General features: G+C 51.3%; 53 protein-coding genes and 2 pseudogenes (1 of these 55 only partly in view). 29 read left to right on the forward strand and 26 right to left on the reverse strand.

Features of this window, described 5'->3' with window-relative positions:
- On the forward strand, positions 1 to 330 hold the end of the coding sequence (locus tag J3482_RS05520; RefSeq protein ID WP_146823159.1) for a multidrug effflux MFS transporter. Its footprint begins 921 nt before the window's first position; the window shows 330 of its 1,251 coding nt (coding positions 922–1,251); its start codon lies beyond the left edge, outside the window; the stop codon is at positions 328 to 330.
- 21 nt (positions 331 to 351) lie between these two features.
- On the opposite strand, the gene J3482_RS05525 is transcribed toward J3482_RS05520, so the two are convergent.
- Positions 352 to 840 carry a GNAT family N-acetyltransferase gene (locus J3482_RS05525; RefSeq protein ID WP_146823157.1) on the reverse strand — a complete coding sequence of 163 codons (489 nt, stop codon included), beginning with the start codon at positions 838 to 840 and terminating at the stop codon, positions 352 to 354.
- A gap of 351 nt (positions 841 to 1,191) precedes the next feature.
- Between J3482_RS05525 and J3482_RS05530 the strand changes: the two genes are divergently transcribed.
- From J3482_RS05530 to J3482_RS05540, 3 genes are read left to right on the forward strand one after another with little or no spacing between them, the layout of a single operon-like run.
- Positions 1,192 to 3,090, forward strand: coding sequence for a PrkA family serine protein kinase (locus tag J3482_RS05530; RefSeq protein WP_206922163.1), 1,899 nt, complete (start codon positions 1,192 to 1,194; stop codon positions 3,088 to 3,090).
- Between the two features lie 32 nt (positions 3,091 to 3,122).
- Positions 3,123 to 4,277, forward strand: coding sequence for a sporulation protein YhbH (gene yhbH / locus J3482_RS05535; protein WP_146823147.1), 1,155 nt, complete (start codon positions 3,123 to 3,125; stop codon positions 4,275 to 4,277).
- Positions 4,274 to 5,722, forward strand: coding sequence for a SpoVR family protein (locus tag J3482_RS05540; protein WP_146823145.1), 1,449 nt, complete (start codon positions 4,274 to 4,276; stop codon positions 5,720 to 5,722). Before yhbH ends, J3482_RS05540 begins: the two co-directional genes overlap by 4 nt.
- Positions 5,723 to 5,883: 161 nt before the next feature.
- On the opposite strand, the gene J3482_RS05545 is transcribed toward J3482_RS05540, so the two are convergent.
- The 7 genes from J3482_RS05545 to J3482_RS05575 all read right to left on the reverse strand — a co-directional run bounded on the left by J3482_RS05545 (position 5,884) and on the right by J3482_RS05575 (position 13,210).
- Complete coding sequence (locus tag J3482_RS05545) at positions 5,884 to 6,696, reverse strand: DUF2935 domain-containing protein (protein WP_206922164.1); 813 nt, start codon at positions 6,694 to 6,696, stop codon at positions 5,884 to 5,886.
- Between the two features lie 64 nt (positions 6,697 to 6,760).
- Complete coding sequence (locus tag J3482_RS05550; RefSeq protein ID WP_146823141.1) at positions 6,761 to 7,879, reverse strand: GerAB/ArcD/ProY family transporter; 1,119 nt, start codon at positions 7,877 to 7,879, stop codon at positions 6,761 to 6,763.
- Positions 7,876 to 9,039, reverse strand: coding sequence for a Ger(x)C family spore germination protein (locus tag J3482_RS05555; protein WP_146823139.1), 1,164 nt, complete (start codon positions 9,037 to 9,039; stop codon positions 7,876 to 7,878). The genes J3482_RS05550 and J3482_RS05555 overlap by 4 nt, the downstream gene beginning before the upstream one ends.
- Before the next feature lie 8 nt (positions 9,040 to 9,047).
- Positions 9,048 to 10,631, reverse strand: a complete 1,584-nt coding sequence (locus J3482_RS05560; protein WP_328702660.1) for a spore germination protein — start codon at positions 10,629 to 10,631, stop codon at positions 9,048 to 9,050.
- Between the two features lie 156 nt (positions 10,632 to 10,787).
- Positions 10,788 to 12,128, reverse strand: coding sequence for a purine-cytosine permease family protein (locus J3482_RS05565; RefSeq protein ID WP_206922165.1), 1,341 nt, complete (start codon positions 12,126 to 12,128; stop codon positions 10,788 to 10,790).
- A 167-nt stretch (positions 12,129 to 12,295) separates the two neighbouring features.
- Positions 12,296 to 12,802 carry a transcription repressor NadR gene (locus tag J3482_RS05570; RefSeq protein WP_206922166.1) on the reverse strand — a complete coding sequence of 169 codons (507 nt, stop codon included), beginning with the start codon at positions 12,800 to 12,802 and terminating at the stop codon, positions 12,296 to 12,298.
- 201 nt (positions 12,803 to 13,003) lie between these two features.
- A complete protein-coding gene (locus J3482_RS05575) occupies positions 13,004 to 13,210 on the reverse strand; it encodes a hypothetical protein (RefSeq protein ID WP_146823133.1) in 207 nt (68 codons plus the stop codon).
- Positions 13,211 to 13,327: 117 nt separating this feature from the next.
- Between J3482_RS05575 and J3482_RS05580 the strand changes: the two genes are divergently transcribed.
- Together J3482_RS05580 and aroA are read left to right on the forward strand one after the other, a co-directional pair.
- A complete protein-coding gene (locus tag J3482_RS05580; protein WP_146823131.1) occupies positions 13,328 to 13,813 on the forward strand; it encodes a nitroreductase family protein in 486 nt (161 codons plus the stop codon).
- Between the two features lie 85 nt (positions 13,814 to 13,898).
- Positions 13,899 to 15,254, forward strand: coding sequence for a 3-phosphoshikimate 1-carboxyvinyltransferase (gene aroA / locus J3482_RS05585; RefSeq protein WP_146823129.1), 1,356 nt, complete (start codon positions 13,899 to 13,901; stop codon positions 15,252 to 15,254).
- A 275-nt stretch (positions 15,255 to 15,529) separates the two neighbouring features.
- Here the strand turns inward: aroA and rnz are convergent, their stop codons facing one another.
- Together rnz and J3482_RS05595 are read right to left on the reverse strand one after the other, a co-directional pair.
- Positions 15,530 to 16,495 (reverse strand): ribonuclease Z, encoded by a 966-nt coding sequence (gene rnz / locus J3482_RS05590; protein WP_146823127.1) that lies wholly within the window; start codon positions 16,493 to 16,495, stop codon positions 15,530 to 15,532.
- 24 nt (positions 16,496 to 16,519) lie between these two features.
- The gene (locus J3482_RS05595; protein ID WP_146823125.1) at positions 16,520 to 17,734 is read right to left on the reverse strand and encodes an MFS transporter; all 1,215 of its coding nucleotides are present in this window, start codon (positions 17,732 to 17,734) and stop codon (positions 16,520 to 16,522) included.
- 163 nt (positions 17,735 to 17,897) lie between these two features.
- On the opposite strand from J3482_RS05595, the gene J3482_RS05600 reads away from it, so the two are divergent.
- From J3482_RS05600 to J3482_RS05615, 4 genes are all read left to right on the forward strand, one after another.
- Complete coding sequence (locus J3482_RS05600) at positions 17,898 to 18,362, forward strand: MarR family winged helix-turn-helix transcriptional regulator (protein WP_146823123.1); 465 nt, start codon at positions 17,898 to 17,900, stop codon at positions 18,360 to 18,362.
- A gap of 89 nt (positions 18,363 to 18,451) precedes the next feature.
- Entirely contained in the window at positions 18,452 to 19,927 is a 1,476-nt protein-coding gene (locus tag J3482_RS05605; protein ID WP_146823121.1) for a potassium/proton antiporter, read from the forward strand.
- 83 nt (positions 19,928 to 20,010) lie between these two features.
- Positions 20,011 to 20,958 (forward strand): ABC transporter ATP-binding protein, encoded by a 948-nt coding sequence (locus tag J3482_RS05610; RefSeq protein WP_146823119.1) that lies wholly within the window; start codon positions 20,011 to 20,013, stop codon positions 20,956 to 20,958.
- A 13-nt stretch (positions 20,959 to 20,971) separates the two neighbouring features.
- Positions 20,972 to 21,721 (forward strand): ABC transporter permease, encoded by a 750-nt coding sequence (locus J3482_RS05615; RefSeq protein WP_146823117.1) that lies wholly within the window; start codon positions 20,972 to 20,974, stop codon positions 21,719 to 21,721.
- 25 nt (positions 21,722 to 21,746) lie between these two features.
- On the opposite strand, the gene J3482_RS05620 is transcribed toward J3482_RS05615, so the two are convergent.
- The gene (locus tag J3482_RS05620) at positions 21,747 to 23,213 is read right to left on the reverse strand and encodes an MFS transporter (protein ID WP_223204148.1); all 1,467 of its coding nucleotides are present in this window, start codon (positions 23,211 to 23,213) and stop codon (positions 21,747 to 21,749) included.
- 495 nt (positions 23,214 to 23,708) lie between these two features.
- On the opposite strand from J3482_RS05620, the gene J3482_RS05625 reads away from it, so the two are divergent.
- Positions 23,709 to 24,428, forward strand: a complete 720-nt coding sequence (locus J3482_RS05625) for a metallophosphoesterase family protein (protein WP_206916238.1) — start codon at positions 23,709 to 23,711, stop codon at positions 24,426 to 24,428.
- A gap of 34 nt (positions 24,429 to 24,462) precedes the next feature.
- Here the strand turns inward: J3482_RS05625 and J3482_RS05630 are convergent, their stop codons facing one another.
- On the reverse strand, positions 24,463 to 25,149 hold the full coding sequence (locus J3482_RS05630; RefSeq protein WP_206922167.1) for a hypothetical protein: 687 nt from the start codon (positions 25,147 to 25,149) through the stop codon (positions 24,463 to 24,465).
- 414 nt (positions 25,150 to 25,563) lie between these two features.
- Between J3482_RS05630 and J3482_RS05635 the strand changes: the two genes are divergently transcribed.
- The 6 genes from J3482_RS05635 to J3482_RS05660 all read left to right on the forward strand — a co-directional run bounded on the left by J3482_RS05635 (position 25,564) and on the right by J3482_RS05660 (position 31,936).
- Positions 25,564 to 26,418, forward strand: a complete 855-nt coding sequence (locus J3482_RS05635) for a cytochrome c oxidase subunit II (RefSeq protein WP_206916234.1) — start codon at positions 25,564 to 25,566, stop codon at positions 26,416 to 26,418.
- 81 nt (positions 26,419 to 26,499) lie between these two features.
- Positions 26,500 to 28,440: a cytochrome aa3 quinol oxidase subunit I gene (qoxB, locus tag J3482_RS05640; RefSeq protein ID WP_206916304.1), complete on the forward strand. Its 1,941-nt coding sequence runs from the start codon at positions 26,500 to 26,502 to the stop codon at positions 28,438 to 28,440.
- 2 nt (positions 28,441 to 28,442) lie between these two features.
- Complete coding sequence (gene qoxC / locus J3482_RS05645; protein WP_206916232.1) at positions 28,443 to 29,078, forward strand: cytochrome aa3 quinol oxidase subunit III; 636 nt, start codon at positions 28,443 to 28,445, stop codon at positions 29,076 to 29,078.
- 1 nt (position 29,079) lies between these two features.
- The gene (gene qoxD, locus J3482_RS05650; protein ID WP_206916230.1) at positions 29,080 to 29,397 is read left to right on the forward strand and encodes a cytochrome aa3 quinol oxidase subunit IV; all 318 of its coding nucleotides are present in this window, start codon (positions 29,080 to 29,082) and stop codon (positions 29,395 to 29,397) included.
- Positions 29,398 to 29,430: 33 nt separating this feature from the next.
- Positions 29,431 to 30,429 (forward strand): COX15/CtaA family protein, encoded by a 999-nt coding sequence (locus J3482_RS05655; RefSeq protein ID WP_146823107.1) that lies wholly within the window; start codon positions 29,431 to 29,433, stop codon positions 30,427 to 30,429.
- Between the two features lie 205 nt (positions 30,430 to 30,634).
- Positions 30,635 to 31,936: a D-alanyl-D-alanine carboxypeptidase family protein gene (locus J3482_RS05660; protein ID WP_223204147.1), complete on the forward strand. Its 1,302-nt coding sequence runs from the start codon at positions 30,635 to 30,637 to the stop codon at positions 31,934 to 31,936.
- Positions 31,937 to 32,011: 75 nt separating this feature from the next.
- On the opposite strand, the gene J3482_RS05665 is transcribed toward J3482_RS05660, so the two are convergent.
- Genes J3482_RS05665 through J3482_RS05675 form a run of 3 tightly spaced genes read right to left on the reverse strand, consistent with a single transcriptional unit; the run spans position 32,012 to position 34,685 of the window.
- The gene (locus J3482_RS05665) at positions 32,012 to 32,674 is read right to left on the reverse strand and encodes a potassium channel family protein (protein ID WP_146823106.1); all 663 of its coding nucleotides are present in this window, start codon (positions 32,672 to 32,674) and stop codon (positions 32,012 to 32,014) included.
- A gap of 19 nt (positions 32,675 to 32,693) precedes the next feature.
- On the reverse strand, positions 32,694 to 34,007 hold the full coding sequence (locus tag J3482_RS05670; RefSeq protein ID WP_146823105.1) for a TrkH family potassium uptake protein: 1,314 nt from the start codon (positions 34,005 to 34,007) through the stop codon (positions 32,694 to 32,696).
- Between the two features lie 24 nt (positions 34,008 to 34,031).
- A complete protein-coding gene (locus J3482_RS05675; RefSeq protein WP_223204146.1) occupies positions 34,032 to 34,685 on the reverse strand; it encodes an O-methyltransferase in 654 nt (217 codons plus the stop codon).
- A 297-nt stretch (positions 34,686 to 34,982) separates the two neighbouring features.
- Between J3482_RS05675 and J3482_RS05680 the strand changes: the two genes are divergently transcribed.
- Both J3482_RS05680 and J3482_RS05685 read left to right on the forward strand, forming a co-directional pair.
- Entirely contained in the window at positions 34,983 to 36,029 is a 1,047-nt protein-coding gene (locus tag J3482_RS05680) for a phosphodiester glycosidase family protein (protein ID WP_206922168.1), read from the forward strand.
- The gene (locus tag J3482_RS05685; RefSeq protein WP_146823099.1) at positions 36,029 to 36,928 is read left to right on the forward strand and encodes a hypothetical protein; all 900 of its coding nucleotides are present in this window, start codon (positions 36,029 to 36,031) and stop codon (positions 36,926 to 36,928) included. Before J3482_RS05680 ends, J3482_RS05685 begins: the two co-directional genes overlap by 1 nt.
- Positions 36,929 to 37,045: 117 nt before the next feature.
- On the opposite strand, the gene J3482_RS05690 is transcribed toward J3482_RS05685, so the two are convergent.
- The 6 genes from J3482_RS05690 to J3482_RS05715 all read right to left on the reverse strand — a co-directional run bounded on the left by J3482_RS05690 (position 37,046) and on the right by J3482_RS05715 (position 42,307).
- Positions 37,046 to 37,963: an aldo/keto reductase gene (locus tag J3482_RS05690; RefSeq protein ID WP_206922169.1), complete on the reverse strand. Its 918-nt coding sequence runs from the start codon at positions 37,961 to 37,963 to the stop codon at positions 37,046 to 37,048.
- 92 nt (positions 37,964 to 38,055) lie between these two features.
- Positions 38,056 to 39,027, reverse strand: a complete 972-nt coding sequence (locus tag J3482_RS05695; protein ID WP_188332251.1) for a L,D-transpeptidase — start codon at positions 39,025 to 39,027, stop codon at positions 38,056 to 38,058.
- A 207-nt stretch (positions 39,028 to 39,234) separates the two neighbouring features.
- Positions 39,235 to 39,777, reverse strand: coding sequence for an NAD-dependent epimerase/dehydratase family protein (locus tag J3482_RS05700; RefSeq protein ID WP_206922170.1), 543 nt, complete (start codon positions 39,775 to 39,777; stop codon positions 39,235 to 39,237).
- A 45-nt stretch (positions 39,778 to 39,822) separates the two neighbouring features.
- Complete coding sequence (locus tag J3482_RS05705) at positions 39,823 to 40,992, reverse strand: iron-containing alcohol dehydrogenase (RefSeq protein ID WP_206922171.1); 1,170 nt, start codon at positions 40,990 to 40,992, stop codon at positions 39,823 to 39,825.
- 31 nt (positions 40,993 to 41,023) lie between these two features.
- Positions 41,024 to 41,788: a glucose 1-dehydrogenase gene (locus tag J3482_RS05710; RefSeq protein WP_206922172.1), complete on the reverse strand. Its 765-nt coding sequence runs from the start codon at positions 41,786 to 41,788 to the stop codon at positions 41,024 to 41,026.
- Positions 41,789 to 41,848: 60 nt separating this feature from the next.
- The gene (locus J3482_RS05715) at positions 41,849 to 42,307 is read right to left on the reverse strand and encodes a DUF420 domain-containing protein (protein WP_146823087.1); all 459 of its coding nucleotides are present in this window, start codon (positions 42,305 to 42,307) and stop codon (positions 41,849 to 41,851) included.
- Between the two features lie 247 nt (positions 42,308 to 42,554).
- Here J3482_RS05715 and J3482_RS05720 point away from each other — a divergent pair, with 247 nt between their 5' ends.
- Both J3482_RS05720 and J3482_RS05725 read left to right on the forward strand, forming a co-directional pair.
- Positions 42,555 to 43,532 (forward strand): GGDEF domain-containing protein, encoded by a 978-nt coding sequence (locus J3482_RS05720; RefSeq protein ID WP_206922173.1) that lies wholly within the window; start codon positions 42,555 to 42,557, stop codon positions 43,530 to 43,532.
- Between the two features lie 225 nt (positions 43,533 to 43,757).
- Positions 43,758 to 44,051 carry a hypothetical protein gene (locus tag J3482_RS05725; RefSeq protein ID WP_146823083.1) on the forward strand — a complete coding sequence of 98 codons (294 nt, stop codon included), beginning with the start codon at positions 43,758 to 43,760 and terminating at the stop codon, positions 44,049 to 44,051.
- A 21-nt stretch (positions 44,052 to 44,072) separates the two neighbouring features.
- On the opposite strand, the gene J3482_RS05730 is transcribed toward J3482_RS05725, so the two are convergent.
- Complete coding sequence (locus tag J3482_RS05730; protein WP_206919009.1) at positions 44,073 to 45,254, reverse strand: cytochrome P450; 1,182 nt, start codon at positions 45,252 to 45,254, stop codon at positions 44,073 to 44,075.
- A gap of 316 nt (positions 45,255 to 45,570) precedes the next feature.
- The gene (locus J3482_RS05735; protein ID WP_146823081.1) at positions 45,571 to 46,404 is read right to left on the reverse strand and encodes a L,D-transpeptidase family protein; all 834 of its coding nucleotides are present in this window, start codon (positions 46,402 to 46,404) and stop codon (positions 45,571 to 45,573) included.
- A 655-nt stretch (positions 46,405 to 47,059) separates the two neighbouring features.
- Between J3482_RS05735 and J3482_RS05740 the strand changes: the two genes are divergently transcribed.
- From J3482_RS05740 to J3482_RS05750, 3 genes and pseudogenes are all read left to right on the forward strand, one after another.
- Positions 47,060 to 47,218 carry a hypothetical protein gene (locus J3482_RS05740; RefSeq protein ID WP_188332250.1) on the forward strand — a complete coding sequence of 53 codons (159 nt, stop codon included), beginning with the start codon at positions 47,060 to 47,062 and terminating at the stop codon, positions 47,216 to 47,218.
- A gap of 81 nt (positions 47,219 to 47,299) precedes the next feature.
- Positions 47,300 to 47,428: pseudogene (locus J3482_RS05745) on the forward strand (YidH family protein); the annotation flags it as partial.
- 178 nt (positions 47,429 to 47,606) lie between these two features.
- The gene (locus J3482_RS05750) at positions 47,607 to 48,293 is read left to right on the forward strand and encodes a thermonuclease family protein (protein WP_206922174.1); all 687 of its coding nucleotides are present in this window, start codon (positions 47,607 to 47,609) and stop codon (positions 48,291 to 48,293) included.
- Between the two features lie 20 nt (positions 48,294 to 48,313).
- Here the strand turns inward: J3482_RS05750 and J3482_RS05755 are convergent, their stop codons facing one another.
- Positions 48,314 to 49,942 carry a putative polysaccharide biosynthesis protein gene (locus J3482_RS05755; protein WP_146823077.1) on the reverse strand — a complete coding sequence of 543 codons (1,629 nt, stop codon included), beginning with the start codon at positions 49,940 to 49,942 and terminating at the stop codon, positions 48,314 to 48,316.
- Positions 49,943 to 50,058: 116 nt separating this feature from the next.
- Complete coding sequence (locus tag J3482_RS21770; protein ID WP_146823241.1) at positions 50,059 to 50,202, reverse strand: transposase; 144 nt, start codon at positions 50,200 to 50,202, stop codon at positions 50,059 to 50,061.
- 99 nt (positions 50,203 to 50,301) lie between these two features.
- On the opposite strand from J3482_RS21770, the pseudogene J3482_RS05765 reads away from it, so the two are divergent.
- Positions 50,302 to 51,110: pseudogene (locus J3482_RS05765) on the forward strand (transposase).
- Positions 51,111 to 51,608: 498 nt separating this feature from the next.
- Positions 51,609 to 52,091 carry a DNA starvation/stationary phase protection protein Dps gene (gene dps / locus J3482_RS05770; RefSeq protein ID WP_262927021.1) on the forward strand — a complete coding sequence of 161 codons (483 nt, stop codon included), beginning with the start codon at positions 51,609 to 51,611 and terminating at the stop codon, positions 52,089 to 52,091.
- A 328-nt stretch (positions 52,092 to 52,419) separates the two neighbouring features.
- Here dps and J3482_RS05775 read toward each other — a convergent pair whose 3' ends face one another.
- On the reverse strand, positions 52,420 to 53,043 hold the full coding sequence (locus J3482_RS05775; protein ID WP_146824586.1) for a TetR/AcrR family transcriptional regulator: 624 nt from the start codon (positions 53,041 to 53,043) through the stop codon (positions 52,420 to 52,422).
- A 139-nt stretch (positions 53,044 to 53,182) separates the two neighbouring features.
- Between J3482_RS05775 and J3482_RS05780 the strand changes: the two genes are divergently transcribed.
- From J3482_RS05780 to J3482_RS05790, 3 genes are all read left to right on the forward strand, one after another.
- Positions 53,183 to 53,764 (forward strand): cysteine hydrolase family protein, encoded by a 582-nt coding sequence (locus J3482_RS05780; protein WP_206922175.1) that lies wholly within the window; start codon positions 53,183 to 53,185, stop codon positions 53,762 to 53,764.
- A 60-nt stretch (positions 53,765 to 53,824) separates the two neighbouring features.
- A complete protein-coding gene (locus J3482_RS05785) occupies positions 53,825 to 55,165 on the forward strand; it encodes an MFS transporter (RefSeq protein ID WP_206922182.1) in 1,341 nt (446 codons plus the stop codon).
- A gap of 497 nt (positions 55,166 to 55,662) precedes the next feature.
- Positions 55,663 to 57,138: a potassium/proton antiporter gene (locus J3482_RS05790; protein WP_146824584.1), complete on the forward strand. Its 1,476-nt coding sequence runs from the start codon at positions 55,663 to 55,665 to the stop codon at positions 57,136 to 57,138.
- Positions 57,139 to 57,671: the final 533 nt, after the last annotated feature.

A 57,671-nucleotide genomic window follows, 5' to 3' on the forward strand; every position in this document is an offset into this window, starting at 1 on the left:
ATTGTCCTTCAATTCGGGTTACCTGGCGTCCTGCCGACGCTGTTCCTGGTTGTTTCCAGTGTCGGTGTGGTGGGGACTATTGGTTCGTCGCTCGCGATGCAGCAGCATGCGAAAAATGCTGGGAGCGCTGCAGCGCTCATTGGCGTTGCGCAGTTGTTATTAGGTGCCATCGCATCGCCGTTGGTTGGGCTTGGCAATCACCCGACTGCGCTACCGATGGGCATTGTGATAGCGATTTGTGACGTCGGTTCGGTGCTCGCGTATGTGCTGCTGGTCTTAAGGGGGAAACGGGCTGTGCGCGGTCTTGGCGCGATGGATGGCCAAGGATAAGTTTTGCTTGGTCTACATGCTTCACTCAACCATGTATTGATAGTAATGAACGTCTTGCCACTGTTCAAACTTGAAGCCAACTTCTTTGAAACAGCCTACGTATGTAAAACCCAGCCGTTCGTGTAGTTTGCGGCTCGCGGCGTTACCGTCGGTGATGCCCGCGATAATGACGTGGTGACCAAGTGCTTTTGCGCGGGCTAGCATATCCACCATCAACGCTTTGCCAATGCCATGTCCTTGGTAGTTCGGATGAATATAGATGGACGACTCCACCGTCTTCGCGTAAGCAGCTTTCTCGCGATGGCGGGAGAGGGAGCAGTATCCTACCACATGGCCGTCTATGTCGGCTACCGTGAGTGGGTACTTGTCCCCATAATGGGTGAACCATTCGCGGCGTTCGGCTAGCGTCTGCTCGGCGAGATCGAACGTGGCGGCAGAAGTTCGGATGGCGTAGTTGTAAATATCGAGAAGACTTGGGAGGTCGTCGATTACTGCGTCGCGTATGCGCATAACGGTGTTGCAACTCCAATCGTGACAGATTGCGCGGGGGAATGCGCACGAATGACACAATTATAGCTCGAAATCCGCATCTGTCCCTGATTTTATTTTCACACTATTTGCGCATCTCGTGTAAATATAAGTTACAGATGCCGCCTGGCCCTCGTGTATGACGAGACAAGACGGCATTTGTGTTCCCTTATAGCTAATCCGGTTGGCAAGCAAAGCATGGGCATGTGGCCAAGCAGGCAGCGAATAGGATGAAGAAACGCGGACGGATTTTTGGTTGTCGCGCGAAGAGTCCGTTGTCAGTCGGTTGTAACGGTCGCTTGTCAACTTGCACCAGAGGAGGAGGATGGGTCCATGAGTTTTCTTGACCGACTCAACACCTACCGCGCGGAGGAACAGGGCCTTCGTTGGGAGGGGACGTTCGAGGAATACATCGAAATCGTCAAGGAGCACCCCAGCGTGGCCAAGACAGCGCACGCTCGTATATATGACATGATTGCCAGCAAGGGCATTGAGACAGATGCCGAAGGCCATCGCCACTACCCGTTTTTTGAAAGCGAGATGTACGGGTTGTCGGGCACCTTGGAGCGTCTTGTCGAGGAGTACTTCCACGCGGCGGCGCGACGTCTGGACGTGCGTAAGCGCATCCTGCTGTTAATGGGGCCGGTCAGTGGCGGTAAGTCGACGATTGTCACGATGCTCAAGCGCGGGTTGGAGCAGTATTCGAAAACGCCGGAGGGCGCGTTATACGCGATTAAAGGGTGCCCGATGCATGAGGAACCACTCCATTTAATCCCGCTGGAATTACGAAAAGATTTCGAAAATGAATATGGTATCCGCATCGAGGGGAATTTGTGCCCGAGTTGCCGGATGCGACTGGATGAGGAATTTGGTGGCCACATTGAACAAGTTCCAGTCGAGCGAATCCTGATGTCGGAGGAGCGGCGTATCGGCATTGGCACGTTTAGCCCATCCGACCCCAAATCGCAGGACATCGCCGATTTGACCGGGAGCATCGACTTCTCGACCATCACGGAGTACGGGTCAGAATCCGACCCGCGAGCCTATCGGTTTGATGGCGAACTGAACAAAGCGAATCGCGGAATCATGGAGTTTCAGGAGATGCTCAAGTGTGACGAAAAGTTTTTGTGGCACTTGTTGAGTTTGACTCAGGAAGGGAATTTCAAGGCAGGGCGTTTCGCACTGATCTCTGCCGATGAAATGATTGTGGCACATACCAACGAAGCAGAATATCGCAGCTTTGTCGCCAATAAGAAAAATGAAGCCTTGCAATCGCGCATGATTGTCATGCCGGTTCCGTACAACTTGCGCGTCGAAGACGAAATCAAAATTTACGACAAGTTAGTACAACAAAGTGACTTAAAAGATGTGCATATTGCGCCACACGCGCTGCGGACGGCTGCCATCTTTTCGATTCTCACGCGGTTGAAAGAATCTAAGAAGCAAGGTGTAGACTTATTGAAAAAATTGTACCTGTACAACGGGCAAACCGTTGAGGGGATGAAGGACGCAGATTTGAAGGAATTGCAGACGGAGTTCGCGGATGAAGGGATGTCAGGGCTCGACCCGCGCTATATCATCAACCGGATTTCTACCGCCCTCATCCGTCGCGATACCCAATGCATCAATGCGCTCGACGTGTTGCGGGCCATCAAGGATGGGTTAGATCAGCACGCTTCCATCAGTGCCGAAGACCGGGAACGGCTGCTGAACTTCGTCGCAGTTGCCCGCAAAGAGTACGACGAGATGGCGAAAACGGAAGTCCAGAAAGCATTCGTCTACTCCTTCGAGGAATCGGCGAAGACGCTGCTCGACAATTATCTCGATAATGTCGAGGCATATTGCAACTGGCAGAAGCTTAAGGATCCATTGACTGGTGAGGAACTTGATCCCGATGAACGCCTGATGCGCTCCATTGAAGAGCAAATTGGCATCTCTGAAAATGCCAAACGGGCCTTCCGCGAAGAAATTCTCATTCGCATCTCGACCTACGCGCGGCGCGGCAGGAAATTTGATTACCACTCGCATGAACGCCTACGTGAAGCGATTGAAAAGAAATTATTCGCGGATTTGAAGGACGTCGTCAAAATTACGACTTCGTCGAAAACACCGGATGAGACGCAGTTGAAGAAAATCAACGAGGTGACAGCACGACTCATTGATGAACACGGATACTGCCCGTCGTGCGCCAACGAATTGTTGCGATATACGGGAAGTCTCTTGAACCGCTGAGCGTGTTGCCGACCCGGAAGGGGAGATGAAACGTGTCGAACGCCTATTTCTCACTGCAAAGGGAAGATTGGTCCCTCCATCGCAAAGGACAACAAGACCAGGACAGACATCGCGACAAGGTAAAGCAAGCTATTAAGGACAATCTCGCCGATATCGTCAGTGACGAAAGCCTGATTATGAGCAATGGGCGGAAAATCGTCAAAGTGCCCATCCGCTCACTCGAGGAGTATCGGATTCGATACAACTTCCAGAAGGGGCGTCACGCGGGGACGGGGCAAGGAGATTCGCAGGTGGGGGACGTCATTGCGCAAGGCCGGCCAGATAAACAGCAGGCTGGCAAGGGAGAAGGCGCCGGCGAACAACCCGGCCTGGACTATACCGAGGCAAACGTCAGCCTCGAGGATATTGAGACGTTGTTGTTCAACGAATTGGAACTCCCGGATCTCGCCGACAAGACCCCCGACCAAATTGTCGCCGAGAGTTTTGAGTTTCGCGATGTGCGCAAGAAAGGGTTGTCGGGAAACATCGATAAAAAGCGCACACTGCTGGAATCCATCCGGCGCAACGCCCGGATAGGTTCCAACAAGGCGCAGATTTTGCCTGATGACTTGCGTTACAAGACTTGGGAGGACGTGGAGGAACCGGACTCCAATGCGGTGATTCTCGCGATGATGGACTTGTCGGGATCGATGGGGCTGTTTGAAAAGTATTGCGCCCGTACATTTTTCTTTTGGATGACCCGTTTCTTGCGCACAAAATACGAGCACGTTCACATTCGCTACATTGCGCATCACACGGAGGCACATGAGGTATCAGAGGAGCACTTTTTCACCAAGGGGGAAAGCGGGGGAACGATTTGTTCCTCCGTGTACGATTTCGCACTGCGGATGATTGAGCGGGAATATCCGCCAGATAGGTACAACATTTATCCGATTCACTTTTCTGACGGCGACAATTTGACCTCCGATAACGAGAAGTGTGTGAAGTTAGTTCGTGAACTTAGCGAAAAATCCCAAATGTTGGGTTACGCCGAAGTGAATCAGTATTCCAGAAATTCGACCATGATGAATGCCTTTTCGAAACTCGATATCCCTGAGTTTCGGAAGTTTGTGATTCGCGATAAATCCGAGGTGTACGCCGCATTAAAACACTTCTTTTCGCGGCGTGATGGGGTGAAAAGCGCATGAACAACGAAGAGATGGCCGCGCTTGAACAAAGTATTGAAGAGATGACACAATTGGCCCGGGATTTCGGGCTCGATTTTTATCCGATGCGTTATGAGGTTTGTCCGTCGGATGTCATTTACACGTTTGGCGCCTACGGGATGCCGACGCGCTTTTCGCATTGGAGTTTTGGGAAATCATTCCATAAAATGAAACTTGAGTACGACCTCGGCATGAGCCGAATTTATGAGCTGGTCATCAATTCTGACCCTTGTTACGCATTTTTGCTGGATGGCAACACGTTGTTGCAAAATAAGACGGTCTGCGCGCATGTGCTTGCACACTGCGATTTCTTTAAAAATAACGCCACCTTCCGTTACACCTCGCGCGATATGGTCGAGCGCATGGCGGCGAGTGCGGACCGTATTCGCCACTATGAACTCAAGTACGGTCGGCAGGCGGTAGAAGAGCTGATTGACGCAGGTCTCGCGCTGTCGGAGCACGTGGATGCCTCGACAGATGGTCGCAATGCTCGAGCGAAAGTGAAACAGCAGCAGTACCGCAGTCGCCACGGCGAATACGACCCAGTCTTTCATTCCGTCGACCATACTCGCTCGCCGTACGACGACCTGTGGTCGATTGGTGAAACTGCCGAAGCGAAGCAGCAGAAAAAGCCGATGGTCAAGGCGCGGGCTGCCCAAAAGGATATTATGCTCTTTGTCATTGAGCACAGTCCCGTGCTTGAGGAATGGGAGCGCGACGTGCTCTCGATTCTGCGTGAAGAAATGTTGTACTTTTGGCCGCAGATGGAGACGAAGATCATGAATGAGGGGTGGGCGACTTACTGGCATTTGCGCATTATGCGCGAGATGAACCTCACGGATGAGGAGGCTGTGGAGTTTGCCAAGATGCACTCCGGCGTCGTGTTGCCGTCGCGGACTTCCATCAATCCGTACCACCTAGGTCTGGCGATTTGGGAGGATATTGAGAAGCGGTGGAATAATCCGACAGAGGAAGAACGCGAACGTCATCATCGAGAACCGGGGCAAGGCCGCGCCAAAATGTTTGAGGTACGCGAGATGGAGAACGACGTTGCGTTTTTGCGCAATTACTTGACTAAGCAATTGATTGAAGATCTTGACTTGTACCTCTATCAAAAAGTCGGGAATGACTGGCGGGTCGTCGAAACTGATTGGGAGAAGGTGCGCGATTCGCTCGTTGCGTCGCGCGTCAATGGCGGGATTCCTGTCCTGTATGTCGAGGACGGCGACTACAATCGAAATGGTGAGTTATTTATCAAACATGAGTACGAAGGTGTTGAACTCGACCTGAAACACCTGGAGAAAACCATGCCCTATCTGTATCGAGTGTGGGGGCGTAATTGTCACGTGCAGACAGTTGTCGAAGGCCGGGAGACGATTTTTTCACACGATGGGAAACGGACACAGCGCCGTTTCGTCAAGGATTAAATGATTCACGATTCGATAGTCGAAAGATGAAAGGCATCCGTTGAGATACGGATGCCTTTTTCACTTGCGAAATCAAGAAGCATAGAGGAAGGTCGACCGGAATAAACTAGACAACGCGTAAGGCGATTCTCATCGGAATCCGATTGGCAAATGAGCCTACCCTATTCGCGATGGACCTGGATAGGACAGTTTGGTATGGTATAGATTTCAGGATCATAGTAAGCTAGTTTCGTTAAAAAATAACAGGACTCGGGGAAATGGTGCTCGAGAAAGCGAAGCGTTGTTCGATTTAACGTTTCGTCTTGTTGATAGCGGTGTACGACTTCTTCAACGAACCTGTAAAACCGAACAACATTTTTCGCGACTCTTCGAATGAATCGTTTTTCAAACGGAAATCCGGGCGGTGTAAACTTCAAATACCGTTTCAGGACGATATTCGTTGCAAGGTCAACGAGGAACACGTCTACGTAGCCTCTCACCTCTTTCAATAAAGCTATTTCGATTGGGTCCAACACGTCTGCCAACAAGGTACCATGACCAGATTGGTCAAATAACCAGAGATCGAGTAAGTGAGGAAGACTTAATATAGGCGCGGATTGACCTTTGGTATAGTACGACAAGAGGCGAAGATATTCCTGATTCTCATCAGTTGTTCCAGCGAGATATGTGGGACTGAGGTTGAGGTTTACGTCATTGCTGATTCGCAATTTTTGCAGATGGCCCTCGAAGCGATAATAATTGTAGGCAACTGGGTGCACTTTCTTAGCAAATTCAATCATTTCACCCGAAGACTCGGTCAAGGTGGGATGTAATGTGCTGAGTTCATCGGAAAGCGACTGAAAGCTGGCGATAAATTGTGATGCCGTATTCACCCATTTCGTCTCCGACGGTGACAGGTTGTCATGCACGAAATGCGCATGATCTAACAATATGTCCACCCAAAACCGATGTTCTTGCCACACGGAAATAGACATGCACCCACCACCTTAGAATTCTTACAAGATGGTATATGCTGTCTTGGTTATATATATGACGATGTTAAGACATTTTAACACTTGTTTTAAATTTTCGTTGGCAATATCCAACGATGTAAATGAGCAGGGGGATAATCACGATATTGATAAAGATCCCAATCAGCGTCCATTTCGTTTTAGGTGCCTCAATGGTTGCGGTGCTCAGCGTCTTTGGTATGACTGCCAAGATAAACAAGATTACTGCTACTGGCCAAATTGTTTTGCGCCAGTCTTTTACATGAAACCATTGACCTAGGCTGTAACATGTGACGAATAGAAATACGGATACTTCGATAAAGTAGCCAAATATCCATATGACTACGACAACAGATTCAACATTTTGCAAAAAGTCGGCGATGGATATAAACCCAGCCATCTCGAATGCGGGATACAACAATCGACCTGCTAGATTAGGGCCGAAAATTGAAGTGACGAGGAATACGGAACCTGTGACAAGGACAAACGAGACGGTTTGTCCCCACATGGCATATGACATACAACGATTTGGCTGTGACACGAATGGCACTAGCACCAGCATGATCACGGACTCACCGACAAACGACATGGTGGCAAGGCTGCCGAGCAGAATCTGTCTCCATCCACTATCCCAATAAATGGGTCGTACCAGGTGGATGTCAAGTGAACTGAAATTGAGTACCTTCACAAGTAACACGGCAAAAATGACGATTGGACCAATGATTTCAGCAGACCTTCCAATACCTTCAATTCCGCCTGCATAGGTTAAGTACACACACATAAGTAAAAAGCCTACAATAACTGCCCAGAGAGGGGTTAGCTCAAACAATGCCATATGTATGAAGTCGCCAAATTGTCGAAGGATTACGCCGAGTCCAAGAAGTGCCATCACCAGATACGGAATGACGAGCAGCTTGCCAATCCATTTGCCGAGAATGGTTTGAGCATACTCGACGATGGTTTGCTTAGGGTACAACAATGACGTTCGCACAATGAGAAACGTGATAAGTAGTCCGGCCAAGCCCCCTATAGCCATAGAAATCCAAGCATCCTGCTTTGCAGCTTGAAATAAAGGGGTTAAGAGTACTGATTCCATGGGTGATGTTTCCGCACACACGATGATCCAAAAGATTTGCCGACCTGAAATCCGCATTCGACCTGCTGTCATGAGTTCGATTGGTCTCCTTCGTTCAACTGTAGCGGTAGTGTGGTTAACCCTGCTCGTTTAATGGTTGTGTATACATTGACAGTAATTTGCGCGTTTTGAAATCCATTACGGTTCCAGTCGTTCTTCATATCTCTCCATTGGATTGGGTGTTGACGATGAATAACCTCTCCAAGTTGGAATACATCTATTCCATATTCTTCTTGTGTTCTTTTCACCATATCTGTCATGGATTTTTGTAAATAGCGATTGAACGCCTGTTGCACAGTCTGTAGATGATGTGTCTCGTACATATTGACGGACGAATCATTTTCTTGTAAGTCCGCTACCGCTGACAATGCGATATTTATATGCGCTTTGTTATCGACGATTTTCGTCGTAATATCGCGCCTGAATTTACTGGTTTGAAGCGATACTAGGCCGTTGAATTGAGGAACCCGAAAAGTATAGACATATTGCTTGAGACCGCCTGTAATCCACAGTCGATTGATGGCCTCATCCATCGTCAGATACCCCACAAGTTTCAAATCAGAATTAAATACGGCGCGACCTGTGACTTGATTCCCGTTCATACTGACCAGTGTCGGCGAAGCTCCATCACTTAACACATCAATCAAAAAGTCGCGAAACGTCGTGTCACCTGATTTTCCACCAATTGCCGTATGCAATTTGATATCCGATAGGACAGGCACACGTTCAAACGGGCGAGACTTCTTCAGTTGGTCTCGGGCTTCGCCACCTTGAATGACAACCATATCTGTCCGTAATCGAACCTGGGTATCCCTCGAGAATTCGTCAAGCATGTTTTTTAAACCGTGTCTGGCCAAGTTTTCTCCGATAAAAATGACTCGTCTTTGGCCGAAAAATCGATAACGGGATATTTGGAATGCGGAATGTTGAGCTGCATCCATCCAATTTTTACCTTTTGATTCTACGTATTCAAAAGCACCTGTTTCATTTTCTGGTTGTTCATTCGTGCCAAGACCAGAGGGGCGTGCAATTTGCATACTAATAATCACGGAATCGTCGTCGCCCTGATCGAGACCAACCCCCATGATGATGGCCCGGTCGTTTAATTCATGCTTATCCCAACAACCCGTAACAAATATCATACAGAACAGTATCATTCCTGAGTGAAACAGAGCCTTTTGGAATGTGCGCATCGGCGTCCCTACCTCTTCGGAGAAGGTTTCTGTCCAACTGGTATACGGGTTGAATCTTCCTCCATGAGTATGTTAGGTCGTTTGTTCCGCATCCAGATTGGAAAACGAAAAATTGTGTCTTTCAGATTTCCAAAGACTGAGAACTGAAGCGAACCCCAATAGGGAATTCCAAAAGACCGTAACGTAACGAGATGCGTCATCATTGCCATGAGGCCGAGGGCTATACCGTAGAAGCCGAGTGTCCCAGCCAGTAGTAGCATAGGGAAGCGCAACAGTCTAAATGAAGTGCCGAATTGATATCGAGGTAACGCAAAAGAAGCAATTCCAGTTGTTGAAACAACAATCACCATTGGCGCGGAAATGATGCCAGCTTGAACCGCAGCTTGCCCGATGACCAATGCGCCTACGATACTGACCGCCGAACCCACGGCACGTGGCAGCCGAATGCCCGCCTCTCGTAGTGCCTCAAACATGACTTCCATCAATAAGGCCTCAACTACGGCAGGAAATGGGCTTAACTCGCGCGCCGCAACAAAACTTAATAATAAATTTGTTGGCATTAACTGTGGATGAAAAGTGGTCAATGCAACGTAAATGGACGGTAGGAGCAAGGAAATCCATAAGAGACCAAAGCGCAGTATGCGAATAAATGACACGTATATAAATCGGTCATAGTAATCCTCGGCGGCCTGAAGTGCCCCCCAAAACGTTTGCGGTGCGATCAATACAAAAGGACTACCATCCACCAGAATCGCCACTTTTCCTTCGAGGAGATTTGCGATGACCACGTCAGGCCGCTCCGTATTTTGAACCATTGGGAAGGGGGAAAATGGCGCATCTTCAATCAATTCTTCAATGTAAGCCGAGTCGACGATAGCATCAATTTGGATTCTTTGAACTCGGCTACGAACCTCGTTTAATACGGAAGTATTGACGAGCCGGCTCAGGTAGATAATTAGAACATCTGTACGGGATAATTCTCCAACGACGACAGATTCGAATTTTAAGTCGGCACTTTTAATAATTTTGCGAAGCATCGCTGTGTTGGTTCGAATCGACTCTGTAAAACCTTCTTGTGGGCCACGGATTCCTGGCTCGGTTTTTGGTTCTTGAATGGCACGGGTGGGGACGTTTTTCAGGTGGAGTATTAAACTCTCGCGTTCGCCGTCGATTAATAAGGCCAAGTTGGCGTCTAGGATTTCGTGAATCAGTTCATCCGTTCGGCTAACTGTCTTTGAACCGACAATTGCAATCAAATTATCCTCAATCAATTGCCCAATTCGCTTTGTTCTTCCTAACCCTTGGGGGGGACCCTCGTAAAGGATTGGTTTTAACACCATGTCTTCAAAGTTCTGAATGTCAATTAAACCATCGATGTAAACGACAACGATGTCCGTGCGTCCTTTCACCTTGATGGAATGGAATACGACATCCGAGCATTTGTCGAACACGTTCCTTAACAGTTGCTCATTGGCGTCGACGTTGCGTTGGAGAACATCATTTGGGATGTTCGCCGGGACATTGCGTTTACGTTCCAGATGGTTAAGTCGTGCGTTCCAATTGTGATTTGTCTTCTGTGACTTCCGAAACACTTTATGACAGACCCCCTCTACCCCTTATTTGACTTCTTTATTGTCACCATTTGGAAAGGAGTTATGTAAGTTGATTGGAGGGGGTTCTTGATGATGAAATTCGTGCTAGACCACGCGGCCTCTCGGTTTTACCGGGGGCCGCGCACGGTTTGCGTCTTAGTTCAATTGCGGCGAGCGTTTCAGCGCCAAGTACAGTATGAAGGCGACTGCGAAGCCAATATAGAAGGCGAGATCTAAGCCGTGGCAGGCGATTGCAATTGGACCTTCATAGAGTGTGCTGTTCATAAAAGGGACAGATACGCCGATACCGACGATAAAGCTGATGAGCCCCGGCCAATGAATGTGCTTGACGTGGCTTGGCGTCGCTTGACGGCGGTTCTTCACGTAGAAGTCGGCGAATAAGACGCCCATCCAGGGTGTGATCCAATAACCAATGAGCAAAAGGAAGTTGTCGAAGTTGGATTCGAATTGTCCGCGTCCGAGCAAGCTTAGGATGAGGCCGACAAGACTTGCAAAGACGACAATCAACCAGCGGGGAATGTTTACATCGAGTGCGCGTAGCGATAGGGAATTTGAGTACAAGTTAATTGCGTCTGCCGCCGTGCCGCCGAGGATGATGGCGATTGTCGCCACGGCGCCGAATCCACCCATTGTACTGTGGAGCGCGTCGATTGAATTAGCGCTGTGACCCGCCGCGAACACCGCGACGAACATGCCGACAATCTCCAGCCAAACAGATGCGAGGAAAGACCCCGTGGCTGCTGCCAACCCAACGCGCACCTTGCTAATGTCCCGGCGCAAGTACCGGCTGTAGTCGGAGGCATACGGACCCCAGCTACCGAGGTAGGAGAACGCCGCTGCCACGATGACCATGATGGAGAGGCCAACTTGCTTGTGTGTGGGGTGATACGCGCTGAGCGTACCCCAATGCACCAGGCTGATGACCGTCACGATAGCAAAGATGATGCCAAGGAGTATCGACATGGTGCGTTCGTAAGCGTGAATGAAATTGTGGCCTAGCATTGCGACAATGCCTTGCACCAGTACCAGAATGATGGAGGCCAATGTGAAGGACAGTCCTGGGATCAGGGCGTGCAAGCCGAATGAACCGAGTATGTTATTGACCGTGAACCAGCCGATGGTGCTCACGAAGTTCAGTAAACCGGGCAAGTAACCGCCGACGCGTCCGAACGTGATTCGCGTAATAATGAGTTGTGGCAGTCCGTAAGCGGGGCCCATGGCTGAGCATAAGCCGACGACCAGTGCTCCGATGAGGTTGCCGATAAGAATCGCGATGATTGCCCAAATCCATGACATACCGAGAGAAACCGGAAGAAAACCAAGTGCATAGTCGGCGATAGTCAGGTTGCTGCCGAGCCACAGTGTAAATTGGCTGAACGAGTTGCCATGTCGCTCTTGTTGTGGAACTTGTTCCACGCTGAACGGTTCGACCGTCATGATTTTGTCGCCGTATACCGCTTGTGATGGTTGTGCCATGCATTGCCCCTCCTTTTGTACGTGCATTTAGTTCACACATGTGTATATACACCTGTTGGGGTAAAGTTGTAAAGTGGTTTTCCAACAAAAGGCACATTAGGAGGGTGGCTGGTCCTACTGAGGTGGGTGGTGCAATATCCGTCGATGGATGAATGGGGACTGTGACCTTAATCGATCACCTCAATCCCCGCTGCACGAAGGCGTGAAATGGCGTCGGTGAGTTGCTCAGCGTGATCGAACTCGACTTGGTGATAATGCACACCTCCTGTCAATGTAGACAAAAATGGGGCTTTTTCTGCCTCGATTTTGGCGAGAAAGTGTTCAACGTCACGCCGTGACGACAAATACAGGTTGCCTACAATTTCTCCGTACACACTGTGCTCGACACGGACATTGATGACTTTGATTCCGCAATCGACGAATGTGTTGAGTTCCACGGGTGTTTGCTCAGGTGTATGGGACACTGCGATGACCGCAGTCTGTTTACTGGCGGTTGACTCGATAAGGTACCCTTTTGGCGTTGCGAGGATTCGGTGGCCTAGTGCGCGTAGGAGCGCGATGTCGTGAACAACGACTTGACGGGTCACGCCAAATTGTTTTGCCAGAAATTGTCCGGAGAGCGGTTTGTTGGTTTGTTGCAGTGCGCGCAGTAATTCCTCTTGACGATTGGACATGTCGTTCATGGTATCACCTATTTCGTTCGAGGTTCGTGCTTTAAGCATGCGCTATTTGCTGTTTGTCGACAAGGGGAACTAGATTTTTGCCGCCTTCTGCGTTGGTTAAGAGCATAGCAAAGCGTGGCGCATACCGCCACGCTTTGCTTGCTTTGGGAACCGATAGTCTTGTTGCCGGACCCGTGTCAGTCATGCATACTATTACATCTTCCAGTCTTGAATCACGGCCTCTTTTGCGTTCATATCGTCGTGTTTGCCTCCATGACCGTAACTTTTATGACCGTAACTTCCGTGGTGATAACGCCTTTCTTCCATCATGTGCTTGCCCACGATGGCGCCAGTCAAGGAAGCAGCTACACCAGCGGGAATTAAGCACCAGACCCACGCTTTTTCACTCATTTTGGCCATTGCCTTCACCTCTACGCTATACCATGTGTAGTTGACGCGCGGAGCATACTCTTCGACAACACGGTCATATGGTGTATCATTTGGACATGAACGCGTTTTATCGGAGGGAGTTATATTATGGATATTTTCGAGGTGATTACCGGGCGGCGGAATATTAAATTGTTTCGCCCGGATGCGATTGATGAAGCAACTTGGATGAAGTGGCTAGAGGCGGCTAGCTATGCTCCGAACCACCGCATGAATCAACCATGGCAAGTGATTGTCATCGGCGATGAGGCGCGGGCGAAAATCAATCACAAGCCCAACTTTGGCGACGCGCCCTTAGTGTTAGCGTTTGTGGCAGAGGGGTCAGATAAACCGATTGAGCGCGATGAGAACTTGGTGGCTGTTTCGTCGTTCATTCAGAATTTCTCCTTGGCTGCGCACGCCGCAGGTGCTGGTACGCGGTGGACATCTATTGGGAACACTCCAAATACGCGGGAGATTCTCGGCGTGACGGATGAGACAGCAACCATCTGGATTCTTGGAGTTGGTTATCCGGCGGAGGTTCCGGAAGTGAAAGAGCGGTCGCCGATTGAGACCAAAATCAAGCGACTTCCGTAAGTTATATAAGAGGTCACAGCCGAAATATCAGCAGCAAGCTCCGAAACACGGTGATGTGGGTGTCATCGTTTGATGAGGTGAATGTATGTCAGCCAATGAGGCAAATGCCGATTTGCAAGCGAGATCGCCATGGGCGTTACGTGACGTGACCTGTGCGACGATACACCCGGTGGATGGACCGGTAGACGCCAGTCTCGTGGTGCCGGGAAGCAAGAGTTTCACGAACCGGGCGTTGATTGTGGCGGCTCTTGCGAGCGGTACGTCGCGATTGTCCGGACTGCTCCGCAGCGACGATGCGTACTGGTGCATTGAAGCGTTGCGGACCCTTGGTGTGCAAGTGGACGTCGTGGGAGATGAAGTCACCGTACACGGCATCGGCGGATCTTGGCCAAACCAGGCAGGTCGCGTGTACACAGGTGCGGGCGGTACGACAGCTCGGTTTCTAACCAGTGCGCTTGCCGCTGGTTGTGGAGAATGGTTTATCGAGGGCAGCAAGCGCATGAATGAGCGCCCAATGGGAGTTTTGTTTGAGACGCTACGCGACTTGGGCGCAACTATCCGGCCAGCGACAGAGCGAATGGATACGTTGCCTATCACGTTGTCGACGCAAGGTTTGCGCGGCGGTCGCGTTCAGATGTCGGGGGCGGTTTCGAGTCAGTTTATCAGTGGCGTGCTGATTGCGGCGCCATATGCCAAGGCGCCGTTGACCATCGAAATCACGGATACGATTGTGCAGCATGCGTATGTACATATCACGCTGGATATGATGCGGGCGTTTGGGGCGAATGTCACTGCTGACGAACAGCTGCACGAGATGGCGGTCACGCCGACGGGATACCAGGGCCGCGATTATGAAATCGAAGCGGACGCGTCCACGGCTTGCTACTTTTGGGCCATCGCCGCGTTGACAGGTGGCCGCGTGCGCGTGCGCAATTTGGCGTACCAGACACGCCAGCCGGACGTACATTTCGTCGACGTTTTGCGCGATATGGGATGTACGGTCGATACGGATGGCGGACAAGGCATCGAAGTTCGAGGACCTGCCAAGTTGCGCGGCGGGATGAACGTGAGCATGAAGGAGATGTCTGATCAGACGCTGACCTTGGCATTCCTTGCGCCGTTTGCGGACGCCCCAATTGTCATTACTGACGTTGGGCATATTCGGCACCACGAGTCGGACAGGTTAGCGGTGATTTGTGAAACACTTCGGCGTCTTTCCATCACGGTAGAGGAACGACCAGACGGTGTTACGATTCACCCGGGTGTGCCGAAGGGAACGCGCTTGTCATCCTATGACGACCACCGCGTTGCCATGGCGCAGTCTATCATCGGTGTGCGAGTGCCTGGAGTGGAGATTGATGACCCGGGATGCGTATCAAAAACCTGCCCGATGTTTTTTGAAAAACTACGGGAAATGGGGATTGATGTGACACTGATATAACCAAGGTGGGAATGGTGTAAAACGAAAAAGCGGCCCTCACTTGAGGCCGCTTTTCATATAGTAAAAAGGGGGCTGTGCCCTCCAGGACACCACAGTTGTGGATAGAGCGAATTGGGACGGCAACAAACGCCCCCGGCCGTCAGCCCCATCCTTCGCTGACGGCGCTGACAGGCACCTTTCCTGTCCCGCCTGTTTGTAGGATACCGCTTGCAGATTGAAATTTCCTTGAAACAACTTCATCGAAACAACTTCATCCAGTAGACGATTTTGTTCCATCACGAAGAAGCTGGTGGAGGCCCTAGTGGCTCACGGATGGTACCAGAGCGCGGAACAGCAATGGACCAGTGATCTGTTGCTAAGTGCGTATTGGGGAACACTGCCTGCGCATCACTCAAGAGGTGGGCCAGCCCGACTTCGTCGTAGCGCGCGCTGATGTGTGTGAGAATTAGCGCGCCGACTCCTGCGTCGCGCGCTGCGGACGCCGCGTCGACGGCGGTCGAGTGGTGATGTGCCTGCGCCTTGTCGGAGTCAAGGGCCGCGTATGTGGCTTCGTGAACGAGTATATCGGCGCCTGCTGCAAGTTGCGTGATGGCTTTGCAGGGCCTCGTGTCGCCGAGAATAACGATTTTGCGCCCTGGAATCGGCGCCGATAGATAATCCTTCGCACAAAGTACGCGCCCATCGGGCAAGGTGACGTCGTGTCCCTGTTTGAGCTGTCCGTAAATCGGGCCTTCCGCGATGCCTTCTTGCGTGAGCTTCTCCGTGTCCAGCCGACCTGCAGCGGGCGATTCCTCGAAGCGATAACCAAAGGATGGAACGCCGTGAGATAACTTGCGTGAAGACACCACAAACTGCTCGTCCTCAAACACGATGCCTTCGTCAATCTCACATACTTTAATGTCATATGTGAGATGTGTATCACTCACGCGCAGCGTCGTCTCGACAAATTCAGAGAGTCCCTTCGGGCCGTAAATCACGAGAGGAGTTTGTCCGCCTTGAAAGGCGCGGCTGCCGAGAAGACCTGGCAATCCGAATAGATGGTCACCGTGCAAATGCGTGATAAATAATTTTTCGAGTTGGCGGGGCTTGAGGGGGGAGGACAACATTTGTTGCTGCGTGCCCTCTCCACAATCGACGAGCCAAAACGATCCCCGCTCTTGGTTTAACCGAATTGCCACGGATGTCACGTTGCGCCGCGTCGATGGCATTCCAGCCCCTGTGCCTAGAAAATAGAGCTCCACATCATCGCTCCCTCTGTGAAAACATCAGTGTGCTTTGGCGTGATTGACATGAGCAAGCGCCTTTTTGCCGATGAACAAACAGATAATGCCGATAAACACGCCGAGTGCGCCAATATAAAACGGCATGGCGGCGCTGATGGTATCACTCAGTTTACCCGCTAACCAGGGGGCAATGCCACCACCGACGAAGCGAACAAAGCTGTAGGCTGCAGATGCGGTCGGGCGCTCGACGGGCGCGGCGCCCATGACGGCGGTTGTCACAAGCGTGTTGTTCACGCCTAAAAATGCGCCAACGACAATCACGCAAATTGACAGTGTGACAACGGAATGTACAGCAAAAGCCATGACCAACAGCGTGATGGTGATAAGGGCGAGCATGCTGTACATCGTCGGTAGGAGGCCGAAGCGATTCTGGAGGCGCGGCGCCACGAAGACGGAGGTAATCGCGAGCAGAACGCCCCAACCGAAGAACACATAACCCAATCCGTGAATGCCAATTGATTTCAATGGATAGGGGGTATACGCCAAAAGGGTAAAGAAGCCGAAGTTGTAGAATAGTGCTGTTAGTGCGAGTGTGAGCAAGCCTTTGTATTTTAGCGCCTTAAAGGGGGCGACGATGGAACTGCGCTGAGCTGGTCGTGGTACACCGCGCAGAAAGAGCAGAACGCAAATGAAACCAATCGCCATTAAGGTGGCGACGCCATAGAATGGATCTCGCCAGCTATGTGCACCGAGTGTGCCTCCGAGCAGTGGACCGACTGAAATTCCTAGCCCCAACGCTGCCTCGTAGAGAATGATGGCGTTCGCGGTGGTGCCGCGTGCAACACCGACGATGACGCTGAGCGCGGTTGCAATAAACAGGGCGTTACCCAATCCCCAACCTGCGCGGAATCCGACGATTTGGCCGACATTACTTGAGTGGCCAGCGAAAAATGAGAAGCAGACAATGATGAAAAGACCGATGAGCAGTGTCCATTTTGGACCAATCCGCGTGCTGATGAAGCCAGTGATGAGCATGGCGACACCTGTAACGAGGTTATAGCTGGTGAACAATAATTCTGTTTGCGCCTTGGACGCGTGCAGTTGCGCGCTGATGGCTGGTAAAATGGGGTCGACCAGGCCGAGGCCCATAAATGCGATAATACAGGCAAATGCGACCGCAAAAACCGGCGCCGGTTGGTTGAGGATATTGGACCGCGCGGGTTTTTGGGCAAGTTCATCCTGAGTTTGAGATGCCATGAGCAGTCTCCTTCCATTTATTTCGCTTTATTTCGCTTGTTCGGCGCCTAGTAGGGTAGGAATATGGATCGGCGCAAATAAAACAACTTGTATTATACAACTATATTCAGTGCGTTAAAAGTGCGGAAAACACAAACGTCGAGGAATGCAGTGAGGTGACACCGTGGACGATATATTGCAACAAATTGAGCAGGAAGTGGCTGTGTTTGCCCGCCGAATCGAGGGGGCCCGCACGCGAACGTACGGGACGGCACAACTGGATAGATCTGCGTATTTGCTTCTGCTCTATCTACAGCAAAACGGTCAATGTACGCAAGGCGAGTATGCGGCTGCATTCGAATTGGATACTTCGACGGTCAGTCGGCAAATTGTCCCGCTTGTCGAGATGGGATTGGTGGAGCGCAAAGTGGCCCCGCAGGACAAGCGCAGCAGTGTATTGCAGATAACCGCTCAAGGTATCGAGAAATTACAGGAAGTCCGGCAAGCCCGCAGAGAGCTCTATGAGGAAGTGTTGGAGGATTGGACGCCATCCGAACAAGGTCAGTTTCTCTATTTGCTGCAGCGATTTAACGCGCGCCTAAAGGAACGCGCGGAGGCACGGGCGGCGATGCGCAAGGGGCGGCCGTAGTCGTTAAGCGGCTGCCAACCAGGTGTGATTTTGAAATCCCCGCGAAAAGGTCAGACTGGAGAGGGACTGACTTTTTCGGGGGGACGCTTGTGAACACTATCACGCTTATCGTGGCCATCGTTCTCTTGTCTGGCGTACTGATGGTGCGCGTCAATAAGCAGTTAGGCTTTCCCGCGCTCATTAGTTTTGTGGCGATAGGGGCCGTCTTTGCCGCGTTTGATCCCGGCGTCTACGAAACCGTGACACCGACGATTGCGAAGGATCTCAGCTACCTCGCGCTTGCGTTCATCCTCTTTGAAGGCGGGCTGCACACCTCGTTGCGGCGAGTGAAACGGGCTTTTGCGCCTTCCATTTCGCTCGCGACGGTCGGCGTGATTGTCTCGGCAGCCATTTTGACTGGTTTGGCATACGCATGTTTGCACATTTCATTCACGGCGGCGGCGCTATTTGGCGTGGCGGCAAGTTCCACCGATGCCGCGTCAGTCTTCAGCGTGCTTGGTGGCACGGCGCTGCGCCGGCGGCTGGTCGATGTCATGGAATTGGAGTCGGGGACCAATGATCCCATGGCGTTCTTCCTTACCACGAGCATTATTCAGTGGCAGACGTTGACACATTCTTCAGTCACCCACGCCTTGGGGTATACCTTCGTGCTGTTTTTGCTGCAGATGGGTGTTGGGTTTTTCGTTGGGGTGCTCACGGGACAATTTGGTGCGTACATGAACCGCCGCATAGGGCTCGAAACCGGTGGGATGTACCCTGCGCTTACATTAGGCCTTGCACTCCTGTCGTTTGCATTGGCGCAATTATTGTACGGAAGTGGCTTTCTCGCCGTCTATGTGACGAGTGTCGTTCTGTCGAACAAGCGGATTGAGCACCGTTATAGTATCCTCCGCTTTCACGAAGGGTTGGCGTGGGTGATGCACATTCTCATGTTCGTCGTTCTCGGACTTTTTTTGGTTCCGCGTGATTTGCTCTACCTCGCGCTTCCAGGCGTTGGACTTGCCTTGGGCGCGCTCTTTCTGGCGCGCCCAGCGGCCGTCTGGGTGTCTACAATTGGTATGGGGTTTTCACACAGGGAGCGGGCGTTCATGGCTTGGGCAGGGTTGCGGGGCGCGGCGCCTATCGTACTCATTCTATCTGCAGTCGAGGCGCAGGTGACCGGTTATATTGTGTTGATTGAAGTGGTGTTTTTTGTCGTCATTGCATCTACCTTAGTTCAAGGAATGACCGTCAACTGGGTTGCGGAGAAATTTGATTTATTAGATCCGACGCCTGCGGAAAGTATTCTCGACCTTATTTCTATCACCCGCGAGAACGCCGTCATTTTGCCTGTGGGGATTGCACAAACGTCCAATCTCGTCGATAAAAGGCTCGTCGACATCAAATTTCCAGAGAACACATTGTGTTACGGCATCGTGCGGGGAGACCAGGTGGTGGTACCGAGGGGATCGACCAAACTCCGGTCGGGGGATCATTTGTTGATTCTTTCAGACAGCCGTCACATTCAAAATTTAAAGCACTTATTTCACAATGAACAGGTTGGCTCTCCTTCGATGCTGCCATAGACCTACCCAAATGCTGAAATCCCCTTTATGCTGGGGACACGGTATTTTGTGTGCTTTGTGTTGGCGAAGGGAGGTTGAGGGATATGGAGTCCGCCATTGTCCTCGACGGTGTGTCGAAAAGATATGGCGACAAGTGGGCGGTGCGCGACGTGAGTGCGGTCATTGAAGCGGGAACCATCGTCGCGCTCTTGGGCCCGAATGGCGCGGGCAAGACGACGGCAATGTCCCTCATGTTAGGGCTTGCCCGCCCGACCAGGGGGAGCGTTCGAATTCTCGGAGGCAATCCCGTGAAACCGGCGACTCGCAGGCGAATGGGCGTTATGTTGCAGCAAGTGAGTCTGCCAGCAAAAGTGCAGGTTCGTGAGTTGATAGATTTGTTTTGTAGCTATTATGAACAGCCATTGGACGCGAAACTTCTATTAGAAATGGCAGATTTAGCACCGCTCGCGCGCAAAGAGGCGGTGAAGCTCAGTGGCGGGCAGCAGCGGCGCTTGCAATTTGCATTAGCGATGGCCGGGAATCCCCAAGTGCTTTTTCTCGATGAGCCGACTGTTGGGATGGATGTGTCCGCGCGCCGTGGGTTTTGGGAGCATCTGCGGGCAATCGCTGGCCACGAAGGGCGGACAATTGTCCTGACGACCCACCATATGGAAGAGGCGGATTCGATTGCAGACAGGGTCTTGTTGATGCAGGATGGTCAAATTATGGTGGACGGAGGGGTCGAAGAGGTCAAATTGCGCGCAGGCAATCGTTATGTGTCGTTCCTTGCAGGGCCGACGGTCACGACGTCGGACGTGTTTGCACTTCCGGCCGTGCACGACGTCACCTGGAGCGGTCGGCACGTTCGCATTACCACCCATCAACCGGACACCGTCTTGCGCGCAATCATCACGCACCACCTCGACGCAAAACACTTTGAAATCTCGCAGGGACAATTAGAAGATGCATTTTTGTCGCTGATGCATCGTTCAGATGTAGATGGTTCTGATTCATTTGGCTCGAATGCATTCGGTTCTAAGACAGAAGGATAAGGGGGAGGACGCGTTGCGTAGCTGGTTGCAGCAGTCAAAAATCGAGATTTTACGCAATGTCCGCAACCGGCGCTTCTTCGTGTTCAGCCTTCTGCTGCCGGTCGGATTCTACTTACTCTATGTCCATCTCCTGGGTGCCCACAAACAAATTGGCGGAACGACATGGGCGACTTACTACATGATGTCGATGGCGACGTTTAGTGTCGTGGGCGCGGGGTTGAATGGGCTCTCCTCGCGCATCGCGTTCGAGCGCACGCAGGGATGGCTGCGCCTTGTCCAGACGACGCCGCTATCTTCCATTCATTACGTGACGACGAAAATTGTTGCGAATTTGCTGATGAACATGGCGGAGGTGGTGGTGCTCTTTTTGGTTGGGGGCGCCGTCGAGCACGTGCAGTTGACAGCTGTACAGTGGATTCTCTCTGGTTTGTGGATTGCCTTTGGGGGACTCGCGTTTATCGTCCTCGGAATTTTGATTGGGCAAATTGCTGGAATGGATGCCTCTCAAGTCATCGCGTCAGCAGCTTACTTTATCTTATCTATCACGGGCGGGCTGTGGTTCCCACTCAACAGCTTGCCCCCGTTGATGCAGCACGTGGCGACCTACATGCCGACGTATCACTTGGCGCACGTCGCGTGGCAACTCGTCTCCGGTAAATCGCCATCGTTTGCCGATTTCGCCGTCTTATTGTGTTACTTTGTCGTCTTCACGGCGTTGGCGCTTTGGGTGACCGCGCGGCGCCGTGACGTGCGTGCTGCGTGATGTGGCATCTCTGCTTCCCACTAAGTCATCTCATCGATGACTTAGTGGGGTTCACTGGCCGTTGACCGCGGACGAGGGATGTGAACATCCCGATAATTGTCGCTACGAGCATGGCGAGGAGCGCGTACCGGAAGCCGACGACAATCAGATGGACGTCGTTTGTAGGGATAGCGCCGGTGCTGCCTTCGTAGATGCTCGACTGCAACCGCGGTGGCAGGTTGGCGGTGACAATCATTAGGGACAGTGCGGTGCTGATGACTTGCCCCATGTTCTGTAACATGGACCGTAGGCCGTTGGCGCTGCCGCGATGGGCGGGATCGATAGTCGTCATAATCGACGACGTGTTCGGGGTCATAAATAATGCGGTTCCAGCGCCCACGAGGAACATGCCGATGGCGGCCACGGCAAAGGAACTGGTCGGCCCGACTTCAAAGATGAGAATCAAGACGCCGACACCTGACAAGCCAAGCCCCGTGCTCGACAACAGCCGCGCGTCATAGCGACTGGCCAGTGAGCCTGCTACGGGCGACAGCAGCACCATCCCGATGGTGACCGGCAACACGGCGAGCCCGGCGGTGAAGGCCGATGCGTGGTTTAAGGTCTCGTAGTAGAGCGCCATCAACAAAACGACCGCCGAACGGGCGAACGAATTGAGGAATGTCGATGCGTACGCCATCGCGTACCGCCGCTGTCCGAACAGCCGTAAATCCATGAGTGGCGATTTTGATTTCCACTCGACGCGCAAAAAAATCGGCGTCAGGATGACAAATGCGAGCAGTCCGGCAATGACGAGCGGGTTCCCCCATCCCAGCGTACTGCCTTCCGACAATGCGAGAATGGCGCCGCCGAGCGCGAAGAAGATCAGAATATTCCCCGGAATGTCGAACGGCTCGCGCGTACCTGTCGTCGAACTCTTCCGCAATGTCATCATCGCCCAGACGACACCGACGATGCCAAACGGTACGTTGAACCAGAATACCCATTGCCACCCGAGGTCAGACGCAAAAAATCCACCCACGACGGGGCCAATCAACTGCGCGACGGAGGCGACGAGCACGTTGATACCTAATCCTTTGGGCAACGTCTTGGCGGGGAAGGCGTCGGTCAACAGAGGCGTTGTGTTGGTGACGACGATGGCGCCGCCTGCTGCCTGAATGGCGCGAAGCACGAGCAGCACCCAGATGTTCGGTGCGAACCCGATGAGCAGGCTGACGACGGTGAACGCGGATAATCCAATAATGTATAGCCTGCGCCGGCCGAACATGTCGGCAATGCGTCCAAAGATGAGAATGAAAATCGTGTTAAACAACAAATAGGAGAGCAGAATCCAGTTTGCGGTGGTCGCTGTCGCGTGAAAATGGGCCGAAACCACTGGCAATGCGACGTTGAGCGTCCCTACGTTGAGCAAGGTCAACATCACGCCAAGGCTTGTTACGGACAGTACCATCCACGGATAGCGACTGGAGGCCGCTTTGGTCGGTTGCGTGCTCACTGCTTACACCCCCTTCTATCGATAAGCAGTTGTGTTTCAGTTATTTCGCCTACTGAAATATATCACAAACGCGCACGGGTCGCACAAAGGTGGGGCGGGGTGCCGGCGGGATGGGGTGGTGCCAGCGGATTCGAGTAGCCAGGCGGGGACATAATAAGTTAATATATCTGCTCTATTATTGGATGGTTTTCATAATCAGGGATTTAAGGTATAAATTTATAAAAAATTAATTATAAAGGATAAAATCGTATGAATAGTTCATTTTTTGTTGATTTATGGGGATTCGAGGTGCGCGAATGTCTTATTAGGATACTCCGGGCACCCCTCCAGCCCCCCAAAGCGCCATCCTACCATCCCGCCGAAACAAAACTTTCCGATTCCGACGCCGATATCTAACAGTCGTAGGGTATCCTCATAGGGGCGAGGTCGTTTTCGTTTGCGCCTAGGGCGCATGGTGAGCATGACGATTTCAGTCACACAGTGGGGGTGAGCGCAATGAGAGTAGCGTTTATTTCGGACATTCACGGGAATGCCGTGGCGCTGCGCGCTGTTCTGGAGGATATCGAGCAAACGGGCTGCCAGGAGATTTATGTGTTGGGGGATATTTGTTATCGGGGGCCGGATCCAAAGGAGTGCCTGGAACTCGTGCAGTCTGTGGCTACTGACGTCATCAAGGGAAATGCGGATGAGTGGGTTGTCAATGGCGTTCAACGTGGACAGGTGCCGGAACAGCGGCTTATGGTGATGCGCGCTGAGCAGCAGTTTACGGTGAATCAGCTTACGACAGGTGACATTCAGTATTTGGACCAACTGCCGCTGACGTTGGCGAAGTCCACTGGTGGGATTGATTGGTTTGCGTTTCATGCGACGCCGAATGATTTGTTTGCGATTGTTCAGGCGACGACAGAGGAGGAGATTGTGGAGCGTCAAATCTTTGGCGCGCGCGAAGCGGCGGTCTATTTGTACGGTCACATTCACTTGCCTTATGTGCGCGAAATGAACCAGCGGACTATCGTCAACCTAGGGAGTGTCGGGCTGCCATTTGACGGCATACCGGAGGCGTCGTATGTAGTGCTTGATTTTGACGCAACGCGTGTGAATATCAATTTGCGCAGGGTGCCGTACGATATCGACGAGGCCATCCGGCGGCTACGCGAAGTAGACTATCCGAACGCTCCGTATATCAGCAAGGTCTATCGCGAGGGGCGCCCGTGACGAAAGCGCCCCATCTACCATTGGCCGAGCTTCGTCACGGTGTGCCATGGTCACTCACGGCGGCGAGTGCTTGCCGAATGGCGGCGATTTGCGATCGATAGCGAGGCCTGTCCCAACTGTTATAGGACGGGTGCGGAACGTCTTCAATAGTTTGCCATTGGACGTCGTGGACGTCACATAGGCGCGTGTATTTTTGTGCGAAGCGGCCGCAGGGGACTAATGTAATTTGTTTTCCGCGCAACTTGTCGAGTTTCTCGCGAAGGTTCGCGGTGAGCCAGTGCTCGATTTGATTTTGCCTATCCGCCCGGTACCCAACCCTCTGGTTGTTCGTACGCACATACTCCATGTCGGAAAACCACATCTCCAGTTGCACTTCGCTGCATTCTGATAGGTTCGGCATGGGCTTGTACGCCGCTTTTTGAAGCGGTACGTTGCAGACGTTGACGAGGCCGATGTGGTCAAGAATAGGATTCTCTTCGGGGGTTTCGTCGTGCTGCTTGAGTAACAGACCAATTGGCGTGGAGCCAAAGATTGGGCCAAACAGGTGTTTGCTCATGGTCGCACCGGAACTGCCGGCGGCCGGAACCCGATGTTTGACCTCCTGTATATGGGGAGATTCTAGGATAAAAATGCACGTGGCGCGAGGCGGTAGGATATCCGGTACATAGAAGTCTTTTGCGAACCGGCTCACAATGTCGTAAAATGTCGTGGCGTCGTACACAAGAGACACGCTCCTTGATTGGTTTTGCGTGGTTTAATTTTACAGGGAAAATCCCATACTGACATGTTGTGTAGACTAACACACGTCAGACATCGTAGTAAGGGGGGCAATGGGGGAAACATCAAGGAGATTTGATGTTCTTTTGTGACGAATTCGCGAACAAGTGTTGCATAACTGTGAAATGCTTGTGAAGCTTTTTCAAACTCTTCACCTGTGAGAGCGCCAATTCAAATTGTCTTTGGTATCATCTATATGGCGTCTTGGACGGTGCTCATTTCTACATAAGACATGGAGTCTTCGGCTGGTGCGGTCCCTGTATTCATACTTGGTTTCGTTCAAAGGCCAATGATTTCATCTCTCTGAGGGGGGCACTGTTCTACATATCTCATAGATAGAAAGGAGACGAAAGCGACGATGAAGCCATCTGGGCGTCGACTTCGCAGCCTCTTGCTCGTAGTGGGGCTGTCCATGTTTGCCCTAACCGGCTGTAACTCGGCGAAGTACATGCCTGTGCTTAGTCCGCAGGGGCCGGTTGCAAGAAGTGAGTATTACCTGATCATCTGGTCATTTGTATTGATGCTCGTTGTCGTACTGGGCGTGTTTGTAATCTACTTCTACATGCTCGTCAAGTATCGTGCAAGGCCGGAGAACAAGGATTACGTTCCACCTGAGATTGAGGGGAATTCCCGCTGGGAGACCATTTGGACGGTCATTCCAGTCATTATTGTCATCGCGCTTGCGATTCCAACTGTGGCAGTGACGTATAAACTCGTCAAACCACCGAAGGCGGATGCGGCGACCGGATCGACAGCGACAGCGGGAGCATCGAGCAATCCAATTGTCATCGATGTCATCTCTGAACGTTGGAAATGGGTATTTAAGTACCCTGCGCAAGGAATTGAGACGGTCAACTACGTCAACATTCCAGCTGGCCAACCTGTCGACTTCGAGTTGACGTCGGACGGTCCGATGAACACGTTCTGGGTACCTGCTCTTGGCGGTATGGAATTCAACATGCCAGGTAAAGACCTGAAGCTTTGGTTGGAAGCCGATCACGCCGGGACGTATCAAGGACGCAGTGGTCAGTATTCAGGCCGTGGCTTCGCGGCGATGACGTTTGACGTCAACGCGCAAAGTCCTGCAGCCTTCAGCAAGTGGGTTCAGACGATTAAACAGACCAAACCACCGCTTACGAAACAAGCGGATAAACAATTGAGCACGCCAGGCAACGTTGGAAAGATGGCGTTCTCTACAGCGGAACCGCAATAACACCGCTACGACAGCATATGTGACAATAGGTTGTCGCGTAGCAAGGAGGAAGCGAGAGTGGGCAACTTCCGGGAATGGGCCATGCATTTCTTTATGCTCGACGAAGGCCCCTTGATCTGGACGTCCGATGTTCTCATCATTTTGGCCACTATCGGTATCATCGCCGTCCTCAGCTATTTCAAACTCTGGAAGTGGCTGTGGGATAATTGGCTCACGACAGTGGATCATAAGAAGATCGGGATAATGTATTTGATTGCTGCCATTTTGATGCTCTTCCGTGGCGGCACAGACGGCTTATTGCTGCGTGCGCAGCTCGCATGGCCGAACATGCACTTTTTGAACGCAGATCACTATGATCAGATTTTTACCACGCACGGTACCATCATGATTCTGTTCATGGCGATGCCTGCGATTATCGGGTTCTTTAACGTGGCTGTCCCGTTGCAAATTGGCTGCCGCGACGTCGCGTTTCCATATTTGAACGCCATCAGTTTCTGGTTGTTCTTCGCAGCTGCGATGTTGTTTAACTTGTCATTCGTCGTCGGCGGGTCGCCGGATGGTGGTTGGACAAGTTATACACCTTATGTCGAAAACGCCTTTGATCCAGGCCCGGGTGAGAACTACTTCTTGGTGGCGCTGCAGATCACAGGTATTGGTACGATTGCAACAGGCGTGAACTTCCTCGTGACCATTTTGCGCATGCGCGCACCAGGCATGACGCTGATGCGGATGCCGATGTTCACTTGGTCGGTTTTCATCACGTCAATTATTATCGTTTTCGCGTTCCCTGTTTTGACAGTCGCGTTGGCGCTCTTGTTGATTGACCGCGATTTTGGGTCGCATTTCTTCACAGTCAGTGCGGGCGGTATGCCCATGCAATACGTCAATTTGTTCTGGATTTGGGGACATCCAGAGGTATATATCGTCATTCTGCCGGCTTTCGGTATCTTTTCGGAAGTCTTTAGTACTTTTTCACGCAAGCGGCTGTTCGGGTATTCCGCAATGGTCGTGTCGATGGTTGCCATCGCTATCCTGAGTTTCGTCGTGTGGGTTCACCACTTCTTTACGATGGGCGCAGGGCCAGGCGTCAACTCGTTCTTTGGCGTATCGACCATGGCTATCGCGATTCCGACAGGCGTCAAGGTGTTCAACTGGCTGTTTACCATGCATAAAGGTCGCCTCGAATATACGAGCGCGATGCTGTGGGCAGTCGGGTTTATCCCGAACTTCTTGATTGGTGGTTTGACCGGTGTCATGCTGGCTGTACCGCCTGCGGATTACCAGTACCATAACAGTTACTTCCTAGTGTCGCACTTCCACTACGTGCTCATTGGCGGTACCGTGTTTGGCGTCTTTGCCGCACTGTATTACTGGTGGCCGAAGATGTTCGGCGTGCTGCTCAACGAGCGCTTAGGCAAGTGGCACTTCTGGCTGTTTATGATTGGGTTCAATATTTGTTTCTTCCCAATGTACTTCCTTGGGTTCATGGGTATGACCCGTCGTGTGTACACTTACCCGGCCGGTTATGGTTGGGGCGTCATCAACTTGATTGAAACGTTTGGTGCGGTGTTGATGGGTATTGGGTTCTTGGTATTTGCTTTCAACATTCTCTGGAGCGCACGCTACGGAGAACGCGATACCACAGGCGACCCATGGGATGCTCGGACGCTCGAATGGGCAACTACGTCTCCTGCACCGACCTACAACTTTGCCCGGATTCCGGAAATTAAGGGTCGCGACGCATGGTGGATTATGAAGAAAAACGGCGAGTCCATCAATGGACCGAAGGATATTCCGTTTGAGCCGATTCATATGCCGAATGACTCTGGTCGACCGATTATCATGAGCTTGTTCTTCTTTATCGCGGGTGCTGGATTCGTTTTCGAATGGTGGATTCTCGCGATTATCGGACTGGCTGGCGTCTTGGTCACCATGGCGTTGCGCTCGTTCGAATACGATGATCACCACTACATCCCAGTGGAAGAGATTGAGAAGACAGAAGCTGCGGCAGGGAGGTTGTAAGGATGTCGGACGCGCATACGGCGGTTCACGGTGGGCACCACCCCGTGGACCCGTCCGTTCCCGTCGAATACCATCACGAAGAAAACAGTCTTCGTATTGCGGGATTCTGGGTATTCCTCGGTTCTGACTTAGTCTTGTTCTCGTGTTTGTTTGCAACCTATGTCGTGATGCACGGTCGCACCGCTGGTGGACCGACATCAAATCAACTGTTTGACGTCACGGGCTTTACCATTGAAACGATTGCGTTGTTGTTCAGTTCGTTCACATGCGGTCTTGCTACCTATGAAATGCGTCGCGGTAACCGCAATGCCATGGTGATGTGGCTGTTGGTTACCATCGCACTCGGTTTGGTGTTCTTAGGCTTCGAAATCACGGAGTTTGTACAGGACGCTTCCAGTGGGGCACGTATGCAAACGAGTGGCTTCCTATCTGCGTTCTTTACGCTCGTCGGAACCCACGGTTGTCACGTCAGTATGGGTATCCTATGGATGTCCGGGGTCGTCGTTCAGTTGATTCGCCGAGGCATTACGCCGATTACGGCTCGCAAGGCGTTTATCGTGAGCATTTACTGGCACTTCCTTGATGCGGTCTGGATTTTTATCTTTACCGTAGTCTACCTGACGGGGAAGGTGTTGTGAGATGGAAACCAATCACAAGTTTCACCAAGAGACAGGTTTTCCGTGGAAGCACATATGGGGGCTAATTGCCTCCTTGGTGCTTACAGCTATCGCCTTTTGGTTGGCGCTTGCGACGCATCAACCGCCAGCGCTGGTTATCACCGTCATCGTCATTCTTGGTGTCGGTCAGTTGTTGGTTCAGTTGTACATGTTTATGCACTTTACGGAAAGTGACGATAAAGCCTGGCAGGTTCCAACTATTTATTTCGCGATATTTATCGCGTTCACGGTGGTTGCCGGATCGATTTGGATTATGTCGTTTAAGGCCCTCGTCGCTTAATTTGGGATTGCCGAGGAATGGAGATGTGCTGGTATGCCGAGGAGCCGTGGATGGGGCATTGTCGTATTTGTCTTGGGCATCCTCTCGACGATACAGACTGTCATCGTCAACACGATTGGGTTCGCAGATGCAGACACGAATTCTGCTTTTGCTTGCGGTCACCAATGGTTGACTTGTAACGGGCAGATTATTCCGAGCCTCGTAAGTTGGCAAACGCTTATCGAGTACTCGCATCGCATCAACGTACCGATTTTGACGGCACTCCTTTTGGTTACTGCCATTATGGGGAGTTGGCGCTACCGCAAGTGGCCAGAAATCCCGATTCTCTCGGCCATCAGCATTTTCTTCGTTCTGCTTGAGGCGTTTCTTGGAGCCATCGCAGTGGTTTGGAGTGAACCACCGGCGGTCATCGCGACGCACTTCGGCGTATCGCTGTTGGCGTTCAGCAGTATCTTGTTGCTGACCATTAACATCGCTCGCATCGAAGCCGTCCGCGAGGCCTCACTAAAGAGTGGCAGGCCGCTGCCGATTCGCAACCCACTGCCCAAACGCAGTTACCGTTGGTGGGCTTGGCTGTCGGGTCCCTACATTTATATTGCGATGTATGTGGGCGCCTACATTTCGAGTTCTAGTACTGGGGGCTTGTTCCGAGGCATTCCTGTCCCGGATGAGTCGCCAGCTGCCCCGCACCATGCGTTGCTGTTGGATTGGCTCCATCGTTCGCTCGCCGGGGTTCTAGTCGTGTGGGTGATTGTCCTGTTCGTGCAGGCGGTAGAAATGCGGCATGAGCGGCGAGATTTGCTGTTTGCCAGCAGTTTTGCCCTAGGTTTTACCGTCTTGCAGGCGTTCAGTGGATTATTGCTGGTTGCGACACATGTGTCGCTGCCAGCCTTCCTCATTCACGTCTCAGTGGTGACTGGCTTGTTTGGATCCCTGTGTTTCCTTGCGATGCAGACATTACCACCGGCCAAAGGCAAACCAGTTGAGGAAGAATCGGCGTTTGTCGGCGCGGGTACGGGCAGCCGCGCTTAACGAATAAAGAGGAATTCACATAAACAAGAGCGGCGCTTCTGCCACATCGTTTCGGTGTGGAGGAAGCGCCTTTCTGTGCATTTTTGGGGTATTTTAGTATCCTTAAATTTCTATTTAAGTTCTTGCTCTAGCCAACGGATATGGGAAACCATTATGATGAAAAAGTACATTTTTCGACGCGATTCGATTGGGGGGCTGGACATCTGTGGGGTTTGTCGCATGGGCCTTTAGTCGGCACTGGGGCCGTAGGTTTTTGACATTTATCATGGCAAGTCTGATAAGTTCCGTAGCCCTCTTTGCAATCCCTGGCGTTGCACGAGCGGATGCGTTAGATGTGGTCCTCAATGAGTCCGTGCGTGACGGTATTCCTTATGTGAATGGGGAAGATAGCGCGAAATGGCCAAGCATTGTGTCAAATGCAGCGGTCGTTATGGACATGGACACGGGGACTGTGGTGTATGCGAAAAATCCGCTGGTTTCGCATTATCCCGCAAGTATTACGAAAATCATGACGGCTTTGTTGGCATTAAAATACGGAAAATTGAGCGATGAATTGACCGCGAGCAAGGATGCAGTGAGTCAGCCTCCCGATAAGTTGTATATGGTCCCTGGCGAGAAACACTCACTTCAATCCCTGTTGTATGGGATGCTTCTAGATTCGGCGAACGATGTTGCTGTCGAAATCGCTGAGCACTACGGTGGGACTGTTAAGAATTTTGCTGCGATGATGAATCAAGAGGCGAAGTTGTTGGGTGCGACGCATACCCATTTTGATAATCCGAATGGATTGCCGGATAAGAAGCATCAAACCACGGCTTATGATATGGCGGTAATTGCCCGCGCGGCGATGCAGTATCCGGAATTTCGTAAAATTGTTCAGACAAAATACTATGACTGGCAGGGCGATAAGTGGCACGCAAAGCTCATGAATCTCAACACGATGCTGTTTAATTATCCCGGTTGTATCGGATTGAAAACAGGGTTCACAAGTGTGGCGCATGAGACTTTGGTTGTCGCGGCGAAACGTGGAGATACGACATTCCTTGCTGTTTTGATGGACAATCCGACAGAGTCGTCCATTCGGCAGGATGCGACCTCGCTACTGAATTACGCGTTTCGTCACTATCAAACACAGACGATTGAACAAAAGGGTCAAGTGGTTGGCCAAGTGCTTCGTGGTCATGGGCAGCCGGTACCCGCTGTGGTCAAGCAGGCAGTCATGGCGACGGTGCCCAAAGGACAGGCTTTGCAGGCGCAATCGGTTATCCGCTATGCGCTGCCAGCACGCGCGGTGGCCAAGGGGGATGAGGTCGGCACGATGGATTTGCGCGATACAGACGGGCGCCTTCTCACATCGGTCCCACTGGATGCTGGAGCAAATGTGCCCAAGTCTGGGCAGGCAGCGGTGACGTTGGCCCGTACGTTGCTTCCATTGATGTTCGTATGCGCGCTAGCGCTCCTCGGCATTGCACGACTCGTTCGACGGTGGCGTCCACCACGCATGTGATAGGGGGGCTAGGTGCCCCCTATGTTCGCTTGGCGCGGCGTGTTTTACTTGGTGTGGAGCCCAGTCTTAGGAGGGTTATTCAGTGAGGCGCACCACGCGTGTGAGCGACTCGTGACGCCCAACGAGCACTAGGATATCCCCTTCGTAAATGGTATCATTTGCGGACACAGGAAAGATGGTATTTTTGCTACGGACAATCATCACGACTTGGACGCCAAAACGTCGCGTCAAGTTTAATTTGGCGAGCGTTTTGTCGACGAGTTCGCCCTTCGCTGTGATCTCCATCATGAAGACTTCCTCATACAGCTCAATCATGTCGAGAATGGCTGATCTCGTCAGCAAGCGGGCCAACCGGGCACCAGACTCCCGTTCTGGAAAGACCACGCGGTCGGCGCCAAGTCTTTCGAGAATTTTACCGTGCGTCGGGTGAAGTGCCTTGGCGACTACGTACAGGCCCAAGTCTTTGCAATTCATGGTGGCGTGGTTGGAACTTGTCTCATCGTTGCCGATAGCGACAATGACCGCGTCTGCTTCTTTCACGCCGGCTTCGCGAAGAAATTGAATATCTTCTGCGTTGCCGACCGCGGTCTCACAGCGATCAGCAAACGCTTCAAGGCAGCTTGGGTTGCGGTCGATGAGTAACACTTCGTGCCCATGCCGCAGTAACTCGATGGCGGCACCGGTACCAAATCGTCCAACGCCGATGATGCAAAATGTCATTTTACGATTCCGAGGCAAAATTGACCGTCTCCTTTAATTAACCAATGAATATTCGCTCTTGGACATACTGAACCCGCGATTGCGACTTATGCACCAAACTGACGAGAAACGTAAAAATGCCGATGCGACCAATGTACATTGTCAAAATGAGCACCCATTTCATTTCTGGGCGGACAAGTCCGGTGATGCCCGTTGTTAGACCTACCGTACCATAGGCCGATACTTCTTCGAAGATAATTTTAATGATGGGGATGTTCGGTTCAAACACCGCATCAATCAGTGTGCAGACCAGCACGACCGCACTGCTTAACAACGTAATGAGCAGAGCCCGCTGTGATAGGTCCCAAGGAATTTGGCGGTGACCTGACACAATCTGTGTCCGCCCGCGAATGCTTGCCATGACGGTCTTGATGATTAAAAAGAACGATGTCGTTTTGATGCCGCCACCTGTTGAACCGGGCGACGCCCCAATAAACATCAACAAAATCAAAATGAGCCAAGTGACTTCTTGCATGTTGCTGATGGGAATGGAGTCGAATCCGGCAGTTCTTGCAATCGCGGACGTGAAGAACGCGTTGAGCAACTTGTATCCGGGACTTAGCCCTTTCATCGACGCATTCCACTCAAACGCCACAATCAAAAGTGTGCCGATGACTAGTAACAGTCCACTCATCCCAAGGACGATGCGCGCGTGTAAGGACAATCGCCGTTGTCGTGGATACCGAGCGAGTTCCACAAGGACGACAAATCCGAGCCCGCCGGTGATGACCAGAGCGGCTGTCAAGAGCAACATGAACGGGTCGCGCGTGAAACTTTCCATACTATTGCCCCAGATATCAAATCCAGCGTTGTTAAACGCCGAGATACTATGGAAAGAGGCGACGCCGAGTGCTTTGGCCCAGGTGTAGCTATATCGTAGATGTAAGTAGAGCGTAAATAAGACAATGCCAGCGCTCTCAATACTGAAACTAAAAAACACGACCCTGCGAAATAGACGCACAATGCCTACTGTAGGCGTATTTCGTTCCTCCGCGAGCACCCGACGTTCTTCTAAACTGATTTTTCGGCCAATCAGCAAATAGAAACTCGTCGAGAGAAAGGTCACACCGATGCCGCCAATTTGTACTAAGGCGACGATAATGACATCTCCCACCGGTGTAAACGTGTGTAGGGTGTTGACACTGGACAAGCCGGTCACGAACAAGGCACTAGCCGACGTGAATACAGCGTCGACAACCGACAAAGGCGTTTTTCTGCTAAACGGAAGCAACAGTAAAAAGGCGCCTAATAAACAGATGGCCACATAGCCCAAGGCAATTCTTTGTGAAGGGCTGATACGCCATTTCCCCAACCACGGTCACTCCTAGTGTCTAGATTATTTTTGCGTCCGATATTTTCGACTTGTTCGCACGCGGGCAACGGCAAAACCATCGTGAACCGGCAGAATGGTTGCTTCGAGTTCTGGATGGGACAAAAGCGTCTGGTTAAACGCACGCACGGCGACCGGTGAAGGGCTTTGGTTTGATTCATCTAGCACTCTGTCGCGCAGTAGCACATTGTCAGCGACGATAAGCGTGCCAGGGACGGACATCGCCAGCGCAAACGCCAGATATTCTGGGTAATTTGGCTTGTCGGCATCAATGAACACGAAATCAAACTGACGCCTACTCTGTTTTAGTTCTTTTAGGGATGTCAAAGCATCGCCAAGCACAATGTCGATGTTGTCTGTCAGTCCAGCCGCTTGGATGTTTGATTTTGCAATCAGCGCGTGTTCCTCGCGCGCTTCGAGTGTCGTTACGCGGCCTTTAGATGTGAAGCCGCGGGCCAGGCAGATGGCACTGTATCCACCGTATGTACCAATTTCTAAAATTTCTTTCGCACCGCTTGTTGCGACAAGAATAGTGAGCAGCTTGCCCAAATCTGGTTTGACCGACATCGGAGGAAGACCCGCTTGAGCAATCGATTGAACAGTGGAACATAGAATCGGATCAGCGGGGAGCAGTCGTTCCACATACTCGGTTCGATTCATCATATATACACCTCGGTTCACCGGCCATTTCATGCTCATATGTTAACACGCTTGTTCGACGACGTGTGGGTTTTGCATTTTTTCATGAAATTTTCCAATCCTATGGCGAGGATGTGGAGTATTGAACAACATTTTTTGTTTTATCGATTTTTGGAGTTGCCTGACGACTTTTGTCGATTAGAATGATATAGGAACCTAATTGTACAATGGTCAAAGTATACCCGATTTGGCTCTGGCAAAATCGAACGAAGCAAAAGTAATGAAGCAAAATTGAATCAAGTAGGTGTGCCCTGATATATGAATCGTGGAAAACACAGCAAGAAGAGAGAGGGAGAGAAACAGCAGAAGCAAAAACCAAAGCGCGGGCGGCCCGTTCTGCGATGGATTGGCTATATTCTGTTTGGTGCCGTGTATCTATATGTTTCAACTGCCCTTTGGATTTTTCAGGGGCCGTTTCCGGCGTTAAAAGGATACCTCATCGACAGTTTGGATGCTACGCGACATGGTTATTTGCTGCGTCCGCTCTCTTTGTATACGCTACCAGAATCTGTCATACAACAAAACGCACTGTCCAATCAGCTTGTGTCAACGACGAAAAATCCAAACGACATCGTTCGGAAGAACTATGACAACCACAATGGATCTATTCAGGTCATCACGGATAAGGAAAGTCTTTTTACGGCCTATATCATGCTGGTCAAAGACCCGAAGCGCATTCGCGTCCAGACGACGAAGTACTTGCATCAACACGGACAAACTGTCTCCGACATGGTCAAGGAGTCGGGGGCAGTCGCTGGTATTAACGGCGGGGGATTCGTCGACACCAACCAGCAGGGAACAGGTGCCTATCCTCAGGGCATTACAATTCACGATGGCCAATTGGTCAGTATCACTGGGTCAACCACGCGTCCACAGCCTGTGATTGCGTTTACCGCAGGTGGCCAAATGATTGCAGGTGCGTACTCGCTTCCGCAACTGCGCAGTTTGAATGTGAAAGAAGCAGTAGGTTTTGGACCTGTGCTCGTTCAGGATGGAAAGGCGGTCCCTACAGAGGGATCGGAGGGAAGAAATCCGCGGACGGCTATTGGCCAAGCTGCCGATGGGACCGTGATTATGATTGTCACAAATGGGCGTGAAATCAATCAGCCGGGTGCGACGTATGACGATATCAAGGCACTTATGCTCAAGTATCACGCAACAATCGCTGCGAATTTAGATGGGGGATCTTCGACGACCATGGTCTACAACGGCAAGCTGGTCAATACGCCGTGGGATGTGCTTGGCGAGCGCGAAGTGTCGACCTCCATCGTCGTGATGCCAGAATCCGATCAGGGAGGTCAATGATGGCGCGCAAGATTGCGATTAAGCTGCTGTGTTTCGTCGCTGTCGTCACGCTGGGACAGTTGGCAGTATTTTATCATTATAACCATCTGTTTCGCGCGGCAGATCAGAGTGTGCAGTCGATTCTCAGCAATCATACAAAGCCTGAATCCTTGTCCCAGACAGAAGAGAAAGAAGTGGCGAAACTAAGGTCGCAGTACAAATTTGTCACGGTGTCACCAGATGACCAATATGCCACATATATCGACAAGAAAAACATCTTGCACTTGTATGATTTGCAACAAAAGCGCGATATCAGCGCGGCAGAGAATCCATACACTGTGCAATACGTCTCCTGGATTTCTGATGAAAGCGTGTTTGTTGGAGAACAGGTGCACCCTGGAAACCTGGAGTTGAAAACCGTCAACGTCGACGACGGCACGCAAGTGATTGTCGAGGATTTTGCGGAGCTTTCACCAGATGCCGCATTTGCCAAAATCGCATTTAGTCACTATACGAACGACGTCTACATTTTAATCAATACCAGCACGAGCAGCACCATTTATCATATTGATACGATGAAACATGTCGACGAGGTGCCTATCGGCGGGCGCTACATTAAAAATATCGCTGTGTCCGATACGGAAAATCGACTGTATTTTGAGGACAGACTGAACGGGTCGTACAATGTTTTGTACTTTGACAACAATTATGTGGCACATCGCGTGCAACTTAATGCGGCGCTCATTTCGGTGGTGGGCAACACCGTTTATTATGGTGATGTCAACAAGGACGGCTATGTCACATCAGTTTACAGTGAAGATCCGGATGGTACGTCCCATCTTATCAAGACGTTGGCGACACCGACGCCGGCATCTAAATTGGACGTGACCGACGATGGGCAAGTGCGCGTAGACGACTAGGTGAAATTGCATCTTGCCTGCGAGGCCGTATTGCGCTAGCGGCTTGAGGGAAATCCAGCTGTGCGTCCTCGGCCGACACGCACCTTTTGCGCAGTGTCGGCTTGGGCAGGCGTGATTCTAGGCATTTGGACGATGTTCTGTATATACGTTTTGACGAATGGATTGTCGCAATCGATTCATTTCTTCCGGCGTCAGTGCCGCTACATTCGCGGCGCCGATGTTCTCGGAGATCTGTGACATTTTGCTGGCACCTGGAATGACCGATGCCACGACATCTGCGTGGAGGGCGTAGCGCAGACTTGTCTGCCCGGCCGTTCGCGCAGGTGTGACGAGTTCCGACAGCACCTTTTGTGCCACTGAGATTTCTTCAGCTGTCCGGTCGACATAGGTTTCCCCGTCGGTTAACCGTTTTTCCAGATTTGATAGCAGTCCGCGTGCGACTGGACCGCGTGCGATGACTGAAACCCCGTGTTCCGCTAACTTGGGAAACCACTCTTCCGGTCGCCTATCCAGGAGACTGTATTGCATCATTATGCTATCCATGTTCGATCCGCCCAGATACCGCAATATCACATTTGGCCGGATGGACGATATGCCGTACGCACGAATTTTCCCCGCTTCTTTTAATCGTTCCATCGTCTCGACGATGTCTTCAAAAGGATCTTGCATGGTGCCGCCGTGCAATTGGTATAAATCGATGTAGTCCGTCCGCAGGCGGCGCAGACTTCTGTCGATTGCTTCGCGAATGTATTTGGGTGAAGGATCCCAGGTCCAGCCAGGCGTCCCAGGTTCGAAACGGTTGCCGACTTTGGTTGCGATGACGACTTCATGGCGTCGATTCGCAAATGCCGCACCGACGATTTCTTCGTTTCTTCCCTGGTCATATAAATCTGCTGTATCGAAAAAGCGCACGCCGTGATCAAACGCGAAATGGAGCAGATTGGTGGCAAGTGCCTCGTCCGTTCCAATCGACATACAGCCAAAGCCGATTTCACTCACCTGGATGTCGCTTCGGCCCAACTTTCGAAATTGCATACGAATCTCCCCTCCGTCACGACCTTAGCACGATTGTAGCGCAGACGGAAGGTTGAACCAACTAGACAGCGGACCGCAAAGAAACGGGTCGCTTAGGAGGAGCGAACTGAGACGAGCGTTCCGAGCGTGACTGTGTTGTATACCGTTTCGGCCGTCGCAATGGGAATTTCGACGCAACCCATGCTTTGTGGTGAGCCATAGCTCGGGCGCGAGAAACCATGTACCGCTTCGCCCTGGTAAAAGTAGTTTACATAGGGGACGCCGGGATCGTCATACGTTGTGCCCCACGGCGTCGTCCCTTTCATCTCTTGCGATTGGTATCGCAAATAAATAGGCCATGTGCCTAAAGTGGTCGGTGACGAGGCGATACCTGTATTCGCGGCGGTTTGGAGGACGACAGTTCCGTTTTTCCACAGTTTGAGCACCTCCGTTGGATGCTCGGTGACGGTGATAAACAAATAGGGGGCGGTGCTTACCTGCTGAGCTTTTAGCGCCTGACTGAGTGCCTTCCATGTTTGGGGACCAGCGACACCGTCTGCCGCTAAGTTGTGATCTGCCTGAAACCGCATCAAAGCCCCCTCCGTCATGACGTTGTCTGTGTGTGGCTTCCATAGGGAACTGAGTTGGCTAGCTGTTCCTTTATCTTTCCATGCGTAGCTACCAGGCAGTGGCGCCTGCACTTTGCCAAGTGCCTGCATGGCCGCAGGTAGTGTCATTTGATGTGCCGGGGTAAACCTGACAGGCATATAGCCGAGTACGCTGAGCGCTTCGTTCAAGTAACTGGCCATCGGCGTGTTGGCGCCAAGTTTGATCAGTGGCGGTGTGGGCGGTGTGTTTTTTTTCGGAGCCGTTTTCGATCCGCCTTGGATCTTGCTAGACGAGTCCGTGGCTGATTTGCTGGATGTCGCACCGGTCGTCGTGGGTGTCGTTTCTTCGGCGACGACGGTTGCATGGGTGATAAGGGTCGTGGTGGTTGATGGATTGGTCGCGCAGCCAGAGAGCGCGAGTATTGCGCCCGTACAGACCAGTACTGCGCCAGCGCGCAAGAAATTTACGATTTTCAACTGTGCACCTTCTTTGCTAGCCTCAAGGTCATGCCATACAACGTATTCCAGCGTAGAAGGCGATATGCTGGGCATTTGCTAGAAATAGCAAAAAGGTACAGGTTGGTGGTAGCGCCGTGGAAGTGGCGGCGAGTGTGGTCGCGGCAGTGGGTGTGTGGGCCGGCGGGATCAGGGGAGAACGGGAAGAAGGTAGGATTTCTGCTCTATTTATTGAAAAGCCATCGTTCCCGCCTCAGCGCTTGTTTGGCGCGTGTGGACGATGAGGTGGTATATGTCAGCTGTGTGAATTTCTTCACCACTGCTGATGTTGAGGATTTCGTCATCGGCCGCCGTGAGCGCCAGCACGTTGGCTTCTGCGACGTCTTTCACGTAGACGTAGTCGCGCGTCGTGCCGCGATAGAAGTGCAGATACTTTTCACCTACGTATTTGTGAATAGCGTAGGGCGAAATCATCACTGGGTTGACCGACTCATCGGTGGGCATCACCGGTGCGTCACCGGCGAGTGCACCGCCTGACGAGATGAAAATAAACTTCTTCACGTCGTAATGACGGCAGCATTTCAGCAAATTGAGCAACTCCGTGACGTTGAGGTCCGCGTCCAGTCGCGGATCTTCCACGGATTTCGGCACCGATTTTTGGGCCGCGTGGTGGTTCACCACGTCCGGTTTCTCCAGGGCGAAGACTTGGGGTAATGAGGCGGGGCGGATATCCATGAAGTAAAACTTCGCCTGCGGATGAATCCGCTCCACCAGTCACGAGAATTTTCACACGAGCAATTCCTTTTTCAATTCGGGTCAAATGGCGTTTACGGCGAACGTTTCGTCGAGAATTGCGCGGTATCCGGCGGCGTCAATCTCGCGTACGTTGCTCGGCGTCGAGTTATTCGCGACGGCCAACTCGACCATTTTGTCGCTGTCGTCCCGGGAAACGCGAGGGAGGGAAGACAGCGGCGGGATGTCGAGTTCGTGCAACCACGCCTGCATGCCTGACAACAGCTTGTCGATGGCCTGGGTGGGTGTATCGTCGTCGGTTGCAAAACCGGTCAAGCGGGCGACCTCCGCATGCAAGTCGATGTGCGCTTGCGCGTTGTAGCGAAGCACCGGCAATAGGAACACTGCGTTCGCAAGTCCGTGCGGGGTGTCATAGAGTCCGCCGAGTGCTTCGGCGAGGCAGTGAACCGCGGCGACGTCGGCGGATCCAAAGCATAGCCCCGCCAGCAGGCTGCCGAGCAGCATGTCTCGTCTCGCATCGATATCGGCAGGATTTCGGTAGGCCGTGGGTAAAGCACGGACAATGAGTCCCATCGCACGCGCGCCAAACGCCTGGGAAATCGGTTGCGTCTTCTTGCACGTATATCCCTCAATCGCATGCACCAAGGCATCGACGCCTGTGGCTGCGGTGACGTGCGGGGGGACTGTCGTGGTCAGGGCGGGATCGAGAATGGCTAAGTTTGGACGCAACCATTCGTGTTTGAGCGTCACCTTGCGGTGTGTGGCGTCTTCTGTGATGACGGCGCTGCGTGTCACTTCTGATCCGGTACCGGCCGTCGTTGGCACACAAGCGATGGGAGCTGTTTCGCCATATGCCCGCTCCCCGTCTGCGTACGCACTGGGGGTGCCACCGTGGCGAGCGATGAGTGCGATAGTTTTCGCCGTGTCCATTGCGCTGCCGCCGCCGACGGCGAGGACGCCGTCACACCAACGTGATTGAAATTGCTCTGCGCCAGCCAGACAGTCGGTATCGCGCGGATTCGGTTGTACCTGGTGGAAAAGTGTGATGGCGTAGCCATGCAGGTTGAGGTGATGGATGACTTGCTTTGCAATACCGGCTTCCATCAAGCCCGGGTCGGTGACCACCATCAATTTGCGGCCGAAGCCTGCTGCCTGTAATTGTTCAGGCAGCCGTTCGATGGCACCGACGCCGAAATCAATTTGTGTGCCACACATATATTGAAAGGATGTCATGCCGTGTACTCCTTTCGAACTGTCTGTGGGTTCAATCTGGCTCATAAATCATCTTTTTTGTCATACCGCCGTCCACGACGAAGTTCTGGCCAGTGATAAAGGAGGATTCATTGGATGCGAGAAACAGACATAGGCTCGCAATGTCGTTGGGAACCCCGACCCGTCCCACTGGGTGTTGTGCCTTGTCTACTTCGCGGTGGTGCGGCGATGTCCTGTTTTTTGACTTTTTCCAGTCACTGACTTCAATCCAGCCTGGGGAGATGCAGTTGACGCGGATGTCCGGGCCGAGGCTAATGGATAACGCGTGTGTCAGGGCGACAATGCCGCCTTTTGACGCGGAATAGGGTTCCGTATTTGGCTCGGACATCAGTGCCCGTGTGGATGCCATGTTGATGATGACCCCTGGTGCGTTTTTGCGCAGCAATGGCGCACTGTACTTCGCCATCAGGAAAGGCCCCCGTAAATTGACGGCGATGACTCGGTCAAATACGTCGACAGGGAGCTCTTCGATGGGGCCGCCACTAAAAACGCCTGCGTTATTGACGACGACGTCGAGTCGGCCTTCCGTCTCGGAGATACTGGCGATGAGGGATTTGACTTGGCCTTCATCGCTGACATCGGTGCGTACAAATCGGCCGAGGTAGCTTTGCGCCTGGAAAAATGACATGGCCTCGCGGCCAGCTTCTTCGTCCACATCTGCGATGACGACATGCCATCCAGTGCGTGCGAACGCTTGGCTGACGCCCAAACCAATGCCTTGGGCGCCGCCGGTGACAACGACGACATGTGTTGACATGATGTTTTCACCTCGTTTGGAGATGGGCTTTACCGCCCATTCCGAAATTTGTACCGGCCCTTAATGCCCTAGATAGGAATGCATCAGGTTCGCAGTTTCGCCAGGTGTGAAAAACACATACAAAAGTAGGAAGACGACCAACCCAGTCGCCGCGGTGATAAACCAGATAATAACGGTCCAAGGGCCAATCTTTCTGTGCCTAGAAAACCGTCCGCGCGCCGCGAAGATGAGCGTAATGACACCGAGAATCGCTGCCACTGTCGCTAATACAGAGTGTGTCTGCAAGAATACGTAATAGAATGTTTTCAGCGATTTGGGGCCACCAAATTCCGTATCCCCGATGAGAAATGTCTTTGCAGCGTATAGAATGAAAAACAACGCGGCGAACACGACGCCGGTTAACATCCAGCGGCGATGGATACGAACGCGGTGTTTTCGAATATACACCCAACCAATCGCGAAACAAATTGCACTAATAATAATGCACGCTTCATTTAAATAAGAAACGAAGATATCCAAGCGAGCACCGCCCTCTCATGTTCACTAGCAGAAATTTTATCAGATGTAGTTGGACAAAACACGGATTGTAAGCCGGAATCCACTGGCTATTATCCGTTGTTTCTAATTTGTTCACGGTTTATTCCCTTGTTATCATCGTGAATCTGCAAATTCTCGAAAATTTACTGTGAGATTATACTGATATTTACTATCTTACGTAATTGTGTATAGTAGAAATGAATAAGCTGGAGGAGGGCTCCATGCCGCCATGCAACGACTAGCTGTTTTTATTCGAGAATCACAGACGTGGTCGCAAGCACATCGCGGCACCGACCTTCTTCGACGGGTTGCGGACGCATTGCGTCAACATCTTGACATTGATGCGGGGATGTTTGTGTATCGCAGGCGATTTGTCCCGAATCATTTCGGTCAATTGGACACACGTGTTCGGGTTTATCACGCATGGGGACTATGTGCGTCGCTTGAACATTTAGACAGTTTATTGCCGCAGAGTCCCTGGTACCTTGGGAGTTCGTCGTTTTTCTGCAGTCAGGCGTGGGCGCCGCTCTCCACTTTGCCTTCACCATGGCAGCATCTTTTTGAACAATCGGATATTTCTTATGTCGGTGCATGGCCGCTCTTAGACGCCTATAGTCGGACGATTTGTGCCATGGTATTGGGGAGTCGGTCGTCACGGCCTGCTGATGACGAGGAGCTACTGTCGCTTTGCGCGTCGCAGATTTCGTTGGTGGCGGAGTTGCTCGTGGAGCGTCGGAAGGCGGAGGATGTTAGCCGGCGGGATCCGCTGACAGGAATTTTTAATCGACGTGGGCTACTGCACTTTTTGCCCACCGTGCAACAGGATGCGGCGCGAAGGGGAGCGACGCTGGTTGTTGGGGTTCTCGACGTCAATGCGTTTAAGCAAATTAACGACCAGTACGGCCACGCACGTGGGGACGACGTACTATTAGATGTCGCACAGACCCTTTCGTCGGCCATCGGTGAATCTGGAATTGCTGCCCGCTTCGGTGGGGATGAGTTTGTCTTTGTTTGGTGCGTGCAGGGAAAGACGGCAGAAGAAGTGCGCCAAGAAACCATTCGCCAATTCATGGACAAATCTTATGACGTCTGTGTCGGTTGTGCGGTCTGGAACCCTGACATGGAGTGGCAGATGTGCTTAGATCTCGCCGATTTTCGTTTGTATGTAGGCAAAGGCATACAGGCGGGCGCGCAGGACGGGGAGTAAGTGGTGCAAGGCACCCGGGCGGGGGCGCGGCGTTTGGGAAGCCCGCTCTCGCAGCCCGGGTCGTGAATTTTGGGCAAGTATCGCGCCTGTCATTCATATGTTTTGTTGAGGCATAGGAGTGAATCTTAAATCTATCGCTCCTCGTAGCTGCGAAGGTATGGTTTGCCCAAATCGTGGCCACGCTGTTGCCAAGAGAGGCATTTTGATAGCGGGGAGCGGTGCAAATTGTATAAACTTACCATGAACACAGCACGTTTAGTAGAAGTTGCGAAGGTCGTTCAGGAAATCTGGTATGCCTATGCGGAAGGCTGGTTGCCCCAGTTGACGGGGACGGCTGCCGACGACGAATTATATCAGCAGATTGATGCACGCATGCCACGCGGATGGACAGCATCGATTCAACCCTCCGGCTCCGTTTATGCAACGCGTCCGGTGTTTGCGAAGAAAAAGTCCCTCGGCGTCTTAGTTGTTGAAAAGCGGGCAAGTGGCGAGGAACGGATGTTTGAAATTGCACTGTGAATACCGCCTGAGCCTGTGGCCTCAGACGGTCTCTTCCGCCCGCAGTGTCATGCGGGTGGGCATGGATTGAAATCCATAGACAAGCCCTGTCGGTACAGGTTCACATGCTGCAATGGATGGAATTTCCATATAATCGAACGCCTTCAGTAGGGCATGCAGTGCAATTTTTGCCTCCAACCGCGCCAGCGGTGCGCCAAGGCAGAAGTGAATGCCATGTCCGAAGGCGATATTGCGCGCATCGCGATGTATGCGAAAGGTTTGTGCATCTGGATAGACAGCTTCGTCCCGGTTCGCTGAGCCAATCCAGGCTACGATATGACTTCCTGCTGGAATTGCAATACCAGACAATTCGACATCCGCGGTGGCAGTGCGATACATATGTTGAACAGGTGAACGGAATCGCAGCACCTCTTCGATAAACGGCGAAATTAGGCTCGGGTCTTGTGTCAGTTGAGCCCACAGTTCTGGTTGCTTGTGTAACGTAAACAGGGCGTTTGAGAGCAGATTGGTGGTTGTCTCGTTGCCAGCGACAAGCAACAGGATACAAAAGCCGAGGATGTCTAGCTGGGATAACGACTCCCCATCTACCTTCGCGGTGACAAGTCCGCTGATTAAGTCGTCCTGCGGGTTTTTCACTCGCGCGTGAATCATTGCAGAGAAGTACTCGACCATTTCTCGCTGCGCCTCGTTGAATGTCAGTTCTTCGCCAGCCTCCATTTGTCGCGAGCCGGCGATGATAGCGTCCGACCACACTTTGAAGCGGGAGCGGTCACTGGCAGGGACGCCGAGCAACTCCGCGATGACGATAACCGGCAGCGGCGCGGTGAAAGCATCGACGATATCGACTTCAATCTGCAATCCGCGCCTCGGGAGATCTTGAATCAATTCAGCTGCGATGGTTTCGATGCGCGGCGTTAAATTGTTTATGGCGCGCGGCGTGAACGCTTGTGACACGAGCGCGCGCAGTTGCCGATGCCGCGGCGGGTCAGAACTGATGAGGCTCGCGCTAATCGGGTTGTTGGGGTCGTCTGTAGCGCCGCGCTGGGACGAAAAATGCTCATAATCCGATAGCGCGCGCTTGACGTCCTCATGTCGGAACACATGCCAAACACTGGGTTTTTCTTCCCAAACAGGACGGTTCAACCGCATGTATTGATACCAAGGAAATGGATTGCGCAAATCGTACGTCGGGACAGATGACAAGTTGGCACCCTCCAATATTGTGTTGATGTTTTAATTGTTCCGCACAAGAATAGTTTAAATTCTAACATATTTTTTCGCAGCACGATTCCCGATGAAATTTTGTCGATATTCTGAAGGTGTATTCGTAGGCGTATTTACGCCGACCGGTTACGAAAAAAGTGGCCACCACAGATTCTGTGATGGCCGGAGAAGGGGGTCAAAGAAATGAGGCTGGCAGCAGCCTTGCTTCCTACACCCACTGTACAAGGTGAACGTTGAATTTCGATTGAAAAGTCGGACAGCGATGGCGAGTTTCTGGCCTATCGACCAAGGGCGGTTACGGCTGCACATCGCCTAGCGCAATGTCGTAGCGGGATTGAATGGCGACAATCGTCTGTGGGCCGACGACGCCATCCGGTGACAATTGCTGCGCCTGTTGAAACGCTTGAACCGCAGCTTGTGTGCTCGGACCATAGACGCCATCAATTGATGACGAATAGTAGCCAAGCGCTTGCAGCATCTGTTGTACCTCGGCAATATCACTCCCTGGCGTCGCGCCAATGTCGAGTAGTCGCGTCGTTGCCAATTGCCCCATGATGGTCACCAGCGTCCCTAAAGGTACCGTGTTGTAGAGCGCGGTTACGTCGGTGTTTGCCATGCGCACACAACCATGGGTGATAGACTGACCAATCGAGGATGCATCATCATTGCCGTGAATCGCGTAGCCGCCGTTCGGTACAGATAAGCGCATCCAGGCGGCGCCGAAGGGCCCGCCTGGGTTTGGTTGTTTCTCGATAATCAGCCAGTCGCCAATCGGTGTCGGTGTGGCAGGTTTGCCCGTTGCCACGAGGTACGTCCCGCTGAGCACGTTGTTCGTGTACAGTGCGAGTACGTTTTGGTTTGTGTCGATCACGATATGATACTGCCCCCCACCCCACTGCACCTGACCAATGCCGAGTGCCGTCCACGTGTGTGGCCCGACGATACCATCTGCTAGTAAGTGGTTGGCGGTTTGGAATGCTATCACTCCTTGTACGGTTTGTGGGCCGTATACGCCGTCTGAATTTCCTTGGTAGAACCCGAGAACAATCAGGCGTCGCTGCGCGGCCATCACGTCGGGACCACGCATGGCTGGTGTCGTCATCCGAAGAAAGCGACTGGCGATGACCATGTGCATACACCTTCTCCACGTTCGGCTATATTCAGTATTTAGAAATATGATGCAATACCGTGTTCAATGACGCCCAATTGTCGACTGAAATTAAAGGATTGAAGTTTCTACTACTGGTCGATGCTGTATAAAGACCAGCTATCTAATATCTGGCCACCAGCCTGCGTGTTTGGAAAACGTAGCGTCTTGCCTTGACTCTGCCCAGTTGAGTCGTTGATACAGGCTTCATGATGGCCTCTGGCAATGTCAATACCAACAAAATACACAGCACGTACCTCCAAATGGGTCGGATTTGCACAACCTTGCGATCTACAACCTAGTTTGAGATTCGGAGACAGGGGTTAACCCCTTCAACCTCCAGCTCATTGTAAATGCTCGCAAGGCGGGGACTACACTCTTTTCATCGAGAAGAAATGGTCCTAAGGGGGGATTCGTAGTACCCCGACCACTACGAGAATTTTAAAACTCTTTGGAGTACGTGACATTCATATACTTGGGGTGATTATTATCATTGAAATGCTTGTTTATGGCACAGTCATATTGTCTATATGCGGTGGCATTGTCGTTGTGTTGGCTTTTTTCTGGCGTGTCATTTGGGGCATGGCGACATCTAAGCGCCGTCGACAAGCGCGTTCGGCTCGGGAGCAGATGGAATATGAACAAATCGCTAGGCATGTACATCGCGGGGATGTTGACCCGCGCAATCGAAATCGGCGTCAGCGGATTTGAAGGAATCGCGGGTCATTGTGGCTCCGCTTTTATCGCGCTTCGCGCCACTTCTTCCTGTCCATCTCGGTATTTGTGTATACAATGAATTGCTGATAAATTCGGCTGCTTTCGGCGGCAGTCAAGTTAGGACGGTTTCATAGCTGTGCACGATGACGAGCAAATCAAGGTGAACGAAACGCAAAACGAAGCGAAGTATGTACAACAGCATCTAGCCAACGAGCGCACATTTCTCGCCTGGATTCGCACGTCAATCGCGATTATGGGGGTTGGGTTCGTTACCACGAGTCTGTATTTTGAGTTGCGCCGTTAGGCTAGTGTCAAAGCATGGTTGGTCTGTGCTTATACAGTATCTATTGAGGCGTCACCGTTCGCTATGCGACTACGGGGGTGTCGATGATGGCGTCCTTATGACTTCGATGGTATTCTCATGGTTGCGGAATTTTGCTATCGGAGAAGACGGGGAGAGAAGTCACTTGAGAAAGAAATTTAGGCGTGGCGGGGGACTTGCTGTGCTGATGATTGCGATTTTGGCCGTCGCCGTAGACCAGCATTTGACGCATCACGCAGATATGGGAATGACCGGTGTCGCGACATCGAGCACGGGTAAAAATCGTACGGACACGGAAGGTAATCAGCAGAACGCCGATGAGGTCATCGATAAAAGTGCGACGGTACCACAAAATCTCGTGCCTGTGGTCGTCACGAAGGTGACCGATGGCGACACGATTCATGTCCGGATGCCAGACGGTGAGGACAAGACGATTCGGATGCTGTTAATTGACACACCGGAGGATGTCAAGCCCAATACACCAGTTGAACCGTTTGCACTTGATGCGGCAGCGTTCGCTCGTCAAGCGTTGCCAGTGGGCAAACAGATTTATATCGAGGAAGGGAAACCTGGACATACCACAGATAAATACGGTCGCCTCTTGGCTTATGTCTATATCACAAAAACAGATATGTACAACGAGGATGTCGTTCGCAAGGGGCTCGCAAGGGTGGCGTATGTTTATCCGCCCAACACAGACCACCTGGCGGAACTTGAAGCCGACCAGTCGTATGCAAAGGCGCACCATCTGGGGATTTGGACGATTCCGGGCTACGTGACGTCTAAAGGGTATGACCTGCAAGCGGCGAAGAAGTGGCAGGGGGCCAATTGAGCGCCCCTTTGATGTGCATCTTAGCCTACTGTCCGCTCTGCAAAACGTGACAGCCATGGACCGATGACTGGCAGCGCGCAAAATTGATCCGGCCGAAGCAATCGCATTCGGAAAGAGACAAACACATAGAGCAGCGCGCCGGTCAGGCAAGAAATGAGTAATTGCATGACGTTCCACAGCCACAGTTCGCGTGGTGGGAACGATGTCCCGACGTCTGTCAGGATTCGGTTCATGAAAAATAACTCGATAAACAAGGGCAAAGACGCCAGTAGAAACGGGCGTGCTAAACGCAAGACCGACAATCGCACCCCACTGTGTCTCCGAACGGCCCAGACGTTGAGCGTTGACGATAGCACATACCCCAAGATAGTCGCGATGGCTGCCCCCAGCACGCTTTTCAGGAGAAGAATGAGGAGAACATTGAGTATCGCTTTCAAAGCGGTACCTAGAAACATGTTTCGCACGGGTTGATAGAAGTTGCCAAGCCCTTGCAGGATATAGGTCGACATTAACTCCATACTCGAGAAGATGCACATCAGTGAGATAGCGGCAATAATGTTGGCGCCCGCGTACGAGTCTGACAATATGTATTCAATGGGGTGCGCGACGCTCAAGAAAAATGCCGCAGCTGGGAATGTGACAAAGAACATCATACGCATCGGTGTAATGATGTTGGCTTCTATCGCAGCCTTATCCTGTGCAGCCTTTGCCTTAGAAATTGCAGGCATCACAGAGAACCCGACGGCGATGGTGAATGCGAGCGGAAGCTGTACGAGATTTTGAGCTTGTCGCGACAGAATGCCAAAGCCAGCCTGCGCTTGATTAAACGTTTGCCCAGCAAAATGGGTCAGGACGTTGACGACGGTCAGTGAGTCGACATTACTCGAAATGGGGACGACTAAGGACCCAAGACATACAGGGATGGCTACGTTGTACAACATTTGTCGCACGGCTCTATTACTTTGCTGTGGCTTGTAGTGTCGTGTGTGTTGTCTACGAAATCGAATCACCGACAGCCAGAGCGCGAAAGCACCTGCAACCGCGCCAACAAATGCCCCGAATGTGGCGGTGGCGGCTCCCTCAGCGATTCCCCGGCCATTTTTGATGAGAAAATAGGTTCCAAACACCGCCACGAATACGCGAAATAACTGCTCTAGCGCCTGCGAGAGCGCTGGCCCCTTCACCTGCTGAAATCCCTGCAAGTAGCCTCGCAAGGCGCTTTCCAAGGGAACGACTAAAACTGCCGGTGCGAGCGCGCGAATGGATAGCGTCATGTTTGCAATCTGTTCGTGGCTCGCGTGAATCGCGACGAGACGGGCGTAGTAGGGGGCACCAAACCAGATAAGAAGTGCACCAAACACCGCGAAACAACTCACCAGTTTTAATGTCACACGGTACAGTTGCTCGATTTCCATATCATTTTTTGAGGCGGCGCGTTCTGAGATGAGTTTGCTCAGTGCCGTGGGTAAGCCACTCGTCGCAAGAACCATGAGAATGGTGTAGAGATTGTAGGCGGTTGAGTAATAGCCTTGCCCGACATTTCCAAGCAATTGGTTAATTGGTACAATGGATAAAATGCCCAGGAATTTGGTGATTCCGATGGCCGTGACCATGATGGACGATCCGCGAATGAAACCCGTTTTCTGCATAATCTACCCTTATCTCTTCCGAAACTTAATCCATCATACTACATTCAACAATAAACTGGCCTCCTCGCTGTTTTAGGTGGGTAAATCAAAAGACAACTTATCTAGTAACAGGTAAATTATAGAGATATAGTTGTCGACGTTGCGGTAGCCCTTTGCTCTTCTTTTATAGCTTGGATGAGACTGTTCATGCTTTCAATAAGTGCATTGTTGACCCTGCTGTCAAACCAAGATAGAGTTGAGTCCGTATAATTGGTGTAAATTCAGTGGACGCGCTGGGTGACATAACGTGAAAGTGCCACCTCGCCCCTCTTTGGTAGAATGAGTTTGCTGAGAACTAATCTACTAGGAGGAATACGAGAATGGCACAGTACAACATTACCGTGGACGATGAAATTTTGAAAGGCTTGTTTTCTGGGGATAAGGGGATGTCCCAACTGCTGGAGCAGGTCTTGAACTAGATTCTTAAGGCACAGTCGTCCGAACAGCTTCAGGCGGAGCCATATGAGCGTTCTGAGGAGCGCCAGGGTTATCGGAATGGAACCGGCCCCCATCCGTTGACAACGCGCGTGGGCACGATTACGCTACGTGTTCCCCGTCTGCGTAACGGAAACTGTTCGTCTTGACCCCATCGTCCATGCATGGATGGTCGGAATCTGAAGGATCGAAGATATCCGTTTGTCTTGGTGGATGCCATGGTTCTGAAGATTCGGGAGGATGGGAGAGTTCGTTCAAGAGCGGCGATGATAGCGACCGGCGTCAACGATGAAGGATATCGTGAGATGCTTGGCATCATGCTTGGCGACAGCGAATCTGAGTCAAGCTGGTCTGAGTTCTTCTCTTGGCTGAAGAGTCGCGATTTGCGAGGTGTCGATATTGTGGTCTCCGACAGTCACAGTGGGCTTGTGAAGGCATTGCAAGCGCAGTTCCAAGGCGCAACGTGACAGCGGTGTCCAACGCACTTTATGCGCAAATTTTTAGACGCGACGCCCAAGCATTTGCATGATGAACTGTATGGAAAAGTACGGGCGATATTGGTGCGCTACTCATGGAAATCGACGAGAAATGGCAGTCGGGACACAAGTATCTCGACATGATGGAGTATTTCGCGTGGCGTGAGGAGCAACTGAAGAAAAACAAAGAGGCATCGAAGATTAGTCAAATAGGTTGACATAATTCAAATCTGCCGGAGGGCGAATTTACACCACATTTAGGACTTGATCTTCGCCCGCGACAGGAATCGCTCTCGCTAATGGTTGGCGCTACTTTCCACAGATACAAACCTGCTGGATGATGAAGTGATTCGAATCTACGGCAAGCGCTTAGGACACTGCAGTCCGCCTTGGAGACGCTGGACATGCCAAATGACAACCATATCGACACTATGATTCAGCAGTTTATTGCGCATTTACCCAGTCCTATCAAGGAGAAACTCGCTGCTTAAGGGTGTGAAACTTGAGTTAATTATTTGAGAGAGCCATACCGTTATTGTGTTTGTACAGCTATTTTCAGGAAGTGTAGCGGAGGGGGTACACTTATTCTTCATCATTTTATAAAATCTATGTGTATATTTCGTTTATAGATGACACTGTCATATACAGCTGTATAATAAATGATATGGCATTGGGTTATATTGGGTAGGAATCAATGCCTGTTGGGGGGATGTAAGGTGACCAAGCTGAGGAAGACGCGAATTCACATGGCGGACGAAGTTCGGCAACATATGATTGAATTATTGAACCGACATGTGACGGACTTGACGGATTTGTTCATCCAAACCAAGCTTGCCCACTGGAATGTGCGCGGGTCGCATTTTATTGCATATCATGAGCTATTTGACGAATTAGCGGGCCACTTGACTGAATTGACGGATATGGTGGCTGAACGGGTGACTACATTGGGCGGCGTTGCCGGGGTACCTGTGCAAGATATCGCCACACAGACTTCACTTCCTGTTTGGCCCCTTCAAACCAGTCAGGATGTGTCTGTGTTGCAGGCACTTGCAGAGCGTTGGGCCGTTGTGGCGAATAGCGCGCGTGAAGCCATTTTCAAGTCGGCGGAGGAAGATCCGGATACATCCGATTTGTTTACGGAAGTCTCGCGTCAACTGGATAAAGACCTATGGTTCTTGGAAGCCCATTTGTCTGATTAATGCCAGTAAGATGTATATACCATGTAGCAATGTCTTGCTAGGATAGGCTGTTCGAGAGATAGGTGCCACTAGTCTAGGGGTGGCGCGATGAATTTTCACAGGAGTCACCAATGATATGCACAGGTCGTGTATAGATTGGTTGGCTCTTTTTGTGTTGCTGCATATTTTCATTTTTCAACTTGACCGACATTCATTAATTCACTGAATTTAGTAAAAGCTGTTCTCTTCCAATTTCGCTGAACGGCGAAGTGGGAACGGTGAAGTAGGCAGCTAGCCATGTGGACGTATCTAAGCAAGCGGGATACGCCCACTCAATCTACTGACGCATTTATGGGTTATCTTGATGTGCTTGTGGGAAAAATATCAGGCAGAGCTGTTCCAGAAACGATTCGGATGAATACCCGCGTACATCTCTCTGAAACACATAGAAATCCTTTTTGAGTGCCGTCAATAAGATATCTGCGCGAAATACGTTGTCTGGCTCGGCCAACGTATTAACTGTCATTTCCTGGAATAATTTTGTGATGATGTCATGTAACTCATCATATACAGGGTCTGGCGCTCTCGATTGTGACTTGTTCGCCGGTGACACTTCCTCCACACCTGCCAGCAACTGTAGCTTTTTCTCGCGAAAGGCGATAAAGATGGTCAGAATACCTTTTAAGCGTTGGCTCGGCGGTTCATCTCGATGTTCCTTGAGATAAGCCTCGATATCCTCGAACAGGAGAACGATGTTGTCTTTGATTAAGTCCATGCACAATTCGCTTTTGTTTCTGTAGCGTCGATACAGCGTTCCGGGACCGATGCCCGCTTCGATTGCGATTTGATTCATACTGACTTGCTCTACTCCATGTTGTTCAAACAGCTTTACCGCAGCATCTAATATGCGTTGACGATTTTCTGCTGCATCCCGTCGTTCTGTACGTGTATGCCGTTGTCTCGCGTGATTCATAGCAATCAATCCCTCAATAGAATTTGTTTCATTTAAATTTAAAAAACTTACCTCATTGACAAGTGGAGAACTCTCCGATTATCATCAAATGGAGAACTCTCCGGTTATTATAACCGAAATTAAAGGAGTGTAAAAACCTATGAACCATCCAGCATTGCTCGTCATGGACATGCAGAACGGCATTGTTTCTCGCTTTCAAGAAAATCAGGCAATGATGAACGCAGTTCAAAAATCTGTGGAGGTTGCTCGGCAAAAGGGTATCCCTGTTATTTTTGTACGCGTTGCCTTTAGTGAAGGGTATCCGGAAGTCAGTCCCAAAAACAAGGCTTTCTCGCAGGTGCAGCAGATGGGCGGTATGACTGTCTCCGAATATGCGACACAAATTCACGAATCTGTACAACCAAGGACTGGGGAACCCATTGTTACGAAATACCGCGTAAGTGCCTTTGCTGGAAGTAACTTGGAAGTCATTCTTCGTGCTAAACAAATTGATACACTGATTCTCACTGGCATTGCAACGAGTGGAGTCGTTTTGTCAACGCTTCGTGAAGCGGCAGACAAGGATTTTGCGATTACTGTGCTCGAGGATGCCTGTGCTGATCCGGACTCTGAAGTCCACCGCGTGCTCATGGAAAAAGTATTTCCTCGCCAGGCAACTGTGCAGACTGTCGACGAATGGGTGAATACACTTAATTCAACTCACACGCAAACAACAAACTAAGGGGTGACCATCTTGCCAAGCGGTAACCCCTTTTCATGGAGATTTGTAGCTCCGTTGTACATGGGATCAACACTGAACCCAATTAATAGCTCCATGATTGCGACCGCGTTGGTGCCGATTGCCATGTTTTTGCATATTTCAGCAGCCCAAACCACCATTTTGGTCACGGCGCTTTATTTGGCGAGCTCCATCGCGCAACCAACGGCTGGGAAACTCGCGGAGGAGTTTGGACCGCGGCGAGTATTTTTGGCGGGGATTCTGCTCGTGCTTATCGGGGGCTTGTTAGGTGGGTTCGGCAGGGACATGGCCATGTTGGTCATCTCCAGAGTGCTCATCGGCGTCGGTACGTCAACTGCCTATCCGTCTGCTATGTTGCTGATTCGCCGGCGTGCCGAGTCAGTTGGGATGTCTAAGCCACCAGGTAACGTATTAGGTGCACTTCAGATTGCTGGCGTCGTGACAGCCGCAGTAGGGCTCCCCATTGGGGGAGTCCTCGTGGATGCCTGGGGGTGGCGCACGACGTTTCTCGTCAATATTCCATTTGCACTCATCGCGTTTGTGATGGCAGCATTATGGATTCCAAAGGATAAACCTGTCCAGGGGAAGATAACCCTTCGAGAGGTATCTTCACGGATTGACGTGTCAGGCATCATCGGGTTTGCGCTTACGATTACATCGCTGATGGTATTTTTGTTCTCTTTGCCTAAACCAAACTGGCTGGCGCTTGGTTTGGCCGTCCTGTTCGGCGTGGTATTAACTGTTTGGGAGTTGAAAGTAGCGCGTCCATTCATCGACGTGCGGTTGCTTGCGACGAACTTGGCGCTCACGCGCACTTATACGCGCTTTGCCTTATTGACGCTGTGTATCTACACGGTGCTGTACGGCGTGACGGAGTGGATTGGTGCAGCGCGAGGCACATCGTCACTCGGTGCAGGGCTACTCATTTTGCCAATGAGTGTCGTTTCAGCACTGGTCGTAGGGCCAATTTCAAAGCGAAACCTGGTACTTGCCCCGTTGATTGCCTCTGCTGTGTCCTGTATTATCGCGTCCATTGGCGTGCTCTTTCTGACCACAAGCACACCAATCATTTGGATTTTGATAATGACGTGTATTTTTGGGATCACGATGGGGACAATGGTCAGCGGAAATCAGATAGCATTGTACACACAGGTTGCTGCAGACCAAATTGGAACCGCCTCGGGTTTGTTCCGCACATTCGGGTATATTGGTTCAATCGCTTCTTCGGCGTTGATTGGAATTGCCTTTCATAAGAAAGTATCGGATGCCGGTATGCATCATGTTGCCATTGTAATGATAGCAGTCAGTGCCTTAGCGCTGTTGATGATATTGACGGACCGTCGACTCCGGGGAATAACGAAACGAGAAAAAGCCACTTCTTAACCAGGGGATGGTGGACGTCATGCACTGTCGAGCGTATGCATGGCTACACCGGGAGGTTGTGCATTACAAAACTTAGGATTATTTTGGTATCATAGGTGAATACATGAATCGTCAAAGGTACCTCCACACCTGGAGGTCGGTGTGCGTAATACTATAACGAGAAGGCAAACTTGCCCCATGATACCTGTAAGCGAGGGTTGCAAGTTTGCTTCTCCTCCCAAAAAGTAATATACTCCTCTATTTTCATTAATCAAGTGTAAAACACCTGTTTATCTCGATGTTTTTTCCCTTCAGTGAGTTGAGGAACCACAATAGTCCTGGCATGCGTGGCGTTTCGAACTTCTTATATCCTTGAGGAAGTCCGACATGGTTTCCATGTGTCATCGCATACGGCACCCTCTGCCGCTTGAAAATCGACCTGACCTAATTGATGTGATAAACTAAGTAAACAGAGAGAGTGTGTAGCAAAAGTTACATGTAAAAAAAGGGGGAAGGCTATGGAGTCATTTCTCCTGTTATTATCTGTTATTTTGTTAGCCGGAGTTTGGTCTGCTCGTGTGGGGAATCGGATTGGATTTCCCGTCCTCATTGGGTTCGTAGCCATCGGCATCGTGCTTGGGCCGGGTGGGCTAGGAATCAGCCCTAAAGTACCACTATCTACTGCGCAATCAGTTGGTTACATCGCGTTGATACTTATTTTATTTGAGGGCGGTTTGCACACTTCTGCGGCGAGAATACGCAATGTATGGCTTCCTGCATTGTCGCTTGCGACAGTCGGCGTGCTCATCAGTGCTGCGGTAATGGCTTATCTAGCACACGATTTACTGAATCTGCCGTTTTTCCCCTCTGCCTTAGTTGGCGTTGCGGTGAGTTCCACAGATGCCGCTTCGGTGTTTTCCATTCTCGGCGGTCAGCCTTTGCGACGACGATTAGTCGATGTGTTGGAAGTGGAATCAGGTACGAATGATCCGATGGCTTTCTTTTTGACTATCGTCCTGATTCAGTGGTCGACTCATGGGATGGGCTCGTTTTGGCATGCGTCTTTCTATGTTATCGGAACTTTTGCGCTACAGATGCTGGTTGGACTTGTTGTGGGGTTAATTACGGGGTATCTTGGGTCTCTGGCGAATCAGCGTATCAAGCTGGACACGGGTGGATTGTACCCGACCTTGACACTGGCATTTGCCCTTCTGTCCTACGCGGCTGCTGTTCTGTTCCACGGAAGTGGATTTCTTTCGGTGTACGTCGCTTCGGTGGTTATGGGAAATCGCCGGCTTGAACACCGCTATAGTATTATGCGATTCCACGAAGGGCTTTCGTGGACAATGCACATACTCATGTTCGTGGTCCTCGGATTGCAGATGTCGCCATCGCGTTTGTTTTCCATCATGCTGCCAGGTCTTGGTTTAGCTGTCGGGGCGTTATTCGTGGCTCGCCCTGTGGCGGTCTGGCTATCTACACTTCGCATGGGTTTTAAGTGGCGAGAAAAACTGTTTATGTCCTGGGCGGGGTTTCGAGGGGCAGTACCGATTGTACTTGTTCTCACCGCGATACTTTCACCAGGTTATACACCTAGCACGATGTTAGATGCGGTATTCTTCGTCGTGATTGCATCAACTTTGGTGCAAGGGTGGACGGTCAAACCGTTGGCGAACAAACTTGACCTGTTTGAGCGTTCTCCGTCTGAAGGTCTTTTAGAATTAGTCGCTATCGCGCGGGAAAACGCGATTGTGACACCGATTGAAATTCCAGAGAAGTCGAGTTTTATTGACCGAAAGATGGTCGAGATTGACTTTCCAGAAAACACGTTGTGCTATGCTATCATTCGCGATAATCACGTCATTGTGCCGAGAGGCGCGACGAGACTCCAAGCGTATGATCATCTATTGGTTCTGTCGGATCGTCGACATATCAGTGACCTTCGACGCCTGTTTAACAGGGAATTGATTGGTGAGCCAGAGTTTTTGCCATAGCACATGGGCGCGACTATTGCAGTCGCGCTTTTTTGTTGGGGCGGAGGTGGTTTTCGAAGGTTTTCGAACAGGTGAAGGGAATGAGGCTTTTGATTCAATTTGGGAGGTGAATTTGTATCCTTAGAGTAAGAACACTCAGGCCCTATCAGGGATAATTCGGATTTCTTTTGACCTAAAATTCCTTTCGTATCATGGATAGTATCCTTTTTGTGATCCCTCCCCATGTCTAAAGTCACGGTTTATTACGACACGCATGATGCAACCGTCTACGGTTACGTCGTGAACGCTCAATTTGAACGCTATATTGAATGTTTCATAATGTTTTTTGCAGCGTTGACATCTCTGTCCCGAACGTAACCGCAGTATTCGCCTAACGGCGAGCGCCTTGTATTCCCATAGCTAAAGCTTAGGGTTTTACTGCGCGTTTGACAAATGCCTATCCCACACTTAACTAGAACACACTCAGGTAAATTGTCCAGAAATGAGACTGCTTTATTTTTTGCTTTATCTTTGTTGACACCGAACTCAATGTT

Origin of the sequence: Alicyclobacillus suci, from assembly GCF_017329615.1 — a bacterium.
GTDB classification, from domain to species: domain Bacteria; phylum Bacillota; class Bacilli; order Alicyclobacillales; family Alicyclobacillaceae; genus Alicyclobacillus; species Alicyclobacillus suci.

Excerpts from the sequence above, each read along its gene's own strand:
- J3482_RS05525 (WP_146823157.1), bottom strand. The coding sequence starts at position 840 with ATGCGCATACGCGACGCAGTAATCGACGACCTCCCAAGTCTTCTCGAT.
- J3482_RS05530 (WP_206922163.1), top strand. The coding sequence starts at position 1,192 with ATGAGTTTTCTTGACCGACTCAACACCTACCGCGCGGAGGAACAGGGC.
- J3482_RS05540 (WP_146823145.1), top strand. The coding sequence starts at position 4,274 with ATGAACAACGAAGAGATGGCCGCGCTTGAACAAAGTATTGAAGAGATG.
- J3482_RS05545 (WP_206922164.1), bottom strand. The coding sequence starts at position 6,696 with ATGTCTATTTCCGTGTGGCAAGAACATCGGTTTTGGGTGGACATATTG.
- J3482_RS05550 (WP_146823141.1), bottom strand. The coding sequence starts at position 7,879 with ATGACAGCAGGTCGAATGCGGATTTCAGGTCGGCAAATCTTTTGGATC.
- J3482_RS05555 (WP_146823139.1), bottom strand. The coding sequence starts at position 9,039 with ATGCGCACATTCCAAAAGGCTCTGTTTCACTCAGGAATGATACTGTTC.
- J3482_RS05565 (WP_206922165.1), bottom strand. The coding sequence starts at position 12,128 with ATGGCACAACCATCACAAGCGGTATACGGCGACAAAATCATGACGGTC.
- J3482_RS05570 (WP_206922166.1), bottom strand. The coding sequence starts at position 12,802 with ATGTCCAATCGTCAAGAGGAATTACTGCGCGCACTGCAACAAACCAAC.
- J3482_RS05575 (WP_146823133.1), bottom strand. The coding sequence starts at position 13,210 with ATGGCCAAAATGAGTGAAAAAGCGTGGGTCTGGTGCTTAATTCCCGCT.
- J3482_RS05580 (WP_146823131.1), top strand. The coding sequence starts at position 13,328 with ATGGATATTTTCGAGGTGATTACCGGGCGGCGGAATATTAAATTGTTT.
- aroA (WP_146823129.1), top strand. The coding sequence starts at position 13,899 with ATGTCAGCCAATGAGGCAAATGCCGATTTGCAAGCGAGATCGCCATGG.
- J3482_RS05595 (WP_146823125.1), bottom strand. The coding sequence starts at position 17,734 with ATGGCATCTCAAACTCAGGATGAACTTGCCCAAAAACCCGCGCGGTCC.
- J3482_RS05610 (WP_146823119.1), top strand. The coding sequence starts at position 20,011 with ATGGAGTCCGCCATTGTCCTCGACGGTGTGTCGAAAAGATATGGCGAC.
- J3482_RS05625 (WP_206916238.1), top strand. The coding sequence starts at position 23,709 with ATGAGAGTAGCGTTTATTTCGGACATTCACGGGAATGCCGTGGCGCTG.
- J3482_RS05635 (WP_206916234.1), top strand. The coding sequence starts at position 25,564 with ATGAAGCCATCTGGGCGTCGACTTCGCAGCCTCTTGCTCGTAGTGGGG.
- qoxB (WP_206916304.1), top strand. The coding sequence starts at position 26,500 with ATGCATTTCTTTATGCTCGACGAAGGCCCCTTGATCTGGACGTCCGAT.
- qoxC (WP_206916232.1), top strand. The coding sequence starts at position 28,443 with ATGTCGGACGCGCATACGGCGGTTCACGGTGGGCACCACCCCGTGGAC.
- qoxD (WP_206916230.1), top strand. The coding sequence starts at position 29,080 with ATGGAAACCAATCACAAGTTTCACCAAGAGACAGGTTTTCCGTGGAAG.
- J3482_RS05655 (WP_146823107.1), top strand. The coding sequence starts at position 29,431 with ATGCCGAGGAGCCGTGGATGGGGCATTGTCGTATTTGTCTTGGGCATC.
- J3482_RS05675 (WP_223204146.1), bottom strand. The coding sequence starts at position 34,685 with ATGAATCGAACCGAGTATGTGGAACGACTGCTCCCCGCTGATCCGATT.
- J3482_RS05680 (WP_206922168.1), top strand. The coding sequence starts at position 34,983 with ATGAATCGTGGAAAACACAGCAAGAAGAGAGAGGGAGAGAAACAGCAG.
- J3482_RS05685 (WP_146823099.1), top strand. The coding sequence starts at position 36,029 with ATGGCGCGCAAGATTGCGATTAAGCTGCTGTGTTTCGTCGCTGTCGTC.
- J3482_RS05690 (WP_206922169.1), bottom strand. The coding sequence starts at position 37,963 with ATGCAATTTCGAAAGTTGGGCCGAAGCGACATCCAGGTGAGTGAAATC.
- J3482_RS05705 (WP_206922171.1), bottom strand. The coding sequence starts at position 40,992 with ATGACATCCTTTCAATATATGTGTGGCACACAAATTGATTTCGGCGTC.
- J3482_RS05710 (WP_206922172.1), bottom strand. The coding sequence starts at position 41,788 with ATGTCAACACATGTCGTCGTTGTCACCGGCGGCGCCCAAGGCATTGGT.
- J3482_RS05720 (WP_206922173.1), top strand. The coding sequence starts at position 42,555 with ATGCAACGACTAGCTGTTTTTATTCGAGAATCACAGACGTGGTCGCAA.
- J3482_RS05735 (WP_146823081.1), bottom strand. The coding sequence starts at position 46,404 with ATGGTCATCGCCAGTCGCTTTCTTCGGATGACGACACCAGCCATGCGT.
- J3482_RS05740 (WP_188332250.1), top strand. The coding sequence starts at position 47,060 with ATGAACAAATCGCTAGGCATGTACATCGCGGGGATGTTGACCCGCGCA.
- J3482_RS05755 (WP_146823077.1), bottom strand. The coding sequence starts at position 49,942 with ATGCAGAAAACGGGTTTCATTCGCGGATCGTCCATCATGGTCACGGCC.
- J3482_RS05775 (WP_146824586.1), bottom strand. The coding sequence starts at position 53,043 with ATGAATCACGCGAGACAACGGCATACACGTACAGAACGACGGGATGCA.
- J3482_RS05780 (WP_206922175.1), top strand. The coding sequence starts at position 53,183 with ATGAACCATCCAGCATTGCTCGTCATGGACATGCAGAACGGCATTGTT.
- J3482_RS05785 (WP_206922182.1), top strand. The coding sequence starts at position 53,825 with ATGGGATCAACACTGAACCCAATTAATAGCTCCATGATTGCGACCGCG.
- J3482_RS05790 (WP_146824584.1), top strand. The coding sequence starts at position 55,663 with ATGGAGTCATTTCTCCTGTTATTATCTGTTATTTTGTTAGCCGGAGTT.